This window comes from Alcanivorax sp. DP30, assembly GCF_009882945.1.
Classification (GTDB): domain Bacteria; phylum Pseudomonadota; class Gammaproteobacteria; order Pseudomonadales; family Alcanivoracaceae; genus Alcanivorax.
Window position 1 is genome coordinate 57,672 of sequence record NZ_WTUY01000024.1, and the last position, 54,815, is coordinate 112,486.

The 54,815-nt window shown below is 53.6% G+C and carries 60 protein-coding genes and 2 pseudogenes (2 of these 62 cut by a window edge); 30 read left to right on the forward strand and 32 right to left on the reverse strand.

The genetic code is table 11. The annotated features are described in order from the left end of the window. Both katG and GQF00_RS16055 read right to left on the reverse strand, forming a co-directional pair. Positions 1-801: the 5' end (the start) of a catalase/peroxidase HPI gene (gene katG, locus GQF00_RS16050; RefSeq protein WP_161320297.1), read on the reverse strand. 1,362 nt of this gene lie to the left of the window's left edge; the window shows 801 of its 2,163 coding nt (coding positions 1-801); its start codon is at positions 799-801; the stop codon falls past the left edge of the window. A 229-nt stretch (positions 802-1,030) separates the two neighbouring features. Beyond that, complete coding sequence (locus GQF00_RS16055) at positions 1,031-2,023, reverse strand: SDR family NAD(P)-dependent oxidoreductase (protein ID WP_161320299.1); 993 nt, start codon at positions 2,021-2,023, stop codon at positions 1,031-1,033. Positions 2,024-2,162: 139 nt separating this feature from the next. Here GQF00_RS16055 and GQF00_RS16060 point away from each other — a divergent pair, with 139 nt between their 5' ends. From GQF00_RS16060 to GQF00_RS16070, 3 genes are all read left to right on the forward strand, one after another. Next, positions 2,163-2,762 (forward strand): TetR/AcrR family transcriptional regulator, encoded by a 600-nt coding sequence (locus GQF00_RS16060; protein ID WP_161320301.1) that lies wholly within the window; start codon positions 2,163-2,165, stop codon positions 2,760-2,762. A gap of 162 nt (positions 2,763-2,924) precedes the next feature. Next, a complete protein-coding gene (locus GQF00_RS16065) occupies positions 2,925-3,224 on the forward strand; it encodes a hypothetical protein (protein ID WP_161320303.1) in 300 nt (99 codons plus the stop codon). 28 nt (positions 3,225-3,252) lie between these two features. After that, positions 3,253-3,513 (forward strand): hypothetical protein, encoded by a 261-nt coding sequence (locus tag GQF00_RS16070; RefSeq protein WP_161320305.1) that lies wholly within the window; start codon positions 3,253-3,255, stop codon positions 3,511-3,513. On the opposite strand, the gene GQF00_RS16075 is transcribed toward GQF00_RS16070, so the two are convergent. The 4 genes from GQF00_RS16075 to GQF00_RS16090 form a co-directional block, all read right to left on the reverse strand. Then, positions 3,514-4,278, reverse strand: coding sequence for an SDR family NAD(P)-dependent oxidoreductase (locus GQF00_RS16075; RefSeq protein ID WP_161320307.1), 765 nt, complete (start codon positions 4,276-4,278; stop codon positions 3,514-3,516). A gap of 69 nt (positions 4,279-4,347) precedes the next feature. Beyond that, complete coding sequence (locus GQF00_RS16080) at positions 4,348-5,169, reverse strand: GIY-YIG nuclease family protein (protein ID WP_161320309.1); 822 nt, start codon at positions 5,167-5,169, stop codon at positions 4,348-4,350. A 70-nt stretch (positions 5,170-5,239) separates the two neighbouring features. Continuing rightward, on the reverse strand, positions 5,240-5,803 hold the full coding sequence (locus GQF00_RS16085) for a PDC sensor domain-containing protein (protein ID WP_161320311.1): 564 nt from the start codon (positions 5,801-5,803) through the stop codon (positions 5,240-5,242). 257 nt (positions 5,804-6,060) lie between these two features. After that, positions 6,061-6,954 carry a metal-dependent hydrolase gene (locus tag GQF00_RS16090; RefSeq protein ID WP_161320313.1) on the reverse strand — a complete coding sequence of 298 codons (894 nt, stop codon included), beginning with the start codon at positions 6,952-6,954 and terminating at the stop codon, positions 6,061-6,063. Positions 6,955-7,072: 118 nt separating this feature from the next. Between GQF00_RS16090 and GQF00_RS16095 the strand changes: the two genes are divergently transcribed. Beyond that, the gene (locus tag GQF00_RS16095; RefSeq protein ID WP_161320315.1) at positions 7,073-8,155 is read left to right on the forward strand and encodes an AraC family transcriptional regulator; all 1,083 of its coding nucleotides are present in this window, start codon (positions 7,073-7,075) and stop codon (positions 8,153-8,155) included. Here the strand turns inward: GQF00_RS16095 and GQF00_RS16100 are convergent. Together GQF00_RS16100 and GQF00_RS16105 are read right to left on the reverse strand one after the other, a co-directional pair. Next, entirely contained in the window at positions 8,152-9,342 is a 1,191-nt protein-coding gene (locus GQF00_RS16100; protein ID WP_161320316.1) for an integrase arm-type DNA-binding domain-containing protein, read from the reverse strand. The genes GQF00_RS16095 and GQF00_RS16100 overlap by 4 nt on opposite strands. Positions 9,343-9,499: 157 nt before the next feature. Next, entirely contained in the window at positions 9,500-10,528 is a 1,029-nt protein-coding gene (locus GQF00_RS16105) for a hypothetical protein (protein WP_161320318.1), read from the reverse strand. Between the two features lie 117 nt (positions 10,529-10,645). Here GQF00_RS16105 and GQF00_RS16110 point away from each other — a divergent pair, with 117 nt between their 5' ends. The 12 genes from GQF00_RS16110 (at position 10,646) to GQF00_RS16165 (ending at position 20,879) form a co-directional block, all read left to right on the forward strand. Beyond that, positions 10,646-10,867 carry a VF530 family DNA-binding protein gene (locus GQF00_RS16110; RefSeq protein ID WP_161320320.1) on the forward strand — a complete coding sequence of 74 codons (222 nt, stop codon included), beginning with the start codon at positions 10,646-10,648 and terminating at the stop codon, positions 10,865-10,867. Between the two features lie 212 nt (positions 10,868-11,079). Further along, positions 11,080-11,592 carry a hypothetical protein gene (locus GQF00_RS16115; protein WP_161320322.1) on the forward strand — a complete coding sequence of 171 codons (513 nt, stop codon included), beginning with the start codon at positions 11,080-11,082 and terminating at the stop codon, positions 11,590-11,592. 81 nt (positions 11,593-11,673) lie between these two features. Beyond that, positions 11,674-12,630 (forward strand): MBL fold metallo-hydrolase, encoded by a 957-nt coding sequence (locus GQF00_RS16120; protein WP_161320324.1) that lies wholly within the window; start codon positions 11,674-11,676, stop codon positions 12,628-12,630. Between the two features lie 156 nt (positions 12,631-12,786). Further along, entirely contained in the window at positions 12,787-13,617 is an 831-nt protein-coding gene (locus GQF00_RS16125; protein ID WP_161320326.1) for a metal-dependent hydrolase, read from the forward strand. A 135-nt stretch (positions 13,618-13,752) separates the two neighbouring features. Next, positions 13,753-15,543, forward strand: a complete 1,791-nt coding sequence (locus GQF00_RS16130) for an ABC transporter ATP-binding protein/permease (RefSeq protein ID WP_161320328.1) — start codon at positions 13,753-13,755, stop codon at positions 15,541-15,543. A gap of 114 nt (positions 15,544-15,657) precedes the next feature. Beyond that, the gene (yghU, locus tag GQF00_RS16135) at positions 15,658-16,539 is read left to right on the forward strand and encodes a glutathione-dependent disulfide-bond oxidoreductase (RefSeq protein WP_161320330.1); all 882 of its coding nucleotides are present in this window, start codon (positions 15,658-15,660) and stop codon (positions 16,537-16,539) included. Between the two features lie 57 nt (positions 16,540-16,596). Next, on the forward strand, positions 16,597-16,938 hold the full coding sequence (locus GQF00_RS16140) for a DUF3703 domain-containing protein (protein WP_161320333.1): 342 nt from the start codon (positions 16,597-16,599) through the stop codon (positions 16,936-16,938). Positions 16,939-16,990: 52 nt separating this feature from the next. After that, the gene (locus GQF00_RS16145) at positions 16,991-17,206 is read left to right on the forward strand and encodes a DUF3820 family protein (RefSeq protein ID WP_161320335.1); all 216 of its coding nucleotides are present in this window, start codon (positions 16,991-16,993) and stop codon (positions 17,204-17,206) included. Positions 17,207-17,220: 14 nt separating this feature from the next. Further along, positions 17,221-17,901: a DUF4336 domain-containing protein gene (locus tag GQF00_RS16150; protein ID WP_161320337.1), complete on the forward strand. Its 681-nt coding sequence runs from the start codon at positions 17,221-17,223 to the stop codon at positions 17,899-17,901. Between the two features lie 118 nt (positions 17,902-18,019). Continuing rightward, on the forward strand, positions 18,020-18,937 hold the full coding sequence (locus tag GQF00_RS16155; protein WP_161320339.1) for a histone deacetylase: 918 nt from the start codon (positions 18,020-18,022) through the stop codon (positions 18,935-18,937). Positions 18,938-19,091: 154 nt separating this feature from the next. Then, positions 19,092-19,472 (forward strand): sirohydrochlorin chelatase, encoded by a 381-nt coding sequence (locus tag GQF00_RS16160; RefSeq protein ID WP_161320341.1) that lies wholly within the window; start codon positions 19,092-19,094, stop codon positions 19,470-19,472. A gap of 195 nt (positions 19,473-19,667) precedes the next feature. After that, positions 19,668-20,879 (forward strand): serine protease, encoded by a 1,212-nt coding sequence (locus GQF00_RS16165; protein WP_161320343.1) that lies wholly within the window; start codon positions 19,668-19,670, stop codon positions 20,877-20,879. 110 nt (positions 20,880-20,989) lie between these two features. On the opposite strand, the gene speE is transcribed toward GQF00_RS16165, so the two are convergent. Further along, positions 20,990-21,850 (reverse strand): polyamine aminopropyltransferase, encoded by an 861-nt coding sequence (gene speE, locus GQF00_RS16170; protein ID WP_161320345.1) that lies wholly within the window; start codon positions 21,848-21,850, stop codon positions 20,990-20,992. Between the two features lie 196 nt (positions 21,851-22,046). Here speE and speA point away from each other — a divergent pair, with 196 nt between their 5' ends. The 3 genes from speA (at position 22,047) to GQF00_RS16185 (ending at position 24,927) form a co-directional block, all read left to right on the forward strand. Then, positions 22,047-23,927: a biosynthetic arginine decarboxylase gene (gene speA / locus GQF00_RS16175; protein ID WP_161320347.1), complete on the forward strand. Its 1,881-nt coding sequence runs from the start codon at positions 22,047-22,049 to the stop codon at positions 23,925-23,927. Positions 23,928-24,130: 203 nt separating this feature from the next. Then, positions 24,131-24,475, forward strand: coding sequence for a Rieske (2Fe-2S) protein (locus GQF00_RS16180; protein WP_161320349.1), 345 nt, complete (start codon positions 24,131-24,133; stop codon positions 24,473-24,475). After that, a complete protein-coding gene (locus GQF00_RS16185) occupies positions 24,475-24,927 on the forward strand; it encodes a DUF4112 domain-containing protein (protein WP_237440585.1) in 453 nt (150 codons plus the stop codon). Before GQF00_RS16180 ends, GQF00_RS16185 begins: the two co-directional genes overlap by 1 nt. 216 nt (positions 24,928-25,143) lie before the next feature. Here GQF00_RS16185 and GQF00_RS16190 read toward each other — a convergent pair whose 3' ends face one another. Then, positions 25,144-25,812 carry a DUF523 domain-containing protein gene (locus GQF00_RS16190; protein ID WP_161320364.1) on the reverse strand — a complete coding sequence of 223 codons (669 nt, stop codon included), beginning with the start codon at positions 25,810-25,812 and terminating at the stop codon, positions 25,144-25,146. Positions 25,813-25,853: 41 nt separating this feature from the next. On the opposite strand from GQF00_RS16190, the gene GQF00_RS16195 reads away from it, so the two are divergent. Next, the gene (locus GQF00_RS16195) at positions 25,854-26,804 is read left to right on the forward strand and encodes a 2-hydroxyacid dehydrogenase (protein WP_161320366.1); all 951 of its coding nucleotides are present in this window, start codon (positions 25,854-25,856) and stop codon (positions 26,802-26,804) included. 185 nt (positions 26,805-26,989) lie between these two features. On the opposite strand, the gene GQF00_RS16200 is transcribed toward GQF00_RS16195, so the two are convergent. Next, on the reverse strand, positions 26,990-27,796 hold the full coding sequence (locus GQF00_RS16200; protein WP_161320368.1) for an SDR family NAD(P)-dependent oxidoreductase: 807 nt from the start codon (positions 27,794-27,796) through the stop codon (positions 26,990-26,992). A gap of 86 nt (positions 27,797-27,882) precedes the next feature. On the opposite strand from GQF00_RS16200, the pseudogene GQF00_RS16205 reads away from it, so the two are divergent. Next, a pseudogene (locus tag GQF00_RS16205) lies at positions 27,883-28,140 on the forward strand (secondary thiamine-phosphate synthase enzyme YjbQ); the annotation flags it as partial. A 97-nt stretch (positions 28,141-28,237) separates the two neighbouring features. On the opposite strand, the gene GQF00_RS16870 reads toward GQF00_RS16205, so the two are convergent. Continuing rightward, the gene (locus GQF00_RS16870) at positions 28,238-28,600 is read right to left on the reverse strand and encodes an SEC-C metal-binding domain-containing protein (RefSeq protein WP_161320369.1); all 363 of its coding nucleotides are present in this window, start codon (positions 28,598-28,600) and stop codon (positions 28,238-28,240) included. Between the two features lie 87 nt (positions 28,601-28,687). Between GQF00_RS16870 and GQF00_RS16215 the strand changes: the two genes are divergently transcribed. Next, positions 28,688-28,903 (forward strand): helix-turn-helix domain-containing protein, encoded by a 216-nt coding sequence (locus GQF00_RS16215; RefSeq protein ID WP_161320371.1) that lies wholly within the window; start codon positions 28,688-28,690, stop codon positions 28,901-28,903. 32 nt (positions 28,904-28,935) lie between these two features. After that, positions 28,936-29,211, forward strand: coding sequence for a hypothetical protein (locus GQF00_RS16220; RefSeq protein ID WP_161320373.1), 276 nt, complete (start codon positions 28,936-28,938; stop codon positions 29,209-29,211). A 52-nt stretch (positions 29,212-29,263) separates the two neighbouring features. Here GQF00_RS16220 and GQF00_RS16225 read toward each other — a convergent pair whose 3' ends face one another. The 12 genes from GQF00_RS16225 to GQF00_RS16280 all read right to left on the reverse strand — a co-directional run bounded on the left by GQF00_RS16225 (position 29,264) and on the right by GQF00_RS16280 (position 42,349). Continuing rightward, positions 29,264-29,869, reverse strand: a complete 606-nt coding sequence (locus tag GQF00_RS16225; protein ID WP_161320375.1) for a hypothetical protein — start codon at positions 29,867-29,869, stop codon at positions 29,264-29,266. A 2-nt stretch (positions 29,870-29,871) separates the two neighbouring features. Next, positions 29,872-30,324 carry a Panacea domain-containing protein gene (locus GQF00_RS16230; protein WP_202560581.1) on the reverse strand — a complete coding sequence of 151 codons (453 nt, stop codon included), beginning with the start codon at positions 30,322-30,324 and terminating at the stop codon, positions 29,872-29,874. A 61-nt stretch (positions 30,325-30,385) separates the two neighbouring features. Then, a complete protein-coding gene (locus tag GQF00_RS16235; protein ID WP_161320377.1) occupies positions 30,386-31,138 on the reverse strand; it encodes a M48 family metallopeptidase in 753 nt (250 codons plus the stop codon). A 4-nt stretch (positions 31,139-31,142) separates the two neighbouring features. Continuing rightward, the gene (locus GQF00_RS16240) at positions 31,143-34,424 is read right to left on the reverse strand and encodes a type I restriction endonuclease subunit R (protein WP_202560582.1); all 3,282 of its coding nucleotides are present in this window, start codon (positions 34,422-34,424) and stop codon (positions 31,143-31,145) included. A 38-nt stretch (positions 34,425-34,462) separates the two neighbouring features. After that, positions 34,463-34,945, reverse strand: coding sequence for a hypothetical protein (locus GQF00_RS16245; protein WP_161320379.1), 483 nt, complete (start codon positions 34,943-34,945; stop codon positions 34,463-34,465). Continuing rightward, positions 34,942-36,237, reverse strand: a complete 1,296-nt coding sequence (locus GQF00_RS16250; protein ID WP_161320381.1) for an AAA family ATPase — start codon at positions 36,235-36,237, stop codon at positions 34,942-34,944. The genes GQF00_RS16245 and GQF00_RS16250 overlap by 4 nt, the downstream gene beginning before the upstream one ends. 65 nt (positions 36,238-36,302) lie before the next feature. Beyond that, entirely contained in the window at positions 36,303-36,905 is a 603-nt protein-coding gene (locus GQF00_RS16255; RefSeq protein WP_161320383.1) for an SLATT domain-containing protein, read from the reverse strand. A gap of 9 nt (positions 36,906-36,914) precedes the next feature. Further along, the gene (locus GQF00_RS16260) at positions 36,915-38,207 is read right to left on the reverse strand and encodes a nucleotidyltransferase (protein ID WP_161320385.1); all 1,293 of its coding nucleotides are present in this window, start codon (positions 38,205-38,207) and stop codon (positions 36,915-36,917) included. Then, the gene (locus GQF00_RS16265; RefSeq protein ID WP_161320387.1) at positions 38,204-39,034 is read right to left on the reverse strand and encodes a nucleotidyltransferase domain-containing protein; all 831 of its coding nucleotides are present in this window, start codon (positions 39,032-39,034) and stop codon (positions 38,204-38,206) included. The genes GQF00_RS16260 and GQF00_RS16265 overlap by 4 nt, the downstream gene beginning before the upstream one ends. Further along, the gene (locus GQF00_RS16270; protein WP_161320389.1) at positions 39,031-40,236 is read right to left on the reverse strand and encodes a restriction endonuclease subunit S; all 1,206 of its coding nucleotides are present in this window, start codon (positions 40,234-40,236) and stop codon (positions 39,031-39,033) included. The genes GQF00_RS16265 and GQF00_RS16270 overlap by 4 nt, the downstream gene beginning before the upstream one ends. Beyond that, entirely contained in the window at positions 40,226-41,755 is a 1,530-nt protein-coding gene (locus tag GQF00_RS16275; RefSeq protein WP_161320391.1) for a type I restriction-modification system subunit M, read from the reverse strand. Before GQF00_RS16275 ends, GQF00_RS16270 begins: the two co-directional genes overlap by 11 nt. Continuing rightward, positions 41,756-42,349 carry a restriction endonuclease subunit S gene (locus GQF00_RS16280; RefSeq protein ID WP_161320393.1) on the reverse strand — a complete coding sequence of 198 codons (594 nt, stop codon included), beginning with the start codon at positions 42,347-42,349 and terminating at the stop codon, positions 41,756-41,758. 161 nt (positions 42,350-42,510) lie between these two features. Between GQF00_RS16280 and GQF00_RS16285 the strand changes: the two genes are divergently transcribed. From GQF00_RS16285 to GQF00_RS16300, 4 genes are all read left to right on the forward strand, one after another. Next, positions 42,511-43,887 carry a hypothetical protein gene (locus GQF00_RS16285; RefSeq protein ID WP_161320394.1) on the forward strand — a complete coding sequence of 459 codons (1,377 nt, stop codon included), beginning with the start codon at positions 42,511-42,513 and terminating at the stop codon, positions 43,885-43,887. Next, positions 43,871-45,781 (forward strand): hypothetical protein, encoded by a 1,911-nt coding sequence (locus tag GQF00_RS16290; RefSeq protein ID WP_161320396.1) that lies wholly within the window; start codon positions 43,871-43,873, stop codon positions 45,779-45,781. Before GQF00_RS16285 ends, GQF00_RS16290 begins: the two co-directional genes overlap by 17 nt. Next, the gene (locus GQF00_RS16295) at positions 45,778-47,340 is read left to right on the forward strand and encodes a hypothetical protein (protein ID WP_161320398.1); all 1,563 of its coding nucleotides are present in this window, start codon (positions 45,778-45,780) and stop codon (positions 47,338-47,340) included. Before GQF00_RS16290 ends, GQF00_RS16295 begins: the two co-directional genes overlap by 4 nt. A gap of 60 nt (positions 47,341-47,400) precedes the next feature. Continuing rightward, positions 47,401-48,548, forward strand: a protein-coding gene (locus GQF00_RS16300; protein WP_161320401.1) for an IS3 family transposase whose coding sequence is annotated in 2 segments (ribosomal slippage) — positions 47,401-47,638 and positions 47,638-48,548 — 1,149 coding nt in all. Because the reading frame shifts where the segments join, the coding sequence is not laid out codon by codon here. Here GQF00_RS16300 and GQF00_RS16305 read toward each other — a convergent pair. Next, on the reverse strand, positions 48,545-49,093 hold the full coding sequence (locus GQF00_RS16305; protein WP_161320403.1) for a hypothetical protein: 549 nt from the start codon (positions 49,091-49,093) through the stop codon (positions 48,545-48,547). The genes GQF00_RS16300 and GQF00_RS16305 overlap by 4 nt on opposite strands. A gap of 323 nt (positions 49,094-49,416) precedes the next feature. Between GQF00_RS16305 and GQF00_RS16310 the strand changes: the two are divergent. Continuing rightward, a pseudogene (locus GQF00_RS16310) lies at positions 49,417-49,578 on the forward strand (YjbQ family protein); the annotation flags it as partial. 251 nt (positions 49,579-49,829) lie between these two features. Here GQF00_RS16310 and GQF00_RS16315 read toward each other — a convergent pair. From GQF00_RS16315 to GQF00_RS16325, 3 genes are all read right to left on the reverse strand, one after another. Next, positions 49,830-50,510 (reverse strand): DUF2057 family protein, encoded by a 681-nt coding sequence (locus GQF00_RS16315; RefSeq protein ID WP_161320405.1) that lies wholly within the window; start codon positions 50,508-50,510, stop codon positions 49,830-49,832. A gap of 65 nt (positions 50,511-50,575) precedes the next feature. Continuing rightward, a complete protein-coding gene (locus GQF00_RS16320; protein ID WP_161320407.1) occupies positions 50,576-50,914 on the reverse strand; it encodes a hypothetical protein in 339 nt (112 codons plus the stop codon). Beyond that, entirely contained in the window at positions 50,911-51,207 is a 297-nt protein-coding gene (locus tag GQF00_RS16325; protein WP_161320409.1) for a BPTI/Kunitz-type proteinase inhibitor domain-containing protein, read from the reverse strand. Before GQF00_RS16325 ends, GQF00_RS16320 begins: the two co-directional genes overlap by 4 nt. 134 nt (positions 51,208-51,341) lie before the next feature. Between GQF00_RS16325 and GQF00_RS16330 the strand changes: the two genes are divergently transcribed. Further along, positions 51,342-52,022, forward strand: coding sequence for a hypothetical protein (locus tag GQF00_RS16330; protein WP_161320411.1), 681 nt, complete (start codon positions 51,342-51,344; stop codon positions 52,020-52,022). A 184-nt stretch (positions 52,023-52,206) separates the two neighbouring features. Here the strand turns inward: GQF00_RS16330 and GQF00_RS16335 are convergent, their stop codons facing one another. The 3 genes from GQF00_RS16335 to GQF00_RS16345 are packed head-to-tail and all read right to left on the reverse strand — an operon-like array spanning position 52,207 to position 53,542. After that, the gene (locus tag GQF00_RS16335) at positions 52,207-52,740 is read right to left on the reverse strand and encodes a mechanosensitive ion channel family protein (protein WP_161320413.1); all 534 of its coding nucleotides are present in this window, start codon (positions 52,738-52,740) and stop codon (positions 52,207-52,209) included. 6 nt (positions 52,741-52,746) lie between these two features. Continuing rightward, on the reverse strand, positions 52,747-53,388 hold the full coding sequence (locus GQF00_RS16340; protein WP_161320415.1) for an MBL fold metallo-hydrolase: 642 nt from the start codon (positions 53,386-53,388) through the stop codon (positions 52,747-52,749). Beyond that, positions 53,327-53,542 carry a hypothetical protein gene (locus GQF00_RS16345; protein WP_161320417.1) on the reverse strand — a complete coding sequence of 72 codons (216 nt, stop codon included), beginning with the start codon at positions 53,540-53,542 and terminating at the stop codon, positions 53,327-53,329. The genes GQF00_RS16340 and GQF00_RS16345 overlap by 62 nt, the downstream gene beginning before the upstream one ends. A 22-nt stretch (positions 53,543-53,564) precedes the next feature. Here GQF00_RS16345 and GQF00_RS16350 point away from each other — a divergent pair, with 22 nt between their 5' ends. Further along, the gene (locus tag GQF00_RS16350) at positions 53,565-54,395 is read left to right on the forward strand and encodes a mechanosensitive ion channel family protein (RefSeq protein WP_161320419.1); all 831 of its coding nucleotides are present in this window, start codon (positions 53,565-53,567) and stop codon (positions 54,393-54,395) included. Between the two features lie 156 nt (positions 54,396-54,551). Here the strand turns inward: GQF00_RS16350 and GQF00_RS16355 are convergent, their stop codons facing one another. Further along, positions 54,552-54,815, reverse strand: the 3' portion of a protein-coding gene (locus GQF00_RS16355) for a cytochrome P450 (protein WP_161320421.1). It continues 1,101 nt past the right edge of the window; 264 of the gene's 1,365 nt are visible here — the last part of the coding sequence; its start codon lies off the right edge, out of view; its stop codon occupies positions 54,552-54,554.

A 54,815-nucleotide genomic window follows, 5' to 3' on the forward strand; every position in this document is an offset into this window, starting at 1 on the left:
GCCCACGGTATGACCACCGGCGGTGAGTGCCACAGTTTCTTCATCGTTCATGGCCATGCGCTTGAAGGTTTCGCGCACATCCGCCGCTGTTTTCAGCGGGTCCGGGTTACCGTCTACCCCTTCCGGGTTCACGTAGATCAGCCCCATCATCACGGCGGCCAACGGGTTTTCCAGATCACGATCGCCGGAGTAGCGGCTCTTGTCATTGTCACTGGTGGCCAGCCATTCGTCTTCTGCGCCCCAGTAGATGTCTTCTTCCGGTGCCCAGATGTCTTCACGGCCAAAGGCAAAACCGAAGGTCTTGAAGCCCATGGATTCATAGGCCACATTGCCGGCGAGGATAATCAGGTCGGCCCAGCTGATCTTGTTGCCGTACTTTTTCTTGATCGGCCAGAGCAGACGGCGGGCCTTGTCCAGGTTGCCGTTGTCCGGCCAGGAATTCAGTGGTGCAAAGCGCTGGTTGCCGGTGCCGGCACCGCCTCGACCATCCGCCATGCGATAGGACCCTGCCGCGTGCCAGGCCATGCGGATCATCAGACCGCCGTAGTGCCCCCAGTCCGCAGGCCACCAGTCCTGGCTGTCAGTCATCAATGCGGTGAGGTCTCGTTTTAACGCGGCTGTATCCAGTTTCTTCAACTCTTCACGGTAGTTGAAACCGGCGGACATGGGATCACTCTTGCTGTCGTGCTGATGAAGGATGTTGAGGTTCAGTGCCTGTGGCCACCACTTGGTCGCCTCGCTTCCGTTTGAGGTATTGGCACCGTGCATGACCGGGCACTTCCCTGCGTTGCTGTTACTCATTGCTAGCTCTCCCTTGGATCGCGTCATGAATGTCATGACCCAATCTAAGCCCTTGGCGTGGCGTTCGGCTAGTGGTGATTCCGATAATCAGGGGTTTTCTTTTCTATGGGATGAATAGGCTGTCTCAATGGCAAAAAGGGTTGCCAGCACATCGCCGGGATAGGGGGACGGCAGAAAGGCGACGGCAGAAAGGGGCGCCCCGTTTTCGGGGCACAATCCATGCGGGTTTTTATTTTTTGTGGTGTCGGGACTGGCCGTCAGAATGACCTTGGGCTTCCTCATTGGCGGGCCCCCGTGAGCGCATGCCCGCGGAGACGTAATTTTCCGGCGGTTGTTCATAAACGGCCTGGTAACTGAAGTTGACGATAGACTCGGAGGTCTTTGGCAGCAGGTAGTACATGCCCAGCGCTCCCTTGCCGAACACGCCCAGCTTGCGTTTGTTCTGGGTGATGATCACATCCAGCATCCACTTCACGGCGGTGTCCACTGACATGACCGGCATGTACTTGTAGATCTTCGTGGGCGCAATCATGGGGGTGCGTACCAAAGGGTAATTCAAAGAGGAAAAGCGCACGCCGGTATGGGCAAATTCATTGGCGGCGACCCAGGTCCAGCCCTCGAGGGCCCACTTGGAACCGAGATAGGCTGAGAAACGCGCTGGATTGGCCTGCACGCCCACGGTGGACACATTGATAATGTGCCCTTCGTTGCGTGCCTCCATGCCGGGCAGCACGTTCATGGCCATGCGAATGGACGCCAGATAGTTGAGCTGCATGGTGCGCTCATAATCATGAAAGCGGTGGTACGTGAATTTGATGGAACGGCGGATGGAGCGGCCAGCGTTATTGATCAGGATGTCGACCCGGCCATGCTCCGCTTCGATGGCCTTGCAGACACGGTCACACTCGTCGAAGTTCGTCAGGTCCCCTGGGTAGACGAATGCCTTGCCGCCGAATTCACGGATACTGTTGGCAAGTGCATCCAGCTTCTCCCTGTTGCGGGCAACCAGCGCCAGGGTGGCACCGGCCCGCGCCAGTTCGCTGGCGACCTGGGCGCCGATACCCGAACTGGCCCCGGTGAGTATGACCACCTTGCCACTGACCCTTTGCTGCAGGGCGGTTTTTGCCGAAAACACGCTCTTCACATTCCAGCGCCAGTGCTGGCCAAAGCGGGTGAAGTAGGGGAGGACCTTGGGGATTCGGAATTTCAGTTCGTTAGACACGGTATGACAAACCTCTTCTGGGCGTGGAACCAATGAGGAAAGTTTAATCTGAGTATATACTCGGAAAAACTCGGATTCGTACCGCCCCGGAGCCCATCGCAATATGGCCACTGAAAATTGGCAACACTATGATTTTTCTATGAAAAAAGAGCCCCGGCAGGCGCGCTCTCGGGCTTCGGTGCAAGCCATGGTGGAGGCCTGCGCTCGGATTCTGGAAGAGCGGGGCTATGCCGGGCTTACCACCAATGCGGTGGCGGAGGTGGCCGGGGTCAGTATTGGCTCTTTGTACGAATACTTTCCCGGCAAGGAGGCCATTGTGGCGAGGTTGTGCGGCGCACTGCTGGCGGACGTGAGCTCCACCCTCAATGCGCGCCTGGAACTCACCGATAGCCGTGAGGATGTGCACCGCGCCATGCGCCATCTGATCGGTGCGCTGCATGGTCTGGTTCGTCAGCACCGCAAATTGCTGCGGGTGCTGATTTTTCAGGTGCCGTTTATCCAACAGCTGCCTTCGGCACAGAAGTTACAGCTCGAGTTGTTGCGGGTGGCAGAGAAAGGGCTGCAGAAATCCCGCCAGCATTACCGGCTTTCCGTGTCACCGAGCACTCTGTACCTGATGGCCACCTCCACGGCGGGGAGTCTGCTGCATCTGGTGCTGATGGCACCTCCGGGACTGGAGACAGAGGTGGTGCTGGATGATCTGGCGGCGCGGATGGCGGATTGGCTGGAAAAAGGTTGAAGGGGGGCGGGCAAGCTTCACGTTGCAATCTGTGGTGTGAGAAAAGCATTGTGATGTGAATCGCCAGCGGGATACCCGGAAGGTGAAGCGCTGCCGGGAATTACATTCTCAATTGCCTATCATGGAGCATTCAATAAAGTCGCAAAAATCAAGGAGAAGCATGTGTGGCGATTTCCCGGGGTATTATTGCTGCCCGTCTTGCTGTTGTTGACTGCAGGGCAGGCATTCGCGCTGTGTAACTGCTATTTGCCGGAAAAGCCGGTGATCCCTGATGGGCAGTCAGCCAGCAATGAGCAAATTCAGTTTGCCCGTAACAAGCTGGTGGCCTATCAGGAAAAAATGCAGAGCTACACACAGTGCCTTGAGCAGTGCATTGTGGATGCGGCGGATACCGAAAATGCCGTGGTAAATGAGTGGAACCAGACCGTGGAATCTTTTAACCGCCGGGTGGTCAATCCTTGAAGAAAGTCTTGGTGAAACGGATATAGAGATGAAAGAACTGGAACAGGCAGAAGATGATTTCGCCTTCGCGCGTTTGGTGGAAGCCATCGAGAACCAGATTGCCGATGGGCATCCCCGCGAAGCCGGGCTGGTAATGATGGCGCTAACCGCCAAAGGCGAAGAGCATGATGCCGTGCTGGAGAAAATGGCTGATGTGCTGGCTGAGCATGTGGCTATCAGTGCAGAAAAGAACGAAGCCTTCGATGTGAATGCCTATGCCGCGGGCTTGCTGGCGCTCACTGAAAACTGATTACCAGGGGATGTCTCTGCCGTCCCAGGCAATAAAGCGGCCATGATCATTTTCGTCTGCGTTGTCGATAATATCGGCCAGTTGCCGTGCCGACCGTGCTGGTGAAAACAATTTGCCTTCCGGGACATTGCGTTGGAAAGGTTCGGAAAGCGGTGTATCAGTGGTGCCAGGGTGTAGTGACAGCACGCATAGCTGCGGATAGCGGCGTCGGGTTTCGATGGCCAGGGTTCGCAACAACTGGTTCTGCGCGGCCTTGCTGGCACGGTAGCTGTACCAGCCACCCAGATGGTTGTCTTCGATACTGCCCACGCGAGCACTCACACTGGCGAACACGCCGGGTTGTCGGCGCGGCATCAAGGGCAACAGCTGTCTGGCCAGCAGAATCGGTGCGAAGGTATTCATGGCAAAGCTTTGTTGCAGGTTTTGCAGGTTCACCTCTTCCAGGCGTTTTTCCGGCGTCAGCCCTGTAGTCTGGTCGTGAAGGACCCCGGCACAATTGATAATTTGCTCAATAGACTGTCCCTCTTCCCTGAGGCTACTTGCCAGCGTTTCCAGCTGCGCGGGATCGGTGATATCCACATCCCTGCAGTCCAGCGGCAGGCCTTGCTGCTGCAGTGCCGTCAACGCCGCGCTGTCACAGGCATGGCGGGATACTGCAATCACCGCTGCGTCTTTCTTAAGCCAATGCTGAACCAGAGCGAGTCCAATCCCGGAGCTGGCACCGGTGATCAGTCGGGTGATGGGGTGTGCTGTCGAGGATGTCATGCCATGAGTATGCGCGCAGAGCAGCAATTGGCCGTGAAGACGGTGCTCCCTATCTTTGGCTTCTGTGATTTATTCCAGGACATAACAACGGGCGCCACGGTTAAGGAAGTGCAGCAGCATGCGGTAGCTATCCAGATCAAAAAAGATTTCTCTTTCCTGCTGCAGATCTGCGTTTGAGGGCGGATGAGGCAGGGTGGTCAAATGACACCATTGGCGAATCAGATGAAATGCTTCCCGTTCTTCCCCCTCTTCATGAATGACCAGAGTGCCATCGTAGGGCCAGGCGTGGATCTGATGTTCACTGAGGGCATCGATCAGTCGCTGATTATGTAAAAGTGCGGACTCCTTTCCGCAACAGGCGCCCTGACAGCGTCCCAATTGGTATGAAAAGCAGGGGCCTGCCCCCTGTTCGAGGCCGCAGATTTTCGGGCATAACTGATGTGTCTTGATCCAGTGTTCCATGGCGAACTGTGCCTGCCGTGGGCTACGGAACACACCGTAGCAGTCCTGTTGCCAGAGGGGATTGTGCGGATCGGGCTGATAGCGTTGGGGCTTCAGAAAGCCGCTCTCACCCGGTTTCAATAGCCAGGTCTGCAATTGCCGGTAGCGGCGTTGACGACGATTGAAAATGGGTTGGCGCTGTTTTATCTCCCGGTTTTCCAATAACAAGGCACCGAGTTCGCCGGCAGTTTCTGTGTAGTCAATGCGTCGTGTCTGGCTGCACATGCGTTTGGCCCGCGGGGTACGGTTCTGGAAATGACTGCGGACCCGTTGGCGGATATTGATGCTCTTGCCGATATACAGCAGTGCCTCCTGATCTCCCCAGAAGCGGTAGATACCTGGCCCTGCTGGGAGGTCGGGGATTTCAATACTCTGGATAGGTGAGGTCATCGCCAAAGTATTGGGGTGGGGAAGTCTACGACAGGTGAAGGGTGTGGCTCGGTGGATGCAGGTCTTTGCGTCAAAACTGAACGGGAGCAATGCCCACGGTGACGGCGCCGATGGGCTGACCGTTGCTGTCGGTGATGGTCCGGCTGACCTGAATCTGCATGCTGCGGGTGGATTCATCCCTGCCAAGCGGGCTGATGTGCTCAGCCTCTGGCCCGGCGGCAAAGGTTTCTAGCCACTTGTCCTCATCACCTTGCCAGTAATCAGAGGTGACGCTGCTTTGCGCCACATTGAGTCCGCGGTTATCCATGATGATGATTTCGGTAATCCATTTACTGCTGCGCAGCTGCAGGTTGCGCAGTGAATCGGAGAGCGGGGTATTCATCAGCCGGTGAATCAGCGGTGCATCCTGTTTGCCGTACTGCGCACGCCAGCGCTGATCCAGCGCGGCTATTTGCTCGTCCGACAAGGTAGCGTTGCGACGATTCTGTGTCTTCACCTGCTCGATAACATCTGCCCTGTCCGCGATATTGGAAGCCTGAGTGCGCCCGAAATCGATGAGCTCAGGGCTGACCCCATCAGCGAAGGCGTGTCCGCTGATGAGCAGGGCAAGGATGACGAAGCTGGTCCAAATCAAGGTGTGAAGGCCCCTTTGTTGCCTGAAATCTTCTCCTCGCCAGTCTGATGGCGGAGTAAGCAAGGTTGGGACCCATTTTAGAGCAAGAGAAAAATGGCTGCATGACACATTTCGTTAACAGGGCGAAGTGTGGGGAAGGCAGGGAAGGGGGGCATCAAAGACCCCTGTGACAGTGAGCCCTCAAAGCAGGGGGGCGGGTAGAGCGTGGGGAAGGGGAAAGCCCGCCGTGTTGCCGGGCGGGCTTTGTGTGTCAGGCGTTAGAGTACATCGCCAAGCCAGCGTTGCTTCGCCTTTTCCACCAGGTCACGGGCGTCGTGGTCCCAGGGGTGGAAGCTGGGCTTGAAGAAGCGGGCATAGGCGGGCAGCAATTTACGGAATACGCCTGGCTTGCCCCACATGTAATTGAGGGTTTCCCGCCAGGCTTTCCAGTTGCCCAGTTGGCCGTCGTCCCGAACCAGTTGATAAAGGTGAATGCTGGTGAACAGCGGGAACAAGACGCTGACCAGCATCATTTCCGTGATACGGGTAAATTCACTGCCGCCCACTGCCTTGAACACATCAAAGGCTACGGCCTTGTGCTCGGACTCTTCAATGGCATGCCAGGCCCATACCGGGGCCATGCGCGGGTCCATCTCTTCCAGGGCATCAAACTTGAGCAGAAATTCTTCCGCCATCATTGCAGTAAAATGCTCCACGGCCACGGTGTGCGCCAGCTGGCGTTCCGGGCTCAGGTTTTTGCGCATCCAGTTCATGAAGCCCAGAACTTCATTCTCCAGCCGGGCCAGATCCACGCCCTGTTCCTGCAGGTAGCCGTTGAGCATGTCGTGTTCACGGGAGTGGTGGGCCTCCTGGCCAATAAACCCCTTGATGGCTTTTTTCAGCTCGGGGTCGGTGATCTGGCTTTCGAAATGGCGAACCGAGTCGATAAAAAAGCGCTCCCCCGGCGGGAAGCCGGAAGACATGGCGGCCAGCAGCAGGGTCTTGATCGGATTGTTGTCCCACCAGTAACGGGGCACATCCCCTTCCGCAAACGTAAACTTGGGACGGCGAATCTGGGGGATCATGCCTTTCGGGGTCTTGCTCAGGGTATCAATCGTGCCGAGGACACGTTTGCGAAGCTTGCCGGGCTTGATGGGGACGATGGCATTCATTGTTGTACTCCTGCTTGGGCTCATCGGGCCAATATGCGTGCTATGGGCCTAATGTACTGGTGAAAGCCCGGGGGGCGTGAGACGCTGCGAGGACATAATAATTATCATTGGTGGCCAAATGCCCGCAGAGTCCATCCTCTCGCAGCTGGCTGAAAAGCGAGACAATCTGCCCGAATGGGTGCATCAGCCCAGCCAGGCTGCGACCTATCCCCGTACTTTTCTGGCGGCGGCGGAGGCGCAGGGTGTGCCCCATTCGCGGCTGTTGGCACTGGCCGGGGTGCCGGAAGCGCAGCTTGAAGAACCTGCCGGCAGATTATCCCTGTTTGAGGTTGCCCAGACCGTGGCGGCGGCCTATGAATTGAGTCATGACGACTGTCTGGGCTTTGCCACGGGACACCGCATGATGCTCACCGCCCATGGCAATCTGGGCTACGCACTGATGTGTGCGGCCACCGTTCGGGAAGCCATGGGTATTCTGGAGCGCTTCTGGCACCTGCGTGGTCGCGGGGTGCAGTTGCAGGTGCACAGTGATGACGAGTCGCTGTTCATGGAGCTGATACCGGAAATTACCCTGGCGCCAAAGCTCACCTGGCTGATGCTCAGTTCCATTATCACCAGCATGTTGCGGGGGATAGAGTTCCTGGTTCCGGTATTACCGGAGGGGGTGGAGCTGTGGCTGCCTGGCGAGCAGCCGGAGGGCTTTTCATCCTGGCAGGGACGCCTGCCACGGGTGCGGTTTTCCCGGCCTCGGGTGGGGCTTTACCTGCATGGCGATCTTTCCCTGCTGGACCAGGCCTTGCCCACTGCCAATCCGGAGGCACTGCGTATCGCCCTTGAGCAATGCGAGCGGGAAAGTGCGCTAACAGAACGGGATGATGACATCGTCAGGCAGGTACGGGCTGCCCTGGTGCCTGGTCCGCACGGTTATCCAACTCCGGAGCAACTGGCCGACAAGCTGCATCAGACACCGCGCACCCTGCGCCGCCGTTTGCAGGAAAGGGGCTGTAATTACCAGCAGTTGCTGGAGGAAGCGCGGTTGCGCGACAGCTGTCAGTTGTTGCAGGAGGCGGATCTTGAGGTGCGCCGAATCAGTGACATGCTGGGCTACCTGAACCCGGCCAATTTTACCCGTGCCTTCAAGGGCTGGACCGGGATGACACCGCGGGAGTGGCGCCAGCGGCACGGTGCTGAACGGCGCTAGCGGCGGGCCAGTCTGCCGAGCACGGATCCCTCCAGGTAATCCGCCCAGGCCTGCAGCATCTCTCTGCGCTTCTCCGGGTAGTCGTCCTTGTCGATGGCCTGCGTGTCGTTCTGATCCAGCAGCTGGGCCTGAATCTGTTCGGCCTGGTAGCCTAGCTCCCCCAGCGCGGTGGCGGCCAGCGTTCGCAGCGTGTCCGGTGTCACCGGGTTGTTGCGCGTCACCTTGCGCAATGCCCCAGTGATGGTGCTGGCGCCGAGATGCTGCTGCTTGTCACGGTTGCCGGGGAACACGTATTCATGGCGGCCAGTGAGCGGCTCCAGTTCCTGCAGCAACTCTACGGCCTGGCGAGGCAATGGCACGGTGAGTATCCGTTCCTCTCCAGTGTCCGGGTGGATGCGGCGGATCCGCCATTCGCCCGCATCAAGATCCATGTCGGACCAGCGAGCATTAACGATCTCACTGGGCTTGGCGAGTAACCAGACGGTCAGTTTGAGTGCTGCGCTGCTGGTGCTGCGGCCCCACTGGCCGAGTACGCCGCTGGCCAGCTGGGTGAGCTTTTCACGGGTGCTGATGAGGAATTCAGGTTCGGTACCGGAACCGGTCAGCCGCTTGTGCAGGGCGGTGGTGTGTTGATAACCGGCTACGCCGGTATCCCGGGCATGCTGGTAAACCCGTTTGGCGATGCCCAGCACCCGTTTGCCCTTTTCCACATGCCCCTCGGCGCCCAGGGCGGAGGCCAGCGATTTCAGGTCTTCCGGGGTGACCTCACTGACCACCCGTTTGCCGACACTGGCGATCAGGTAGTTTTCCAGTTGACGCTTGGTGCGGCGGAATTGGGCTTCGGAGACCTCCAGCCGGTAGACCCGCTCCAGCCAGTCATTGGCCACCGCTTCGAAGGTGGCCAGCGATGGGCGAAAGATTTCTCGCTTCTCGCAACGGGTCAGTGGATCGATACCATCGGCAATTAGCTCGCGGGCTTCATTGCGCAGCTGGCGGGCGAATTGCAGGGTGACTTCCGGACTGGGGCCAAGGGTAATGACCTTGTCGCGATCGTTAAACCGGTAGGCGAATTTCCAGGTGCGCTGGCCATCCGTGTCCACCAGTAAAAAGAGCCCTTTCTCATCATTGAGTTTGTAGGGTTTTTTCAGCGCAGTGGCGTTGCGTACATCCGCAGCAGTCAGGGCCATAGGGAGTCTGTTGTTATTGATCGGCTTGTTAAAACTATCCCAGAGACAGGCGGGGGATCAACGCGGCGGGTGATAATAATGGTGTTTTTGTGTATTCAATAGCTCATGGCTGGGTGGCGCTATCCGGGTTGCTGCGGATCGTAGCAACCCGGGCCAGTCATTCTGTGGCAGGCAAGGCAACGGGCTTGTCCATGAACAGCGCCAGTCGAATCAGGTCCACGTACATCTGCTCTTTGCCGGCATGGCTGAGCAGGGAAACGTTACTGCCATCCCTGAGATTCAGCTGGATCTGGCTGTTGATGAAGCTTCGCTCCCCGGTGGTGAGCAGTTGATTGAGCTGCAGGGATTCCACGTCGCGGAAGGCGATGTCACGATTTTCTGTGCCGAGATGGATCTGTTGCTTGCGGCGGTCTATGCGTGCACCGCTGGTGGTGAAAAACAGCACGTAGAACCCGGCAATAGTAAAGGGTATCGAGACCATCAGGCTGTTTGACAGTGTGCTCCATTGCAGATCGGCAAAGGGCACGTGGCTGTTCAGCATACGCTCGATAAAAAAGTAAATGTCCACCGCCAGGCTGCCTTGTGGTGCCAACATGAAGGCCAGCCCCATGGCGGTGAGCGTGCTGCTGCGGGTAATGTGCAGCTGGTTTTGATTGCGGGGCTTGATGCGACCGGTGACGAAGTTGCTGGCGTTACTGATCGGGGCGGCACCGTTGCGATAAGCGCCGGGATCCACCAGTAATTCAGGAATGTCCGCCGTGTGACTTTCCAGCCAGCGTTTTTCTTCCCGCGTCAGGTGGCTGCTTCTTCCGGCAAGGGCGTAGATCGTCATCAGCACGAAAATGACCAGCATGAAACCGTGCCCGACCCAGTTGCGGATCAGCGGGGTGTAAAAATATTGGTCGGTCTCTTCAAGTCCGATGATGGCGGCATGCAGCTTCTCCCTGCTCTTGCCTAGATGGGCAATCAGCCAGCGATCATGATCCGACAGGGACGGCTTGGCTTGAGTGCGGGTGATGTCATCGTCCATCTTCTGCAGTTTCGCCTTTTGTTTGGCGATGTTTTCCTGCAGGTTGATTTTCATTTCCTGCTGGCTATCCCAGGTCGTACTCAGCTGGTGGATAACCTTGCCTGCCGCGAGAGAGACAAAGAGCAGTATCAGCAGGATGAAAAATCCTTTTTTCATGGCGGATTCCCGAAAAGACAGCGCAATCAGCGCATTCGAAATGAAAAGAAGCGCGTATCATACAGACTGTCCAGGTAGAGGACAGACGTTATCTGTCCACAGAGCAGGAGAATGATGATGGCAGGGGCACAACCCAATAATCCGCTGCACGGTGTAACGCTGGAGAAAGTCGTGACTGAGCTGGCTGACCACTATGGCTGGGAGGAACTGGGTGACCGCATTCGCATCAATTGCTTCAGAAGTGATCCTTCTGTGAAGTCCAGTTTGAAATTCCTGCGCAAGACCCCCTGGGCCCGTGAGAAGGTGGAGGCGTTATATGTGGAGACATTTACTGACTGACCGGGTTGGCGTCTTGCTCAATTGGACTGGGGGGGCTGGAGGATGCCGGTTTTATGTCTGTTGGGTCAGATGTTCGACCGCTGACGTCTGACCAGCCACCATTCCCCACACCCTGAAGGATGGCTGCCCGAGCCAAGGCGCGCACGGTTTTGTTGCTTGTGTCTGTGGGTTAGGCTTGAAACTTGAAAAGGCTGCGGGAAGGGAACCCGGATATGAAACTGGCGCAACTCGTTCTGATTGGCTTGATGTCTCTGCTCAGTGTTGCCGTTCAGGCACAGTGGTCGATGGCGACATATCTCGGTCATGTCTATGCCGGTGAACACGGTCGTCACGATGGGGCCGCCAAGTTCGGCATCGGAATGCTTTGCCGGCATGGCGATCGCGTCCCTGCCTATGTGCTGGTTCATCGCCGTTTTGTCACCGCCGGTGGTCCGGCCACGGAACTGCCTGCCCGTTTTGAAGCTGGCGAGGTGTTCCGGGAATTCCGTATCGATGGTGTGCACTATGGTGATGTGGGCCCTCGCCACGGTGTCCATGACGCTGACAATCATATGTTGATCTTCGCCAGCACCGTGTCACTGGATTCCCCCATCATCCGGGCCATACGCAAGGGCAGCGAACTGGATGTGCTGTATGTGGACAAGGAAGGCCGAGAGCTCTACGTGTCCGATTTTTCCCTGGAAGGATCCGCCGCTGCCCTCAATCAGGTGGCTTGCCCGGACTGAAAACCGGGTGCCACTTTGGTCGGCTGTGGCGGCCCTGCGTCAGGGGGTATAGTGGTCTTCCCGCCTTGCCAGGAGTCGCCCATGACGTTTCAGGTTTACCATTCGTTGCCGTTCGGCATTACCCGCATTGATACTGCCATGGTCCATGAGGAGCTGGCGGCCTGTTACCTCATGGAAGAAGCAGGCGAGTGCGCCATCATCGAAACCGGTACGCACAATACCGTGCCAATTATCCTGGCCCTGCTGGATGAGAAGGGCATTGATCGCGGTGCGGTGAAGTATGTGATCCCCACCCATGTACACCTTGATCATGCCGGTGGCGTGGGCGGCTTGATGCAGGCACTGCCTCAGGCCACGTTGCTGATTCACCCCCGTGGCGCACGGCACATGATTGATCCTTCGAAACTGAAGGCCGGAGCCACCGCCGTATACGGTGAAGAACAGTTCGCCGAGGTCTATGGCGATGTCATTCCCGTGGACGAGGGTCGGGTGCGCATCATGGAAGACGGCGACTCGGTGATGCTGGCGCAGCGCGAGTTGGTGTTCTATGACACACCGGGTCACGCCCGTCATCATTTCTGTGTCCATGATCCCGCGTCGAAGGGTATCTTCACCGGCGATACCTTCGGCCTGTCCTACCCGTCACTGGTGACCGAGAACGGTCCCTTTACTTTACCTACCACTACGCCGGTGCAGTTCGACCCGGAGCCTCTGAAGCACTCCATCCGCAGATTGCTGGCGCTGAAACCGGAGCGCATGTTCCTGACCCATTACGGAATGCTGGAAGACCCGCAAGAACCGGGCGAACGGCTGTTGGGAATGGTGGACGACTATGTGACGCTGGCCGAACAGGCTGCCCCGGGAGAGGCGGCCGGGCTGTTGGAAAGGCTGGAATCGGCCCTGCAGGAATACCTGTTTGGCAGGGCTCGCGACCATGGTGTCACCCTGTCTAAGGATGAACTGCAGGCGGCGTTGGGGTTTGATATAAATCTCAACAGTCAGGGGCTGAAGGTCTGGCTTCAGCAACGCCAGCCCTGAGGATTAGGCGGCTGAGGCCTTGTTCATGACCTCCGGCGGACGGCCCAAAATGACAGTCGAATGACGCGACATGACCTCGAGGGGCCTGCGCATGCAGTGCATATTGGCTAAAGGCGTGCCCTGCCAGGGTCAGTATGGCAACAACGAGGAGGCTCCATGAACGCACAAGCCCGTCTGCAAAAGGCCATTGATATTACGGTCCGCAAGCTATCTCTGCGGCCCAGCGCCGACATTGATCGCCATTTTCACAGTGGCGATCCGTTCCTGAGCGCGTTCTTTGCCGCCATGAGTAGCGTGTTCCCGGATGGCGAGCGCTTCTTTATCGACTCTGTGCGTCATTACCAGCCGCAGCTAAACGATCCAGAGCTGGTGCAGCAGGTTCGCCGCTTCATTGGTCAGGAGGCCCACCATGGGCAGGAGCATGAAGCCTTCAATCAGTGGCTGACGGACAAGGGCTATCCGGTCGGTGAGACGCTGCGCCGACTGGCTGAGGGCCTGACGGCGGCCCGCCAGCGATTGTCCGCCCGCCAGCAATTGGCCATGACGCTGGCGCTGGAGCATTTCACCGCCATCATGGCCAACCAGTTCCTGACCATGCCGGAGCTGTCCGAAAAAATGCATCCGGAAATCCGTGAACTGTTCATCTGGCATGCGGTGGAGGAGACCGAGCATAAGGCCGTGGCATTCGACGTCTACCAGACCGTGGACGGGGGCTACTGGAACCGGGTCATGATCATGTTGCAGGTAACGCTGTTGTTCTGGCTTGCCATTACCCGGATCACTTGGCGCAACCTGAAAAGCGAGGGCAACGCTTCGCTCGGTCGGATGGTGCGTGGCTACGGGTGGCTGCTGGTTAAACCGGGGCCGCTGCGCAAGCTGCTGCCGGAGTACCTGGATTATTTCCGTCCGGGATTTCACCCCTGGGACCAGGATAACCGCGAACTGATTCGGCCTTTGCAGGACAGCATGGCCAAATATGAGGTATAACAGGTTAACAGGACATCGGTGTGCGCTACACATGATTGCCTGTTAAAGCCCGCTTCGGCGGGCTTTTTTGTGGGCCTCTGTTGCTGGCGGACATTGCTATACTGTGGCCCTACTCTTTCCCAGACAGGTCTTTTTATGCGCGGCATGAGCCAGGACATTACGCCGAAACCCATCGACTGGTCCGTACTCAAAACCCTGTTTCCCTACCTGCTGGAATTTCGCGCCCGCATCGCTCTGGCGGTGGCCTGTCTGGTGCTGGCCAAGCTGGCCAGTGTGGGCTTGCCCTTCATCCTCAAACACATTGTCGATGACCTGGATGCGGAGGGCGCCAGCCAGCTGATTACCTTGCCTCTGGGATTGTTGCTGGCCTATGGGGTGGTGCGCTTTTCCAATGTGCTGTTCGGTGAGTTGCGCGACACCCTGTTCGGCCGCGTGACCGAGCGGGCCATGCGCCGGGTGGGGTTGAAAGTGTTCCGCCACTTGCATGCGCTGGATCTGGATTTTCATCTCAACCGGCGCACCGGCGGATTGTCCCGGGATATCGAGCGGGGCACCAACGGCATCAGCTTTCTGTTGCGTTTCATGGTGTTCAACATCCTGCCCACCCTGCTGGAAATCGGCATGGTGATCGGCCTGTTGCTGTGGAATTACGATGCCTGGTTTGCCGTGATCGTGGCCTTGTCTGTGGCAGCGTATGTGGGCTTTTCCGTGTATGCCACGGAATGGCGGCTGGCCTTTATCCGCGAAGCCAATCAGGCAGAGTCCTCCAGCAGCACCCGTGCCATCGACAGTCTGCTCAACTACGAGACGGTGAAATATTTCACCAACGAAAACTTCGAAGCGGACAATTACGACGAAAACCTGGCGGACTGGGAGCAGGCCCGCCGCAAGAATCGTCTGTCCCTGTTTGCGCTGAATGGTGGCCAGTCACTGATCATTGCTGCCGCCATGACGGTGGCCATGGTGCTGGCGGCGGTGCAGGTCACAGACAAGGTGATGACCCTGGGTGACTTCGTATTGATTAACGCGTTCATGATGCAGGTGTTCATGCCGCTGAACTTTCTCGGTTTTGTCTATCGGGAAATGAAAGGGGCAATGACCAATATCGAGAACATGTTCGCGATTCTGGATGTGGCGCCGGGTGTGGTGGATCTGCCAGAGGCCGGCGAGCTGAATGTGGGAGACGGCGAGATCGAATTCCGTGACGTACACTTTGGCTACGGTGATGGACGTGAAATTATCGGCGGTGTCAGCTTCACTGTGCCCTCCAAACAAAAGGTGGCGATCGTCGGCAGCAGCGGCGCGGGCAAGTCTACCCTGTTCAAATTGCTGTTCCGGTTTTACGATCCGGCCAGCGGGGATATCGCCATTGACGGGCAATCGATACGTTCAGTAAGTCAGGTGTCCCTGCGCCGGAATATCGGGGTCGTGCCCCAGGATACCGTGTTGTTCAACACCAGTATTTTCGAAAATGTCCGCTACGGCCGTATTGATGCCAGTGACGAGGAAGTGCGTGAAGCCATCCGCCTGGCCTATCTGTCAGACTTCGTCGCTTCGTTGCCCAGGGGCGAGGCCACCCTGGTGGGCGAGCGCGGACTGAAGCTGTCCGGCGGAGAGAAGCAGCGTGTGTCCATTGCCCGGGCGCTGCTCAAGCAGCCTCCGATCATGGTGTTTGATGAGGCTACCTCATCGCTGGACAGCCATTCCGAAAAAATCATTCTCAGGGCCATTGAGGATATTTCCCACCAGCAAACCACCCTGGTGATTGCCCATCGCCTGTCTACCATCATGAATGCGGATCGCATCATCGTACTGGACAAGGGTCGGGTGGCGGAGCAGGGCAGTCACAGTGAATTGCTGGCCAGGAAAGGCTTGTACGCTCACCTCTGGGACGTACAGCAACATGAGTCCGCGGGAACAGATTGACTGAGTTGAGGCATTTCATCGGTTTTTCCCGCTTGTTCCTGCGCGCCGGACTGGCCATCATGAATCACCATTCCATACCAGGCAGGCCAAGCCTGCCTCTGACCAGGAGCGAACATGTCTGACCCAATCTACACCCCGCCAAAAGTCTGGAAATGGGATCAGGAAAGCGGTGGCAAGTTTGCCAACATCAATCGCCCCGTCGCCGGCCCCACCCACGACAAGGATCTGCAGGTGGGCAAGCACCCCTTGCAGCTTTACTCCCTGGCGACGCCCAACGGGGTGAAGGTTACCGTGATGCTGGAAGAGCTGTTGGAGAAAGGCCACAGCGAGGCAGAGTACGATGCCTGGCTGATCAACATCCAGAATGGTGACCAGTTTGGCAGCGGCTTTGTGGAGGTGAATCCGAACTCCAAGATTCCCGCGTTGATGGATCACAGCGTCACCCCGCCGCGGCGTGTGTTCGAGTCCGGGAACATCCTGTTGTATCTGGCCGAAAAGTTTGGCGAGTTCCTGCCGCAGGATCCTGATGCCCGCACTGAAACCCTCAACTGGTTGTTCTGGCAGATGGGCAGTGCCCCCATGCTGGGTGGTGGTTTTGGGCATTTCTACGCCTATGCACCGGAGAAATATGAGTACCCGATCAATCGCTACACCATGGAGATCAAGCGGCAGCTGGACGTGCTGGATCGTCAGTTGGCGGAAAACGAATACATCGCTGGCGGGGAGTACACCATTGCCGACATGGCCATCTGGCCCTGGTACGGTGCCCTGGTAACCAACAAGGTGTATGAGGCGGCAGAGTTCATCGAGGCGCATACCTATACCCATGTGCTGCGCTGGACCCACCAGATTGCCCAGCGCCCGGCGGTGCAGCGGGGGCGCAAGGTGAATCGTGCCTGGGGGGAGCCTTCCAGCCAGCTCTGGGAGCGCCATGATGTCAGCGATTTTGAGTTGAAAACCCTGGATAAATTGACCGGTGGTGATGGCAAGTCTTGAACCTGCAATCGTTGCAGGGTGTTGGATGTGCATGATGAAACCCACTGGAGTGAATTCATGCATCTGAAACAGCAACAGGCCTTTGCGGCTGCCATGGCCGATGCCCGCCAGGCTTACCGGAAACGGCAATGGGATGAGGCATTTACGAGCCTTGAGCGAGCCCATATTCTTGGCCAGCAGCACACTCTGGCGCATGTGGCCAGCCACTGGTGGATGCTGAAGGTCGGCTGGCGACGGGGCGACTGGCATGAGGTGCGCGGCCAGATTCTGCGGTTGCCCGCCGCCCTGTTGTTGTCACGGCTCTGGGTACCAGCGGGCAATAGCGGGGGCAGCAATGTGAGCCCGTTCAAGCCCATGCCCTTACCGAAGGATCTGGAGAAGATAATGGCCGGGCGGTGAAAGGGACAGACACAGTCGGCAAACTGGCGTTCACAAAGGCAATTGAGTTGTAATGGATTTCAAACAGGAAGATCTCAAAGCGCTGATTGACCGGACCATGCCCTTTGGCAAGTATCAGGGGCGGGTGCTGATCGATTTGCCGGAGCCTTATTTGTTGTGGTTTGCCGACAAGGGGTTTCCAAAAGGTGAATTGGGGCGGCTCATGGCGCTGGCATTGATGCTGAAAATGGACGGTACCGAAAAGTTGCTGGAGCCGCTGCGCTCCTAAAGGGAATGAATGTCATGGCAAGACTGAAACCACTGACTGATAACATCTGGCATGCTGCCATTCCTCATACCTTCATGGGGCTGCATGTTGGCAGCCGGATGACGGTGGTCAAGTTGTCTACCGGTGGTCTGTTGCTGCACTCACCGATACCGGTGGATGATGCGCTGGCGGCTGAGTTGGCGACGTTGGGCGAAGTGAAGCACATCGTGTGTCCTAACCTGTTTCACCATGTCTTTGCCGCTGACGTGAAGGCCCGTTACCCGCAGGCCATTCTCCATGGTCCGCAAAAACTGGCAGCAAAACGCAAGGATCTGAGTCTGGATGCGGTTTTGACAGAAGTTCCCCACCCTGACTGGGGCAATGATTTCGAGCTGGTCTTTATTGAAGGCTCCATGCTCAACGAAACCGTCTTCTATCACCGTGCAACCCAGACCCTGATTGCGGCGGACCTGATTGAAAATTTCCATCAGTGTGATCATGGATTTACCCGCTGGTATCTGAAGCTCGGCGGCCTGTGGAAGAAGCCGGGCTGGCATCCGATCCTGCGTCTGGTCTACCTCAACCGCCGCAAGGCCCGCGCCAGCATCACCCGCATTCTCGACTGGCCAGTGGAAAATCTGAGTCTGGCCCACGGTGATGTGATCACCGGGCACGCCCGTAACCAGCTTTATCTTGGTCTCCGTTGGCTGCTGTAGGAGCTTGCCTGCAAGCGATCCAGATTACAGTTGAAGTGGGGCGGAAACGCTAATCGCCCCATTGCCCCAGCCGAGACTCGTCGCCACAATGCCTGTACACCCGAAACCCGGCAGGCCAATGCTTCCCCTCGTCTATCATCCGGACTACAGCTTTCCGTTCCCCGGAGAGCACCGCTTTCCCATGGAGAAATTCTCGCTGCTGCATCGGCATCTGCGTGTCCAGGGTATCGCTAACCGGGACAATGAGTTTCGGCCGGGTCGGGCGAAAGCGTCTCTGCTGGGGCAGGTGCATTGCCCGGACTATGTGGACGCCATCGTCACGGGTACGCTGGATCAGAAGGCTCAGCGGCGTATGGGCCTGCCGTGGAGCGCCGGACTAATGAAGCGCACTTGCATTGCCCCCATGGGCACGCTGCTGGCAGCGCAGTTGGCCCTCCGGCATGGCCTGGCGTGTCATCTGGCAGGCGGTACACACCATGCTCATTACGATTTCGGTTCCGGCTTCTGTATTTTTAATGATCTGGCTTTTGCGGCGAGGCAGTTGCTGGCCAGCGGTGCGGTTGCAAGAATCCTGATCTTCGATTGTGACGTGCATCAGGGTGACGGCACAGCGGCCATGCTGGCGCAAGAGCCGCGAGCTTTTACCTGCTCGATTCATTGCGAGAAAAATTTTCCAGTGCGCAAAATGGAAAGCGACCTGGACGTGGGTCTGCCTCTGGGCATGACAGACCAGGATTATCTGGATACGGTGTTTGAAACCCTGGAGACATTACTGCAACAGGTTCGGCCTGACCTGGTGCTTTATGATGCTGGAGTGGATATCTACCAACATGATCCCCTGGGTCGACTGGCGATTTCCCTGCAGGGCATTGCGGACCGGGACCGTGGCGTGATTCAGCGGTGTCGGGATAACGGCATTCCTGTGGCCACGGTGATTGGTGGCGGCTACGATGATGACAGGGAGGCGCTGGCCCGCCGTCACGCTCTGGTGATTGAGGAAGCCGCTAGAATTGCAGCTGAGGCGAGTCACCAGTAACGACTTTCGAGCTGGGGAGAGCTGCCATGAAGCGCACTTTCCTGCCTTCCCCACTTCGATTTTCGCAACCTGACACTTGTCACTTGCTGGCCCAGACGTTTGCTCAGGCGCATAAGCCAGCATATTTTACCAACGGCATTACCCAGGAGTCTGCATGTCAAACGCCCTGCTGATCATGGCACACGGCAGCCGTAGCGAAACGGCCAATGATGAATTCCGCGCGCTGGTGAAAATCGTGGCGGAATCCGCCCATGCCAGTGGCCGGGAGTACGCCGCCGTAATCCCCTGCTTTCTGGAGTTGGCTCAGCCTTCCCTGATTGAGGCGATCCAGCAGCTTGAGCATCAGCCGGTGAGCACGGTGCAGCTTTACCCCCTGTTCTTTAACCGGGGCAAGCATGTGGGGCGTGATATCCCGGCACAGATAGAAGAGGCGCGAGCGCGTTTTCCGGATTTGAAGATCGAGCTCCTCGACTATTTTGGCAATGCGCCAGGTCTGGCCGGACTGGTCCTGTCGCATATTGCGGATCAAAGTTGATATCTGGAGTCAGAGGGGGGTGTTCATATTTTCACCGCAGGCCATCTTAATGAATGAGCCCACCCTTTGACATCCCTGGGCCCCTTCGGTCGCGGTGTCTGTCCGGGTATTATATTGGTTTGCCATTGTTCTCTGCCCGATCGCGCTGTTTTCCCGTTCAGGCAGGTGTTTTGAATCTGCCAGGTTGAATTCGCCATGAAACAACAGATAGTCATCTCCATTTTTCTGGTGCTGGTAGCGCCGATAGCCTGGTCTGCGGCGCAGATGGCACCTACCGGGGAAAACATTCCTGCAGATCTTTCAGGCGAAATAAAAAGCCGGGGTATTCTCGGTTATGACGATCGCAAGAGCAGTCTTCAGCTCCCGACGTATCTGGAAAAGTACCGTCGCCGTGTTGGGCAGCTGATCACCTTTCTGCCTGCGGAAAAGGGTAAGATTTCCCGATCGACGTGCACCGGCTCTCTGATTCAGAAAAACTACATTATTACCGCTGCACATTGTGCGCTTGATGCCAATGGTCAATTGCTGGACAACCAGTTCTTTTATCCGGACATCCAGGAAGGGCGTGTTTCCTATAACAAGTACCGGGTTGTCAGAGTTTTCTTCCCTTCGGACTATTCTCATAATGCCAACGCGGATACTGGCAGGGATATTGCCATCATGGAGTTGGATCGTTCCGATGAAGGGAAGCATGCCGGTGAAGTGGCGGGCTGGTTTGGATTCTGGGGAAAAAACGAGTTTCCCAGTGGCAAGGTGACCACCATTGGCTATCCCGGCGACAAGGAGCACGGCCACCAATACTTCCAGGAGAACTGCAACGCCGTAAACAGCAATCCTTATGACCCTGATGATCTCAGAATAGATTGCGATGTGTTCAGAGGACAGAGCGGCAGCGCGGTTCTGGTGTATTCACCCGATTATGATGCCTACCACGTTCACGGGGTCATACAGAGTGAATCAAGAGTCATGAACTTTGGCTCGCGAGTGTCGCCGGAGCGGCAAAATATTTTCAATTATATCGTCAAGGGTGAGTTTGGTTCTTCTGCGTATCAGGCGGAGAATTTCTCTGAATCCTGGCGAAGCCTTGCCTATGCCAAGCCAGACAAGGTTCACGTTTATGCCAGAAATGAATGCGGCAATGACGACCTTTACATTGCTTACAATTACAAGAGCGATAGCGGTGAATGGGTGACCGAGGGTTTCAACAAGCTTGAGCCCAAGCACGAGATGGAGATTTTCAATACGGGGAACGGCGTTTACTACCTGTCGGCAAGAAACCCCAGCGGAAAGATTTTCACCCGTAGCGACATGAAGAAGTACATGCCGTACTACGATACCAGTATTGGCCTGCAAAAATATAATGTGAAAGAGTTTGGTACCTTTACCTATAGCTTTGGCTGTGATTGAGGCTGTTAACACTGAATAGTTAACAGCGAAAGACGAAGCTGAAAAAATGCCCTTGTTTCTTTGGAAGACAAGGGCATTCTTGTTTGGGCTTTGGGCTTTGGGCTTTGGGCTTATTTGCCGATTGCCGCCTGCATAAACGGCGGTAGCACCAGGGCGCCCTTGTGAATGGCAGCGGAGTAATAGCGGGTGTCGAAGCCTTTGCCAGTGGCGTCGGTTTCCCGGAATTCGCTCACGTCGGTGTTCTTGCCGGCCATGGTGCAGCTCCACCAGCCGCTGGGATACACAGGCTGCGGGAAGGGCAGGGTCTGGGTGCTGGTGAATCCGGCTTCGCGCATGTTGGCGTGCAGATCCTTGATGATGGTGTCGCTGTGCAGTAGCGGGGATTCTGACTGCTGCACAATGATGCCGCCCTCGGCCAATACACGGTGGCAGTCACGAAAGAAGTCCGCCTTGAACAGACCTTCTGCCGGGCCCACGGGATCGGTGGAGTCCACAATGATGACGTCCACGCTGCCGTCTTGGCAGTTGCGCATGTACTGCACGCCGTCTTCGAACAGCAGCTCGGCACGGGGATCGTCATTGGATTCGCACAGCTCCGGGAAATACTTCTCGGAGTAGCGGGTCACCATCTCATCGATGTCGATCTGTGTGGCTTTTTCCACGCCCGGATGACGCAGTACTTCGCGCAGGGTGCCGCAGTCGCCGCCACCGATGATGACGACACGCTTGGGATTGGCGTGGCTGAACAGCACCGGGTGCGACATCATCTCGTGGTAGAGGAAGTTGTCGCGGGTGGTGAGCATGGTGGCGCCATCGATGGTCATCAGGTAACCGAAGCTGTCGGTTTCCCACATCTCGATGTGTTGATACTCGGTCTGTACCTCTTCCAGCTTCTGCTTCAGGCGCAGGCCGAAGGCGGTGCCAGCGGTGTCAAAGTGCTCGTAAAACCAGTTGTCTTGGGTGCTGCTCATGGGCCTTTCCGGTGGGTGGAGGCGTTATTGCCCCCGGGTGGTTAATAGTCGCGATTGTAAGACCTCTGCCCCCCCTGTCAAAGGTTGAATCCAGCCCCCAAAAAGGGATGCGACGGACGGCAGCAGGCAGGCATAATGGCGGCACTGAGCGTGCCAGTGTGGCGCGTATTGCATGTCAGCGTTAACAGGACAGGTAATGACCGATTCAAGCTCCGTACCAGCCAGTGAAATCTATAACGTGGATCGCTGGGGTGACAGCTACTTCCGTATTGATCAAGGCGGCGAGCTGTGTGTGCGACCCAATGGCGAACAGGGCGGTGAAGCGCCCCTGGAAGCGGTGCTGGAGGCCTGTCGGGCAGCCGGATTGCGGGCGCCGGTACTGGCGCGGTTTTCCGGGATTCTGCGCCAGCGGGTCAAGCAGCTGGCCGGTGCCTTCCGTGAAGCCATCGACGGTCATGGCTATCAGGGGCTGTACACCCCGGTGTATCCCATCAAGGTGAACCAGCAACGGCGGGTGGTGCATGAGATCATCCGTGCCCGTGAGGACGGTGAGCGTATCGGTCTGGAGGCAGGCTCGAAGCCGGAATTGCTGGCGGTGCTGGCACTGTCGAACCCCGGCGACACCATTGTCTGCAATGGCTACAAGGATGCCGAGTATCTGCGCCTGGCGCTGATGGGTGAAAAACTGGGTTTCCATGTGCACATCGTGGTGGAGAAGATGTCCGAACTACCGGCCTTGCTGCGCATTGCCGATGAGCTGGGCGTGTCACCGCGTATCGGTCTGCGGGTGCGGCTGATGAGTATCAGCAAGGGTAACTGGCAGAACACCGGGGGCGAGAAATCGAAATTTGGCTTGAGCGCGCCTCAGCTGATGAGTGCCATCGAGCATTGTCGCCAGGCGGGCCGCCTGGATTGCGTGAAGCTGCTCCATTTCCACCTGGGTTCCCAGGTAGCCAACATTCAGGATATCAAGGCGGGCATGCGTGAAGCGGCCCGTTACTATGCCGAGATGCGCGCGCTGGGCGCCGCGGTGGAAACCGTGGACGTTGGCGGTGGTCTGGGGGTCGACTATGAAGGCACCCACTCCCGTTCCTATTGCTCCATGAACTACGGGGTGGCGGATTATGCCCGTCACATTGTGCAGACCCTGCAGCAGCAGTGTCAGCAGCGTGATTTGCCTGAGCCCAATATCATTTCCGAATCCGGTCGGGCGCTGACAGCGCATCACGCGGTGTTGCTGGTGAATATCACCGACCAGGAATCCCAGTCGCCGGTGAGTGTCGGGATGCCGGCTAACGAGGATGTCCCCGAGCTGCATCAATTGTGGGAATTGCAGCAGCTGCTGCAGGGCGACGCAGGGAATCTGCTGGAGCGCTTCTCTGAAGTGGTCGGCGCCTGGCAGGATATTCATCAGCGTTACCTGGCTGGGGATCTTGATCTGAATGCCAGGGCTCGCGGCGAGCAACTCTACGTGAATTGTCTGCTGGCACTGCGGGCACGGCTGAACCCGCTGCGCAAGCAGCAGCGGGAGTTGCTGGATAACCTGAATGAAACCCTGGCGGACAAGTTGTTCGTGAACTTCTCCGTGTTCCAGTCGGTGCCGGATGTGTGGGGTATCAATCAGGTGTTCCCTGTGTTGCCGCTGTCAGGCCTGGACAAGCCGATCACCCGTCGCGCGGTGCTGCAGGATATCACCTGTGATTCCGATGGCCGTATTGACCAGTTCGTGGATGGTGAAGGGGTGGAATCTTCCCTGCCGCTGCCGGAGGAGATCAATGGTCATCTGGGTATCTTTATGGTCGGTGCGTATCAGGAGATTCTTGGCGACATGCACAACCTGTTCGGTGATACAGACTCGGTGGATGTGGACGTCACCGATGACGGCCAGATCGTCCTCGATCACGCTATTCAGGGTGATACCGTCAGCTCGGTCCTGCGTTATGTGAACTACGACCCGGAGCGTCTGTTGGAGACTCTGGAACAGAATTGCCGCCAGGCCCATTTAAGCGCCGAAGAGCAGGATGGCTTCATTGAGCTGGTAAGGGACGGGTTGGCAGGGTATACCTATCTGGAATGATTGTTAGCTACGAGCTACGAGCTACAAGCTACAAGCTACAAGCTACGCTTTTTTGAATAGGGAAACCCGGAAGGTTCCTCTCGGGTTTTGACTTTTTGGGCCCGGCGCGGTGCCTGCGCTGTTCGTTTCCCGGTGCAGTGGTCCGCGTTGTGGTTTGAAGCTTGAAGCTTGTCACTGATTTTTCAGCCAGCAAGGAGAGCAACATGCGTTACGAACTCTGTGCCAGCAGTGATGTCCCGGAGGGTAAAAGCAAGGCGATGCAGGCCGGGGATACCAAGCTGGTGGTTTACCATCTCAGCGATGGCTATTACGCGACGCAGGCTCGCTGCAGTCATATGTTCGCGTCCCTCGGTAAAGGCAAGATCATTGATGACAAATGTGTACAGTGCCCCTTGCACCGTGCCCGGTTTGATATCCGCACCGGGGATGTGACTGAGTGGGCAAATTTCCCGCCGGGTGTACAGCTGTTGAATGTAGTGCGGGGCGAAAAGAGTCTCGATACCTGGCCGGTGACGGAAGAAAACGGTCAGCTGTTCGTGGAGATCTGATGGCAGTCAGTGAAGACAGGCAGCGTGCAGTGCTGGCGCGGCTGGATAAATTCAGCCGCTTTACCGACAGCAGTATCGGTATTCCTTTCACCAAATTTCGGTTTGGCGCTGAAGCCTTGATTGGTCTGATTCCCGGTATCGGGGATCTGGCCGGTCTGGCGCTGTCCAGCTATGTGTTGGTAGAGGCGCAGCGTGCCGGGGCCAGCAACAAGGTCAAGCTGCGCATGGTGCGTAACATGGCCATCGATTTTGTGGGTGGCCTGCTGCCTGTGGTCGGTGATGCCTTCGATGCCATTTTCAAGGCTAACACCCGCAACACGGCCCTGTTGCGGCGTTATCTGGAGGAGCAGCTGGAAATCGAACCGCCGCCGAAATCCTTCCCCTGGTGGACCCTTATCTGGCTGTCGATCTTTTTTGCCATTATTACCGGTGGGCTGACGTTAATTCTTTGATAGTGTGTTGTGCCACAAAGAACACTGGGTACTCAGAGAAATCCGCATGAGCTTTTCTCATGAAGGAAGTCGGTTCGAGTGACGAGTCGCGAGTTTCGAAAGGCAAAACCAGAAAGCGGTAAGGGCCGAAGATTTTCGCAACTCGCTTCGCTCCTGCAGTTGATCCCGGTTTTGTCTTCTAGCTATTAACTCTTCATTGTTAACTATTAACTGCTCTTAATGCATTGCTTGGCTGAGGCGGGACAGGTAGTGCTGGAAATTCGTCCTCAGTGGTTCTTCCAATAATTCGCTTTTCTCCAGCCGTTCTTGCAACCAGCTGCCCTGGTGATCATTGTTATGCCATTGTTGGTAGCAAAACACCTGCAGGACGAATTGCTGCAGGAAAGCGGGTTTCTCAAGGTCGCTTTCATTGGCCAAAGCGATGCGAGGATACAGCTCATGGAGTTTGCGGGCGAAGGCCCCGGAGCCGGTGGCGATTTCATTGCCGTGTTCGTCATGCAGTGGAGTGGTCAGGTGCCCGCAGCTGGGTGAGCGCGCCTTGAGTACAAAGCCACACAGTGGTTCGCCAAGTCGGGCGGCCACCTGCTCCAGCGCGTCGGTATAATCCAGTGATGTATTTGCAACGGCCTGTACCCGCTGCGCCCCCCCGATCTGCACAACCTGAATAGGTGGGCGCGGGATCGGCAGACCGATGCTGACCTCGGGACAGGTTTCGCGAAAACGCATCAGTGGAGCGAGTTGATGCATCACGATCCCGTTGTGTTTGTGATCGCCGTCGTAACGTACCTTCTGACCGGTTAGGCAGGCGCTGACCCCGATGACCGGCTTTTGCCAGTCCTGCTGCGGCAACGAAAAGCCCATTTTTTCCAGCAGATCCGTTAGCATGGATGCTCCCATTATATTCTTCCCGCTGAAGGACCATGATCATGCAGGGTGTCTTTCTCGATTCAGAAACGGTTAACCCCGATGAGCTGGACTTCAGTGCACTGAATGCATTGATGTCCTGGACCTTCTTCCCCTTTACGGACGCCTCAGAACGCGTCGAGCGTTTGCAGCATGCCGAGGTGGTGATCACCAATAAGGTAATGCTGGATGCCGCTACTCTGGCGGCCTGTCCGTCCCTCAAGCTTATCTGTATTTGTGCCACCGGTACCAATAATGTGGACCTGGATGCTGCCCGGGATCAAGGCATCACAGTGTGCAATGTCTCGGGTTATGCCCGTGCGGCAGTTGCTCAGCATAGTCTGATGTTGATGCTCAGCCTGGCGACGCACTGCCAGCAGTATGATCAGGCGGTGAAGCGGGGCGACTGGAGTGATGGCAGGCAGTTTTGTTTGCTTGATTATCCGATTATGGAACTGGCCGGCAAGACGCTGGGTATCATCGGTTACGGAGATTTGGGGCGGGAAACAGCCCGGCTTGCGGAAGCTTTCGGGATGAAAATCGCTGTGGCGCAGTCGTTCAGCGGGCGTAGCCATGAAGGACGCATGCCCTTGAATGAGTTGCTGGTGCAGTCTGATGTAGTCAGTCTCCATTGTCCGCTGACGTGGCAAACTGACAAACTGGTTGATGCGGCCTTCCTGTCTCAGATGAAGCCGGGTGCACTGCTTATCAACACTTCCCGAGGAGGGCTGGTGGACGAACAGGCGCTGGCTGACGCCCTGCGCAGTGGGCAGCTCGGTGGTGCCGGTCTGGATGTGTTGAGCAGTGAACCGCCACCGCGTGATCATGTCTTGTTGGCCACCGACATCCCCAACCTGATCATCACCCCGCACAATGCCTGGGGCACTCGTGAGTGCCGCCAGCGGTTACTGGATGGGGTGGTAAGCAATATCGAGAACTGGCAGGCCGGTGCGCCGAGCAATGTGGTGAATTGAGCCTTTCCGCAGGAGCGTCGCTGGCGGCGCGATAACCACACCACGAAGAACATGATTTACCACAGAGTTCACAGAGGCCTCTGAGGGGGTGGTGTTCCTACTCTGTGAACTCCGTGGTCTCTGTGGTGAAAATGCTTTTGATCCTGCTCTGGAATCGCGCCGCCAGCGACGCTCCTACGGCGGGGCTACCCCTTCTTCTTCAGCCGGCTCGCCAGTAACTGATCCATACCCCGAAACAGCGGTTGGGGGAGTTTGGTGACCGGACCGGGAGCGGCGGCGAGGAGGAGGCTGCCGAGTTTTCCCATGGGGCGGGCGATGCGCGCCGGGCGTTTTTCGCAGGCTTCCACAATCCAGCCTGCCGCTTTCTTCACATTCATCATCGGCATGTATTTATAAATGGCGGTGCGCGAGGACATGGGGGTGCGCACCATGGGGAAATACACCACGGTGGTGGTGATGCCCTGATGCCCCATCTCCGCCTGCAGGGAACGAGTGAAGGACTCCAGTGCACTCTTGCTGGCCAGATAGGCGGAAAACAGCGGGATGGGAATCTGGGTGGAGAGGCTGGAGATATTCACCACATGGCCATGACCCTGCTCCAGAAAACGCGGAAGCAGTTTCAGGGTCATGGCCACGGCGCCGATGTAGTTGAGCTGCACCGTGCGTTGAAAATCATGTAGCCGGTCAAGGGACTGTTCGATGGGGCGGCGGATGGAATGGGCGGCATTGTTCACCAGCGCATCGACCTGTGGCTGTTCCGCCACGATGCGGGCAGCGCAGGCTTCAATGGCGTCATTGTCGCTCAGATCACAGGGATAGATGGCGGCATAGGCGCCTTCAGCTTCTACCCGTTGTTGTATCTCCCGAAGCTGCTCTTCCCGCCGAGCTACCAGGCAAAGTCTGGCGCCACGCTTTGCCATGAGAATGGCCGCTTCAGCACCAATGCCACTGGAGGCGCCGGTGAGTACAATGGTCTGACCGTTAAGTTTCATGTGTGCTCCCGTTTCCTGTGTTAAGAGTCTGCCTCTGAAACAGAAACGGGCCAAGGTCAAAACAGGACGAAGAACAGGGCATCACCATGTGGAAACAGAAAACCGTCACCTTGCCGGCAAAGCGACGCGGCTGTCATCTTGTGACCCGGGACGTGCTGGAGCAGCTTCCGGAGCTGGCTGACGTGCGGGTGGGGCTGCTGCACCTGTTCATTCAGCATACCTCTGCGTCCCTGACCATCAATGAAAACGCGGATCCGGATGTGCGGGGTGATCTGGAGCGTCATCTGAATGTGATGGTACCCGAAAACGCGCCTTACTATGAGCACACCCTGGAAGGCCCGGACGTACGGGTTATATAGAGCTTATAAATCGAATATGTACATATCTCGAAATATGGACAGTCGAAACCTTGACTCATGGCTATTCACATTTCTGTTTTCGCTACTTGCGTGACCTTCGCCAGGCTGTATAGAGAGGTTCTGCGCCAGACAAATAGTCATGGGCACCAATGTTCCGCGCAAAATCGATGATCTGGCTGTGTGTGCATAGGTGGTCTGAAAGGACAGCGAACAAAGGGTGGTCGACATCTATAGCTGAGAGATAGCGGTTGGCCCAGTCTTCAAGCTGTTGGAACTCATCAGAGTTATCATCTGGTGATCCAATAGGAAAAGGGACGGCTTGGTTGAAGCTGTTATAGAAGTCCTGGCTGACTAATGCGCCTTCTCCTAACATTCTGTTTAGGCAGCATTTTTTGAATTTCTTTCCGCTCTCGCATGGGCATGGTGAATTCCGCTTGGTAGGCATGACTTCCCGAATCAAGAAATGGGTATTATAGTCCGTGGATCGATAGGCATCAAAAAATGATAGTTCTCACTTTTAAGGTGAGACTTCATGCACGATGCTCGATTAAAGGCATTCGGCTCAAAAGTGAGAGCTCTGCGCAAGGAGAATGGGCTTTCGCAGGAAGAGCTGGCTAGCCTGGCAGGCCTTGATCGAAGCTATATGGGACATATTGAGCGGGGCGAGAAGAACATCACTTTGCTTAAGATTCATCAAATCAGCGATGCATTGGGCATTTCACCTGGTGAGCTTCTCTCTGACCTGTGATCACTTGCCTAATAAAGCTTAGGAGTTCTGACATGAGAGTAACTGCAGAGGTTCCTGTAGAGTCGGTTGTGCAGGTCCTATGTGATGTATGCGGTAATGAAACAAATTGTTCTGGTGGGAAGCATGAATATGGAACACTTTCCGCTCACTGGGGGTATGCATCATCCCGAGATGGTGATCGTTACATGGTGGATCTTTGTGAAGGCTGCTTCTTTAGTGTTATAGAATACCTAAAAGAAAAAAGAGTCCGTTCTGATTTAGACTCTATGGATGATTTACACCAAAGTAGTTTTGGTTTGATACGTTAATTTAATTAATCATCACGTTAGTGCATCAATGCAAATAGCTGAACCTGTTTGTTCACCCCATCGGGTAAATCAAATGGTGCCGTTCATACCAAACCAAATAAAAGTGGCTGCGATATTGCACGCCCCAAACTCTTTTGGTTCCTCCGAGGCGAAATCGATAAGCTGTATCGAATTGCTCTAACCCAATTTCTTTCCAGCGAGTTTGAGCCTCGGCGTTGACTGAACATATTTCTTGGGGGTGATGGCGCTTCCTTCGCTTCTTGCCCCTCTTCCCCTCACCGGTTTCAAGCCTGGCTATTTCTGCCCACGTGGAACCTCTTAATGCTCCTAACTCTCTTAGGATTTCGTTATTCCATTCTGGATCGCTCCAGCGACGTTCTTCTCCCCATGTCCAGCTATCTTCAATGTCGGCTATGGAGCTACACCAAGTCATCTCAGAGTCGTAATTAGAAGGTCTCTGGTTTAACTTTGGCAATTTACCAATCTCTGCAATGCGATCCGCAATTGCGACTGGTTCAATAAGATTTTCTGGTAGCTGCTTTTGTGCTGGGGATTTTTTAGCGAAGGGTTCATCCGAAAGCTTTTCGGCTAACTTTTTTCCCTTTTCTTGTTTGGCGTGTCGGCGGGCCTTTCTTTTCCTGGCTTTTTCACTAAACACGGTTAAAGACCTGAGTAGTACTCGTGCATGCTTCCCTTATCAATGACATTGTTAGATCGTGCAATTGGAGAAAGGTCTCCCCTGGCATTAACCCAAGGTGTTTCTTCGTGCGTAAGATTGCTAAGCCACTGTGCAGTTTTCTTTCCGTATACTTTCAGGACTTGATCAACAGTATCAGAAGCATCCCCTTTGACCTTCTTTGCATTGCCATTTGGGAACATGCGCTTGTTTACTAGAAATTGGCCTCGGTGAATTTCGTAAATAGAGGGTAGTACGGGACCGTTAGCCCAAGCCTCGAAATCGGCATCAAAAAGCGTGATTTCATCCCAAACCATAGACCATGCCTGGGAATAATAAAGAAGCTTTTGCAGCTTCATTGCGGACATTTCTCCTTGTTTATCAAGGATGTACGCAGAGATGTCGAATTCTGTTAACTTGCTCATTTCAATATCCATGTAGCTTACCGGCGAAGCCTAACATGATTTTGAAGTGGGGGAGAAGACGGCTCGTCTCTGCCTAAATGCTTAATATCCGACTGGCCATCCCGTCCAGGCGTCCCTTGGTGGCTTCCCAGCTAGGCATGACTTGCTCCATAAGTCGATAGAATCGATTGCTATGATTGTGCTCGGCGATATGGCAAAGCTCGTGGAGGATGACGTAATCAATGCACTCCCTTGGAGCCTTTACGAGATGAGGGTTTAGGGTGATCCTGCCATTGGGTGAGCAGCTCCCCCACTGAGTTTGCATGGTGAGGAGACGAAGAGGAGGGCGGTCAGGTACCCAGAGCGTTTGATCCAACAGTGCATCGAGTCGCGATGCAAATATCTCCTTGGCGCGAGATTTGTACCACGCCATTAGGAGTTCGTTCACAATCCTCGGATTTTTCTGCCTTACAGAAACTTCAAGTTTTCCACGAAAAAGCTTGACGCTTTGTGGTTGGTGGGGTGTTTCTTGTACTTTCAGGAGATACTGTTTTCCTAAGTAGTAGTGGCTTTCTCCGCTAATAAACTTACGTGGGGTTGCATGCTCCATCTGCTTCCGGAAGTTACGAAGTTGCTCATAGATCCAGCGCCCGCGCTTTTTTACCGCAGCTAAAACGGCTTCATTGCTCACATCCTGAGGCGCAGCTGCGATTACGCGGCAGTCTGAATGAACCTTAATAAGGACTTTTCCTGAAGCTTTGGGGCGCTCTGTTCGCTCAAAGGTGATTTCCTCATTCCCATAGAAGAAGCTAAGGCGATGGCCTTTGGGGATAATGGGTACGGTCATCAAGTCAGCCTCTGTTAATACCAATTCGGGTGATTTGAACCACCATTTCCACAATCTTCTTGGCCTGGTTCATGCCGGCCCCAATCGCTTTGCACTCCTGGAACATGCGCGGCAATAGTTTCTTGCGAATATCAGCCTCTATGTTCTGCGGGTTTATGGAGTGTTCTGCCACGGAGGCTTCAACGGACCGATCAATATCGAAAGCCAGATTTACCCATTTGTCCTGCACTTGCTGGTCCATGACAGCCAATGCCTCGGGGAGAACTTTCTTGAACACACCAAAGTACGCCTGGGCGTGGCGATTGCTGCTGAAAGCATCGGGAATATCATTCAGCTTGCGTTCCTGAACCTGTTCCTCAAATTCCCGGAACAGCATGTACTGCTTTAGGGGGTGATCGAACAGCTTCTCGGCTTCTTCAATGGCCTGACGTAGAAGCTTTGAAAAGGCTTCCTGTGCATAGGGGTCATCTCGCAGATCCTGCTCAATCATTCGCGTAACGCGGGTTTTGATGATGTCGGTCTCGTTGCGGGTTTTTTCCTCGCTCCATTCCTCGGGCTCCTGCTTCTGTCCCATCTTGCCGACCTCATACACGCCGCCGGGCTCTTTCACGTCTACCCCGACAACATGCTTATCAAGCAGCTTCTTCACCTGCTCTGCGTACTCGTCGTAATCTACTTTCTCGCCGGCGTCCCGCTGGACAAGTTGGCGAAGACTGGAGAACTGCTTCACTGTTTCCTTGTAATGGCGCCGGTCATCATCGGTGAAGCTCTTGTCATCGAAGAAGGTCACCGACTGTAGAGCGACTTTCAGGCAGCTGGCAAAGGCGGTGAGGGCTTCATAGAAGTCTTCACGTACCTTAAGGTTCACATCGACCAGCTCGCCCTCTCTCTCTTCAATCTTTGGCACCAGAACTTGGCGAAGTTGCTCGATATCGCTCTTGTTCTTTACGCCATAGAAAATAGCCCAGAGCTGCTTGTAGAGCTGCGGCAGGCGTTTGTACTCGGTGCTCATCTGGTTATAGAGGCCGGCAATATCATTGATGTCGTAGCCGCCCTGTGTCCGTGAGGCGAGATCCTGATACTTCTGGATAGTGGTATCCAACTCAGCAAGAATGCCGCGATAGTCGATTAACAGACCAAACTTCTTCTTGGGGTGCAGCCGGTTAACCCGGGCAATAGCCTGAATCAGATTGTGCTTCCTCAGTGGCTTGTCGATGTAGAGCACGGTATTCCTTGGCTCATCGAATCCCGTCAGCAGCTTATCCACCACGATCAGTATCTTGAGTGAGTCATCCTGTTCAAATCGCTCAACCAGGTGCTTGGTGTAAGCCTGATCATCCTGGCTGCCCACGTTGTCCTTCCACCACTGGGAGACCTCCGGTGTGGCGGCTTCATCGACAGCCGTGTTGCCCTCCCGTGTGTCTGGTGGGCTCATTACCACCGCTGATTCAAACAAACCGGCTTCATCCAGGTATTGCTTATACTTGATAGCGGCAGCCTTGCTATCGCAGGCGAGTTGCCCCTTCAGGCCCTCATCAATGTTTTTGACGAAGTGGTTGGCAATATCCAGGGCAATCATCCGGATTCGGTCGTCAGCACCATACACCTGACCTTTGCGGGCAAATTTTCTTTTTAGGTCGGCTTTCTGTTCATCTGATAGCCCCTCGGTGATGCGTTCAAACCAGCTATCTATGGCGCGCTCATTCACATCAAGGTCAGGAATGCGCTCTTCATACAGCAGCGGCGTAACAGTTTTGTCTTCCACGGCGCGCTGCATTGTGTAGGCGTGCACGATGGGGCCGAACTTATTGGTGGTCTTGTCGTCCTTGAGCAGGGGCGTGCCGGTAAAGGCCACAAAAGAGGCATTAGGCAGGGCTTGCTTCATACGGATATGGTTTTCACCGCCCTGGCTGCGATGCCCTTCATCGATCAGCACGATAATATCAGCGCTATGATTGACGCACTCAGGGAGCTTGGTGGCGGTGTTGAACTTCTGGATCAGTGAAAAGATGATTCGCTCAGTGCCCTTGCCAATCTGCTCTGCCAAGCGCTTGCCAGAGGTGGCCATCGCTGCGCTCTTGTCTTTCTTGCCCGCCAGCTCGCCACCCGAGGCGAAGGTTTTGCTGAGCTGCGTCTCCAGATCCACCCGATCAGTGACAACCACAATGCGGCACTGCTTCAGGCTATCGTGCAGAATCAGTGCCTTGCTTAGAAAGACCATCGTGAACGACTTTCCCGAGCCTGTGGTGTGCCAGATAACACCGCCCTCACGGCCTCCTGAAGAAGTACGGGTATTGATGCGTTCAATCAGCCGCTTGATGCCGAAAACCTGTTGGTAGCGGGCTACGATCTTGCCGGCTTTTTTGTCGAAAAGCGTAAAAAATCGGGTCATCTCTAGCAGGCGAGCAGGGCTGAGCAGGCTAATCAGCAGTTGATCCTGGCCGGTTACGGCCAACTCGCCCCCGGCGATCAGGTTTTGATACCATTCCAGGTCGGCTGCAGGGCGATGGTTAAACAAGCTCGCAAGCTGCTCGCTCGACAGAATCCTGTTCTTGATGGTAACCATATCGGCATTAGTAATATCTTCCTCTCGCCAGGCCGACCAGAACTTGGCCGGGGTGTGGCAGGTGCCATAGCGGCCTTCGTTGCCGTTAATGGAAAGCAGCATCTGGCTGTAGGCAAACAGCAAAGGGATTTCGTCGTGACGCTGATTGCGCAGGCTTTGCGAGATACCCTCGTCAATGGTTGGCCCCTTCTTTGAGCTCCCGTCAGGGCGCTTGGCTTCAATCACCACAAGTGGAATACCATTTACAAAACAGACGATATCCGGCCGGCGTGATTCCACGCCACCAGACCGAGTAACAGTAAATTCCTCAGTAACCACGAAGCTATTGTTGGCAGGGGCGTGCCAGTCAATAAGGGCTATGGTTGGGCTGGCTTTCTTGCCATCAACAAATTCAGTAACGGATATGCCGTACAGAAGATGGTTGTAGAGGCGTTCATTGGCGGTGAGAAGCCCTTCGTTCAAAGCCGGGCTGCATACCTCGGCAATCAAGTTGTCGATGGATTTTTCCGATAGCGGATAGCGCTTGCCTGAAAAGCTGAAAGTGCGTTTCTGTAGCTCGGCACGTAGTTCCTTGCGCAGCACTACCTCATCGGCCTTGCCGTCACGGGCCGCCAGGGCTTTCTCAGGAGAAATAAATGACCAGCCCAGGTTAGTCAGAAGTGTCAGTGCTGGAAGTTTGGCACTATATTCTTCCTGGAATTTTGGTGCATTCGTCATCATTATGAATTTTCTCTTGCGCCGATTTTTTAGTAGACGATCTACCGTTGTTGATGGTAGGCGACAAGATCGCTATCTAGTGACCAAATGAAAACCTCACGCATTGAAAAGCGAATGATGCATTTATTAAACTCTTCAATGATACTTAAATCTCCAAAGCTTGTTCCCTCATTGGGTTTGTTGGCTGATTTGTTCATCCCGGCAAGGGCTGGGAACTTGTCTATCCATTCAAGAACCTCTGCAGAATTTGGGAACTCACTTGGCTGGTAGGGGGCGTCACCATTAAATGCTCCAGTGATAGCTTCACAGAATCGCAGGGCTGTTTTTCGCCGTGTTCCGCCATCACCATTTTGTGAAATATGATTTCCTGTCTCAATAATGGTGGCCATTGGAAGTATGAAAGTGGCACCTAGATCGACATAATTTTCAAATGATTCTATAATCTTTTCTTTGTCTTGATTTTTGCCTGGGACATTCAAGAGATTCAAGAAAACCGAAGTATCTATAATGCATATTGAACTCATTGCTCTTCCCCCTGCATTTTTCTAAGCCAATTCATTGCATTTTTTTTCTTTTGATCGGGGGTTGTTGGTGATTTAACGAACCTGTCAACAATACCATTGGTTACCAATTCTCCAAGTGGGCCTTGCGATACAAGTCCTGGATAATCATCTAAATCAGAAAGCCGGGTGAGCAAGCTTTCACCGGTGTCCTGGCTTCGGTAGCAAAAAACCACGTCACCTAAAGATGAGTCGGGCAATGCATCCATAAGGGCGGGGTTGTGTGTTGATAGTAGTAAGCGAACATTTCTTTCTTTTGCTTGTTCTCGCATCGTAGAGAGTAGCTGCTTTGCGCGAGAAGGGTGAACGCCATTATCCACCTCTTCAATGACGACTGTTGATCCTTGAGGTGCAGATAGGAGAGCTGCTGCAATTGCTAAAACTCGCAAGGTGCCGTCAGAGAGAAGCTCGACAGACCATTTCCTTTCTTTATTTCCAAAGCTTTCGACTAGCTCAAGAGAAACTCTTCCTCTTCGATCTTCATAAAAATGAATATCCTTAACATCTTGCTCAGGGAGGCTTTTAATAAAATCAATAATTACGGGTTTGGAATTACTTTTTTTCCATAGTGTAAAAAGTACGCCAGATAAATTTTCACAATCGCCACGAAGATTTTTTTCAGGATAGCTGTCCCCTCGCATTAGTGATGGGACTGGATCTAGGAAAAGCGTATTTGAGAGAAGATTCTGGAACTTCTCAGTGGCGCTTGGGATTTCCTGTTGAGCTTTTTTGTGCCCGGATTCAAACATTGCCGATGAGGCGAGCTGGTTAAGTATGGCTATTTGATCCGTGCAACTAACTTGGGGTTTTCTGCCGCCCCTGGCAAAATTGTTATAAGCAACACGAACGTCAGAACTTAGTCCTACCGATTTTTGCTCAATTTTGTAGAGCGGAAAGTTTTCATTAGGAGATGTTATGCATTCCTGTGAGATGTGTAGCTCATCGTCACGAAGGGTTATTTCGGCTTCAAAGTGATTCCAGTCGTTGTCTTCTGTAGTGCAGCCAAGGCTAAATGAATCAGAATTTAAGTGTCCTAGGTCTCTAATTTGGCCGCGAAGAACTTGCTCGGAATCATCAACTCTATGTTTTAAAACTGATAGTTTTTGTCCTTGAGCGAGCCAGGCAAGAAAGCGGAACGCCTCCAGTGCATTGCTTTTTCCAGAAGCATTTGCTCCTATCATTAATGTTAGTGGAGAAAGATAAAGCGTTTGATCCCTGTAGCTCTTGAAATTTTTTATGTGGATCTGAGCTAACATTGCATGTGCTCCTAATGTTAATTTAGGCTTACGATTCTATTTTCTGTTAAATCTATATTTATCTGTTATTTTAATAGATTGGCACACAAATATTTTGTTAATGGAGATGAATATAGGAGCACCACAACAACTGAGGTCATTAATGTGAAGCTGAAAGAGAGAGGGATTTTGTCCCTGAGAAAACTGAACTTCAGCTGTTCATCAATCCAATCAATTTGTTGCTCCCAGAAAAATTTGTAATGGGCATACCAGTTACTAAAAATCATTTGATGCGGGCAGCTGATATTCGTATATTCCTTGTCAATGCGTTTAAGTTCATCTTTGAATTCCTCCGATATCGATCCGCTTTCTGACGCTTCGTAGTAAAGGCGCTTTAAATCGTTAAATAGATCGGTAAGAACCTTTCCGTTATGTGCATATTCGGCGCGCCTGGATTCATACATGGAAATGTATATGCCAGATATGCCTAGAACTAAAAATGTAGCAGAAATTGCCTTGATGTTAAGATCATTGAAAATTAAAGCAAATATCCCAAACGCAAATGATGTGAAACTGATTAGCCCAGGAGCTTTTAGACTAATGTCATAAGTTGCGAAGTGCTTTTTTGCACCGAAACCAACGTTGTAAGCTGTTTCAGCAATGTTCCGTAGAAATTTTTCTTTTTTCACTCTGTCCTCCTACTGAATTGGGACATGAATTCTTGACTTTGCCATAACAACATTGTTTTTAATTGCATAGCACTCAACAATATGATCGCCATTGAATTTTGTTTTCTCATTGTGAGATCTATGTCCGGCATCAACAAATACTTGCCCCCGGATCTCATCCCTATTTCTTGCTTCATCGCCCCTGTTGAGAACTTTCCATTTTAGGGTGTAGGGGGCGGGGACGTCGCATGAAGTGACCTTGAATCTCAATTCCTTTGAGGAGGATAGTCTTATTCTGCGGCGAAGCATTTCTCTCAGTGCTCCATCTCTGAAACCGTTCTGGGACACTTCGCAGTCAATGTTTAGACCATATCGTATGTCAATAGGATGCATATCCTCAATGAACTCTTCAGTATCACGATATGTATAGGTTGCTTTCTCCGTAATCACCTGTACGGCGGCCGGGAAGGGCCTCCCGAATACCTTCTTCCATTTCTTGTTTGCTGAGTTATCAGTTCCGGCTTCGATAGCCTTCAGTGTTAGTTCGTGGGCTTTCTTGGCTTTACGTTGGAACTTCTTCTTGACCTTAACATCCTGCCCGCTTCCCAGGGCCTGATAGTGATCCTGATTTGGCTGATTCATCAGGAACTCGAAGAAATCACGACAAAGCTCTCCGTAAGAAGCTACGCCTTTGTTGTCGTACTTATCGACAGATTTTAGGAAATTATGCGCGAGCGTGTCGATCAGCAGGCCGCCCATATAAACGCCATGCTTGTTTTTCCATGCCCTTGCCATTTTGCATAGTTTTCGAAGGTTATTGTTCTTTTGGTCGACAAACTCCTTCATCGCCGCAATTTCTTGCATTGGCTTGGTGATTCTCCATCTGCCGCCCTTGCTGGTATCGGGAAACTTATACTGTACGTTTCCTTCCCCGTCTTTCTCCTCGAATACGGGCTGAACTTCAACGTGGAAGTTTGTATACGTGACGGTTACTACTGGGCTATCAACTTTAACTTCTGTTTTTGGGTAGCGCGCTTTGATGGCATCCCTTGTGTCTGAAAGGAGTTTGGCCTGTTTGTTGTCTTTGTAAGTATCCCATTCTCCCTTTGGCATGATGTAAAGCATGTCGAGGTCGGAAATACCTCTGATGCCAGTATGTCTACCGTAGGAGCCCACTTGGCGGCTATTGTCAGTCTTGGACTCTGTGTCTCTGAATCGCTTATTAAGGCTGGCCGTGATTTCCCCGTACCGACCGCTGATCTGTTCTGAGTTGTCAACTTTCAGGTTGTCTAGGAATCCGGTAAACATATCAGTGATGGTCATGAATAATAATCTCCCTTTTGCGCGCTTGCCGGTGGGGGAAGTAGTCGTCTAATTAGCCGCTCCGCTTGGTCATCTAGCTGTCGAGAAAGTAAGTCTTGGGTTTGGGTTAACAGATCGCGCGTACGGTTAATCGCATCAATCTTGTATTTTGCATCGTCCTCGTAATAGTCGAGAGATCTCATGGCGTCGAAAAAGTAATCCTTGAGCTGAACTCTTCCTCGAAATCGGGTTCCGAAGTAGGATTTCTCGGCAAGCTTCCTTTCTAGCTCAAAAGACGGGAATGGATACCTGTTTCTGGCGTTCCAATACTTAACAAGTCGTATCATTGGTTTTATGAGGTTGCTATTCGACTTGTTGGCTCCAACGAGTATTTCATTGAAATCATTGGGATCGGTTAAAATCCAGTCATTGTAGTCGCTTCGTTTGGCTGGGATTCGTAAGCCGTGCCACCAGTGACGTGTGGCTGGGACTAGCTCAAATTTAATATGGTTTAGCGATAGAGCAATGGTGGGGCTAGACTGCGCTATTTCTGATTTGGAATAGTAGTTCTTAACGAACCGGCGGAGTCGGTCAAGGTAGGTTTGAGGGCGGCGCGTCGAATCCTTGAACACGATCATGTAGTCGATGTCAGAGCGCTTGTCCATACTGCGGGGCAGGATGGTGCCTCTCGTATAGGAGCCGAAGATGAAGTCTTCACTGATCTCGTCGTCAAAGGCCTGGTCAAGGCGGCTCTGCAACCCGGAGATAGACCTCTGGATTCCTTCTTTTTCTCTATCACGTATAACCGCTGCCGATGACAGGGCCATGAGGTAGCCGTTGACTGTCACCTAGTGGTCTCCGCAGTAATGTTGACCCTTCGCTTTCCAGTTAAAAGCTGCTGCATGAGAGATTTCTTTTCGACCTTTAGAGCTTCCAATTTGCTTTGCAAGACGATTATTTCCTGGTCGGCGCAGTTAAGCGCCGCCGAAATTTTCTGCTGTTCCTCGATGCCGGGTAGGGGCCAATGGATTCTCTTAAAGTGGTTAAACTTCAAATTCCACGTGTCCGACACGAGTCCCTGCGAGTGTCTGTAGAATACATGTACCAGTGCAGGGAGTTTGAAAAGGTATCCCGCGTATGCGGGCCATACCTTCTCTGTAGGCGTAACAATAGTATAGGCAGGGCTAACTATCCCCTCCTTATCTGACAAGCTGGATCGTCCTTGCCACATTCGCATCGTGTTATAGCCAATGTCGTTAACGCATATTCGACGATACTTGGACTTGTCTTCGTTAGAGGTGTTTTTTCGGCCGGTATCTTGCTGATATACAACGCCCTCATCAGCGGTAATCGAAAGCAATGGCAGCTCATCCCGGCCTACTTCCACTCGCTCGCTGAACAAACTTTTGAACTTATAGTCCTTCCATTCTCCGCTAAACCTAACCCCATTCTTATCCAGCAGACGTTTTTTCCCGGTGAGGAGTTGTTGCATCAGGGCTTTTTTCTGTTGCTGGCTGTTGGCGAGAAGTTGTTCGGTGGTGGTGATGGCCTTGTCCCAGGTGGAGAGGATTTGGGCGATTTTCTTTTGTTCCCATTCTGGAGGCCAAAGAATCTCAAAGTTATTTAATGCTGCTTTTGTTATGGTTTTTATTGTGCCGCCGGGTGCCCTCTTTCGCTCTTCTGCGAAAAGCTTTTGTAGGCAGGTTGCAAAGTAGAGGGTGCATCCAGGCTTTTTCAGTCCCTGAATAATTAGGAGTGTCCGGTCTACGTATGCAGAATACTGTGTTATTGCTACGCGACCAATTGATCCTTGTAGCGTTACAAGAACCGTCCCAGCGGGGGCAAGCACACTCTTATCTGCAGCCAAATCGCTTATTCTTGCTTTAGTTTGTGGTTTCAGTTGTAGGTTTTTATCCACATCGTACACCTGAACAAAAGGGTGCCCATCGTCGTCAAACCATTTCTCCAGTCCATAAGGTTGAGGAAAGCTGCCTCTTCTGTATTGGGAGATATCCGATAGTTTTTCGAGCGACCAGCCATTAGGAATCATAACCAAGCTCCTCTAGGTGCTTGGCCATATCACTTTCCAGTTCAGCTAGCTGCGCTTTCAGCTTTTCCCGCTCTGCCCGCACAGCCATCAAATCAATCTCCTCTTCTTCCTCAAAGGTATCCACATAGCGGGGGATATTGAGGTTGTAGTCGTTCTCCTTGATCTCAGCGAGGCTGGCAAGGTAGGCGTACTTGTCGACACTCTGACGCGCACGATACGTTTCAATGATCTTGAGAATGTTTTCATCGGCCAGTAAGTTCTGGTTTTTCCCGGCTTTAAACTCTCGGCTTGCATCGATAAACAAGACTTTGTCGTCGCTCTTGGCTTTCTTGAAGATCAGAATGGCGGCAGGAATGCCGGTGCCGTAAAACAGCTTTTCCGGCAGGCCGATGACGGCATCCAGCAGGTTCTCTTCAATCAGCTGCTGCCGAATCTTGCCCTCACTGGAGCCGCGGAATAGCACGCCGTGGGGCACGACGACGCCCATGCGTCCGGTCTTCGGCTTCAGGGTCTCGATCATATGCAGGATAAAGGCATAGTCGCCTTTGGTTTTCGGAGGAATGCCCCGGCGGAAGCGGCTGAACTTGTCGTACTCGGCCTCGTCGTGGCCCCATTTGTCTAGGCTGAATGGCGGGTTGGCGGTGACGATGTCGAACAGCATCAAGTTGCCGTTCTTATCCAGCAGCTTGGGGTTGCGGATAGTATCGCCCCATTCGATTTTGTGGTTGTCTTCGCCGTGCAGGAACATGTTCATCTTGGCTAGTGACCAGGTAGAGCCGATGGCTTCCTGGCCGTACAGCGCATAGCTTTTGCTGTTGTGGTTGTTGCGCACCTTGCTGCCGCACTTCATCAGCAGCGAGGCAGAGCCGCAGGCTGGGTCGCAGATGGTGTCACCAGGTTGCGGGTCGAGAAGCTCGGAAATCAGGTTACTGACTTCGGGTGGGGTATAGAACTCCCCGGCTTTCTGACCGCCGCTTGCCGCGAAATTCTTGATCAGGTATTCGTAGGCGTTGCCGATCACGTCCAGAGTGCCGACGCGGCTGGGCTTGAGGTTCAGGTCGGGCTTGGCGAAGTCTTCCAGCAGGTGGCGCAGGATGGTGTTCTTCTGCTTTTCTTCACCGAGCTTGTCGGTGTTGAAGGAGATGTCCTGGAACACGCTCTTGCCGGCATCCTTGAGCTTGGTGCCGTTAGCCTCTTCGATGGCATGCAGGGCCTGGTCGATGCGTTCGCCGTTGCCGGGTTCGTGGCGGCGCTCCCATAGGACGTAGAAACTGGCATCTTTGGGTAGCACGAAGCGCTCGTTCTTCATCATCTCTTCGATCAGCTCCGGCTCGTCACCGTATTCCTTCTTGTAGCCGTCGTAGTGATCCTGCCATACATCGGAGATGTACTTGAGGAACAGCATGGTGAGGATGAAGTCCTTGTAGGTGTCGGCGCTGATGGTGCCGCGAAAGGTGTCGCAGGCCGCCCAGAGGGCTTTGTTGATGGCGTCTTGGCTGATCTTGGGTGTGGTGCTCATTTACGCTGTCCTTTGGGCTTTGTTCAGGAGGTCGCCTGCTATAGCGTCCATAAGGGTCTGATTTTTATCAAGTATCTCACTCATGACCTGCTGTTCTTGCTTGATGGTTCGGGCGAGATTGGAGATAGCCGTCTGTATGGCCATGTCAGGAACAGCAATGGGTGTGTTCTCCAGGATGTTGCGCCGAATGCTTTTGGTGAGTGTGCCTTCGGCATTCTTCTGGAGATAGCGTTGGCAGGGCGCCTGATTTAGCTGCCAGGTCAAAAAGGATGGGTCTACGTTCGGGGGCTTAATCTTCAATACATAGAATTGCGGGGCCGCATGCAGCTCGGTGTTATATGGGAAACCCTCTTCAGCGATCTCAACGGCGTAATTGTGGCTCCCTCGAGCGGCCACAAGTATGTCCCCAATTCCCAGAGAGGGTGGCGACTTCTTGCCTGGCAATGCTGTGGGGGTGCAGGACGACCAGTTAATGTCGCCATAAGGGGACACATCCTTCATTTGGACGACACAAACATTGCTGTCCTTAAGCTCCTCTATCTTCCCGCGGAATGGATAGCCGGGCTTCACTGACGCTATATCGGATAGTTTCACTGAGAAATTTTCGTTTCATAGATGATGAAGCAATAATTATGGGTTGAGCTTTAACCCTAGTCAATGTAATTGTTTGCTTCATTAGCGATGAATACAAGGATGGCTTTCGTCTTGGATTTGGCCGGGGAGGAAGAGTGAGGGCACGGGTGGAATATGTTTCCTTGGAAGTCTACGAGCCATTCGCTCTGAAGCCTGAAGGGGCAGCAGGGCGTGTAACTGCAAGAGGGGCTTGTTACTGGAGGTGCCCCCCTGAAGATGGGGAGGTGGTAAACCTGCCGGTCATAGTCGACCCCGACGGTGCGCCGTGGGGAGATGCAGCGAGGTACATGCTGAGTCGACTTGAGGGTGTGCTGGATCCGTCGCCTCGAACCCAGGAATCGATTGCCGGCGATCTTCTGGATTTCCGCCGATGGTTGCTGGAACAGCAGGTCGACTACCTGGAAATCCCGGAGCGCCCTAGAAGGCGACCAACCTATAGGTATCGGCACTACCTTGATCAACAGATAAAGGCAGGGGCGATAGTAGTTGCAACGGCTAGGCGCAGGATGGGGAGTGTTCAGAATTTCTATCGGTGGATGCAATTGGACGGCAGGAAATTCCCCTATCCGCTATGGATTGAAACCGCTTATGAGCATTGGGCATCTAATAGCATGGGGCGAAGTTATTGGAGGTCGGGTGTTACAACAGATCTAACGAGGTCATTTCGAATACCGAAGGGCGACTTGATCAATGAGCGCGGGATCGAAGATGGAGGACGGTTAAGGCCGCTGTCCAAGGAAGAGCAGCAGGGGGTATTAATGGCCCTGAAAGCGATTTCTTGCACAGAGATGACGCTCGCATTCCTCTTGGCGTTGACCACGGGAGCGAGACTGCAAACCGTATTCACTCTCAGGGCGGATAGCTTTGAGGAGCCGGCTAGAAGCGGTGCAAACGTATTTCGAATAAAAGTAGGCAGTGGAACGCTGGTTGATACTAAGTATGGCCGGAATGTGGTTCTGGAGTTGCCTGCCTGGCTGCATGAAAGGTGCAGAATATACCTTCGTTCACCACGACGCAGGACTAGAGTGGCTCGAGGTCTAAATGAGAAAAAATCCGCTCGCGAGCAGTATTTATTCCTAAGTAGATCCGGTCGGCCATACTATGCATCTCGTGTTGAAGCTGAAGTGGGAGGGCTGGGAACGTACCCACGGGGGAATGCCGTGACGCAGTTCATCCGTCAACAACTTAAGCCAAAGATGCTGTCCCTAGGATACGACTTTGATTTTCGCTTCCATGATTTGCGAGCAACTTTTGGAATGAACCTTCTTCTTGCTCAGCTAAGGGAAATACAGGCGGATGGTGAGGTTGGAGGCGATAAGATATTCCGAGTTCTCGACTACATTCGAGTTAGGATGGGTCATGGAAGTATTAAGACGACGGAAGGATATTTGAAATATAAAGATGGTGCGGTGCGCCGGCTAGAAATCCAGAACGATTATGAGAGGTACTTGAGCTCGCTTGTGAAGGATTCATGGGGTTGGCATGACCTGGAAAATTAATGATACACAGGAGTTCACCTTAGCTGAAATATCAATAGCTATGGAGGGCGCAGGGCGGGGGGTCGATTTCTCAAAAATTGCCCTAAAAATTCCTGGATATAAATACGCTGTCGATATTGGTAGCTGGTGCTACGTGCACAGAAGGCCTGCCTCGAAAAATACTCAATCTGAGCTGGTAGCTAAGAGAGAGGTTCTGAAAAAATCTTACCGGAAGGCCAGAGAGGAGGTTGTTAAGGGTTTTGTGGATCATGTCCTGGGGCGTCTTGAGCTGGGGTTGTCAGATAAAACCATTTGGGACTTGGTCGGAAAGTTTCCGCGATTTGTATCGTGGTGCGATGAATTCGATGAGTCCGGGTTGGATGGGCGGAGAGAATATATATCGGCTCTATCTGCATACTCAGAACATCTTCTTCACCGTGTTAGATCTGGTAGTTTAAAAATAAACCCGGCAAGTCAAATGCAGGATATTTTGAAGGCCGTTGCATTAAGCGCCTATGGTGAGGCGGTGCGTGAAGATCTAAAAAATATCAGACGAATCCGGGCAACTTCGAGATCAGTCAATAAAACGGTCCCTCCAGATGACAGGTCGGCTGAGCTAGCGATAAGCGTTTATCTTGATGTTTTTCGCCAGCTAAGTGTGTTTGTAATTAACTTCGAACCGTTCCCTAAATTAATTACAGTCGATGAAAAGCCATTCTGGTTCTTTCCTGCCTCGATACCTTTTGCGGGGCCGAGCAATATCCATAAAAAGCCTAACTTGCTGCGTCGATATGGATGTTACGACTATGAAAATGGGCGACTAAGGTCGTCAGATGAGGCGAACGGCTTAAGACCGTACTGGGGTAAGGCAAATGCAAAAAATGCGGAGATTACGGCAAGGAAAAATCTTCGTCTGGCAAATGAGAGTCGCTTCCACAAGCGCCGAATTGATGCAGCAACTTTCTCGTCTCAAGCATTCATGATGCTGTTTTCTGCCGCAACAGGAATGAACCTCTCTCAAATCGTCGGGCTAAATTATTTTTCAGAATCTCATGTTGAGAGAGATAAGCCAGGATTCAAGGGGGTTAAGGCGAGAGCGGGAGGAAAAGAAGTCGTCTTTTATCTTTCATCATCATTTTATCGCTTCTACTTGAGATATTTGGAGCTGCGGTCGTGGATGCTGAAGTCTGTGGAATGCAGTGAAGATCAGCATCCGCTTTTCTTCAATATCAGGAATGGCCTTATTGAACCTATAGCTCAGGACTTTTCATACAACTTTAATAGAAGAATCAATATTTGCTTCGATATCAACATAAATATTACGACGCGGAAGTGGCGATCATATAAGGCGGATTGGCTGCTGTCGAATGTGTCTCTTAAGGAAACTGCAGCAACGCTTCAGAACTCGGAGCAGACCATATTAAAGAGCTACGCCGAAGGTGTTGAGTCAAAATCTTCAAAGGAAATCGCGAGGTTCTTCAAAGGGTTACGGAAGAGCCTTGAATCGGAACCAAGCAGCGGTTGTGAGGTGATTCCCATCGGCGCGTGCGTGGGCGAGAGCCCGGATAAGGAGTCTGATGGCCCGGTTGAGCCCGATTGTAGGGTTATGGAGGGATGTCTTTTTTGTGAGAATTACAGGGTTAATGCAGATAAAACCGATTATCTGAAGCTGATGAGTTTTAGGTATATGGTCGAAATCAGCCGGCCATTGGCTTCGAATCAGTCACATTTTGAAAAAACATCAGGCCGAGTGAAGGCCAGGATTGATGAGCTTCTCAAATACATTGAGGCATCTAAAGGGGTAGATCAGGAGCAGGCCAACCTGATTCGGGAGTCAGTGTATAAAAGGGAAGAGCTTTCGCCATACTGGTCCTGGAAACTGGATTTGCTTTACAGTTTGGGTCTCGAAATATGAGTCAAGTCACCTTTAAGGCGGCATATTATAATTATGACGATAGCCACACTGGCTTTCCTCCCGACGATTTTACTCCGAACGTGAATGGTGATGCCCCGTCCTTCGATTTTGTCATATCTCGCTTTGCGGATGGAGAAGTTGCGTCTCGCTATGGGGATGACATTTGGGACATGAGGCCGTATAGAACTGCGGCAGTCGGACTAGCAAGATTGCATTTCACATTTTGTGACGGTGCTGATCGTGAAGAGTCTAAATGGCTTATGTTTGTTCTTCTGTATATGCAGGAACCAAAGAGAGAAAGCTATATCGGGGTTGGCTCTGGAGTTAACTATCTTGGTGCAATTAGGAAGATTACGAGGTACTCAAGAGAGAGGGGTTTTTCAGTAAGGGAGATTCTAGAGAGTGAAAAAAACTTTCAGGAGTTTGTTGATTGCAATCGAAAAAACAGCGGCCTGCTAAAGAATTTATATCGAATTTTAAATGTATTGATGAGTCTTCCAAGTGGCGCTACAGGATACTCTATACCTAGCTCAAAGGGCGCAGATCTCTTGCGAGATATCATCAATAGGCTGCCATCTGCAAAGCAGTTTCCAGTGATTCCTCCGAGGTTATTGTCAGTCCTGATTTCAGACTTGGAGAATTTCATCAACGAGGTTTTCTGTATTGTTTCTGGATTATCCAGTTTTATTGTTTTTGTGGCCGAGGGGAAGGTTCGACCAAGAAGAATCAGACCCAAGAGTGTTGGTCGTGGCTTGGGTCCAGATATAAAGCCTGACTTTTGGTCCGCGTGCGACCAGTTCGGGCTGGTGGATGTTTTTGTTAAATATCGGGTTACAAACCTGGTTCGGCTTAAATCTTTTATCTCCAGGGTGCAGCATGGGTGCAAGACCCTCATGCATATCTATTCGGGCATGCGGAGCTCGGAAGTTCTTGCCCTAAAAATTGGTGCTTTTCAGGGGTTTAAGTACGGAGGAAATTCTGTATACAAGATTAATGGGGAGACAAGCAAACTTCATGGCGTAAATAAAAAAACGTCATGGATCACGAGCTATGAAGTGAGGACTGGTTTCGAGGTGGCGGAGGCAATTTCAATCGCAATATCGAAAGGAGTCGGTCTTCTTCAGGAAAAAAAGCCTTTGTTTCCGTCTGTAAACTACATATCAAGTGGCTGCGGAGTGGGTTTGGATCCGAAAGTTGCTTGTCTTGCTAAGACGACTTTGAAGAGTCAGGAGGTTTATAATTATTTTGATGATGATAAATATAAAATCAAAGGTTTAGATTTTGATTTCCTCGAGAGTCTGGATCCATTTAGAGATTGGCGGGAAGATGGTTTTGAAGTTGGTTCTAGCTGGAGATTTACATCGCACCAGTTCCGACGAACTCTGGCGTTCTATGCAATGCAGTCTTCAAATGTTTCTTTGCCGTCATTGAAGAGGCAGCTGAAGCATATTTCGAGAGACATGACAATCTACTACGGTTCGTCGTTTTCTGATGGGTTTGTGGGGGCACTAGATGAAGGCTTTGTATCTACATTGAAGTCTGAAAAGGCCATTGGATGAATCGCCACCGGTTTGCTAGACACCTTTCAGCCATACAAAATGGCAATCAGAGAGGTATCTATGAGCAGCAAGCGCTATCCCGAAGAATTCAAGATTGAGGCGGTTCGTCAGGTGACGGATCGTGGTCACAGTGTGGCCCAAGTGGCTGATCGACTCGGCGTCACCACCCACAGTCTGTACGCCTGGATCAGGAAGTTTGGCCCGGATTCCGAGCAGCATCAGGCCAATGCAGATGACCAATCCGAGATCCGCCGACTCCAGAAAGAGCTCAAGCGCGTTACCGAAGAGCGAGACATCCTAAAAAAAGCCGCGGCGTACTTCGCCAGTCAGTCCGATTGAGGTACGCCTTCATTCAGGAGCACAGCGAGCGGTGGCGAATCCGCTCACTGTGTTCCCTGTTGGACGTTCACCCCAGTGGCTTTTATGCCTGGCAGAAACAGCCTCGTTCAGCTCGTACAATCGAGGACGAGCGCCTGACCGGGCTAATCAAGCAGTTCTGGCTGGAATCCGGAGCCGTGTATGGCTACCGGAAAATCCATACTGATCTACGCGAGTATGGCGAGCAATGCGGGCCCAATCGAGTCCACCGGCTGATGCGCCACGCGGGAATACGAGCGCAGGTGGGTTATCGTAAGCCACGCCATAGGGCTGGGGAGCTAAACAAGGTGACACCGAATATCCTGCAGCGGCAGTTCAATCCGCAAGCACCAAACGAGAGTTGGGTAACGGACATTACCTATGTCCGCACACATGAAGGCTGGCTGTATTTGGCGGTTGTTCTGGATCTGTTCTCAAGACGGGTAATCGGCTGGTCAATGCAATCCAGGATAACCAAGGAGCTGGCACTGGATGCGCTTTTGATGGCTGTCTGGCGTCGCAAGCCTGAGGGCAAGGTGATTGTGCACTCCGACCAAGGCAGCCAATACACCAGCCACGACTGGGACTCGTTTCTGAAGGCGCATGACCTGGAGGGCAGCATGAGTCGGCGTGGTAACTGTCACGACAATGCTGTTGCTGAGAGCTTCTTCCAGCTGTTGAAGAGGGAGAGGATAAAGCGAAAGATTTACAGCAGCCGGGACGCCGCCCGGGTAGATATTTTTGATTATATCGAGATGTTCTATAACAACCGGCGACGCCATGGTTTTAATGAAAAACTGTCACCGGTAGAGTATGAAAAGCGTCACCAAGAACGGCTGGGAAGTGTCTAGTGAACTGGTGGCGATTCACTATTCCCCGTGATTTTTGGCTTCTTTGGGGCCCGATAGTGTTGGCGATCATGCTCCTGCCGGGCTGCAGACAGGCTGAAAAAGCCCCGGACTTTGAATTCGTCATTGTTATTATCTAAGAATGATATTGATACTTCATCTGGGAACTCAGGCTTTAGATGTGAGAATATCAGGGCTTCATCTTCATGTATTCGCTCGTAAAAAGAAGGTTCAATAACGTGCACAGTAATAGGGATTCGGGGGGTGGTGCCCTCAATTACTGTGAAGTATAGGCTTGGTAATCCAGCCGCTTCTGCGCGGACCTTTTTCACTTCAAATGGGGTCCAGCCCTGTTTTTGCCAGCTGTAAGTATGATTTTGGGGTAAATCGAATGGCCGATCAGGAATGGTTGTTTGATCGGCGCAGGGGTGTTTGGGCCATGGTGGGTCGAGCTCATCAAAGTAAACTCGCCCTCCATGAGGAGATTGGTAGAAAAATACGTTGTCTCCACAGACAGGACATCTGGCATTCGGGTTGGTATAGCTCACAGTATTGGGAAAAACACTTGTGAGCCATGTTGGGAGATGGCGAGCTCCAGAATAAATGGAAGCTGAACTTCTCCAGGAATAACGGCCTCTGGAGTGGCCGCCACCCCAGCCACAATTACATCCTGGAGGATGCTTGTGCGCGTTACACATCGCTATTTCCCTTTAGGTGTTTTGGCTGTCCTAAATGTCTTTAGGGGATATGGACATCTGCCGCCCCCAATGTCCATATCAAGGATTATTAAATGGACAGCCTTAATCCTCTAGAAGTTCCACAATATCTGGCTTTGGGGGTGTCTATATGTGGACATATTACCCGTAGTTGAAATATGCCGGCGCATATCAAGAGCGTACTGATTGGACCCTCACTGAGCCTGCCAATCTCGGATGGTCGTCTGGCACTGGGGACCTGGCAGGGGATTTATCTCTGCGAGCATCGCGATCATGGTGGCGGGAGAAGAGTGGTGGCGACGATTCAGGGGGAGTGACTTTCTACACCGCCCGTAGGAGCGTCGCTCGCGGCGCGATAGCCCAACGTCTGAAAAATTGATTTATCAACGAGGCAAGAAGAGGACTCTGTGCCCTCTGTGTTGAAAGTGATTTTTACCCTGGCTCGGAATCGCGCCGCGAGCGACGCTCCTACAGCAGCTTTGTGGAGAAGTGTGTCAGAAGCGAGTTTCGAGAGGCGAATCCCCTATTTCAGAGGCCTTTCGCAACTCGCTTCTCGTGACACGTAACCCTATTCAGCAATCCACTGCAGGAATTCGCGGCGCTCTTCCGGAGTGGCCTGATTCCATTGTGCCTTGAGCGTGTCCAGGTAGCGCGCTGTTGCGGCAGGCGCCGCGGCTTCTGCGGCGGCGGGGGCTGCCGGCGCCGGCAGGGGAGCGATGGCGGTACTGGCGGGCGTGGCCACTTCTTCGCCGGTGACAGGGGCGAGGAAACCGCGCTTCAGAATCAGCTTGGATTTCTCCGCAGCCACCTTTTCGCCGGTAACCGCATTTTCTGACCAGCCATTGAAGTTATCTTCCATGGCGCGGGCGGCGTCCACATCCTTGGGTTGCTCATAGCCCAGCACCCACATGTCCCCAGGCTTGCCATCAACAATAAAGTTGGCCGGGTTGGTCTTCACGATTTCGTGGTTATCCGCATCCAGCTGCCATAGTTCCTTGTAGTAAGCGAGAATTTCATAGCGACCAGGGGTGAGTTTTACGTCCTTGTAGTCGGAGGCAAAGAAGGTGTTCACCCCGTCCACTTCTTCGCCATTGATGGTGAAGACTTCCAGCTGACTGGGAATGCGCACGGTGACAATATTATTGTCGGACTGGGCAGGGCCCTCATAGAGTTGAACAACAGGGCTGCGGGCACAGGCGGAAAGCAGCAGGGCAAAAAGGGTGACAGCGGTCAGGCGCAGCGACAGCATGGTTTCTCCTTGATTCGGTAGCCCGCCAGTCTGACGGGTAAAGGTGGCAATTGGATGACAGGGGCCTAGAAGCCCCAGCCGTCTACATTGTTTGGGGCAACATCACGGTTCAGCGCTCCGAGGCCGCGCGCGCAGCGCACAATCCACCAGACAGTGATGACGATCATCAGCAACCAGCCGATAAAGGCCACGGTGGTGATGCCGGCAATGAACCAGTACAGCAGACCAATCCAGAAAGTACGGTACTGGAAGCGGAAATGCTCGCGCAGGGGCGGCGGGGCGTCGCCGGCGTTCATGTGAGCGATGATGACGCCGGCAATAGCGGTGAGACCACCGGTGATCAGACCAACCAGATGCAGCACGTAAACCAGCCGGGCCATGCCGATTCGGGAGTTATCACTCATCGTGGGGCTCCTTTTCCTGAATAGGGAGAGGCGGTGTCACTGGTGCTGGCATTACAGGTACTCACGCACTCTTCCATGGTGTCGAATGGCACGCTCCCCTTGCAGCCTCCCCAGATAAAGGTGCGACAGCTGTCGCTCATGGCGTCGTAGTAGTAACGCTGGAAGGCGGCCTTGCACATACCGGATTCAGGGGGCTGGTAGCAGGCATCCGGCAGCGGAGCTTCGGCGTCGCCGTTCTGGCAGCCACTGAGCAATCCGATGATCAGAAGCAGGGGAAGGGAAAGATGGCGCATGGTCTGTCCTTGCAGGTTGCGGCTTCAACATTCGCTACTTTACCGAACTATGGCCAAGGTCGTAACCGATTCGTGTTTTTCGGCGCCGGGGTGATTTATGCTGGCCGGAGGCGAAGGAGACAGGAGAGAGTGAGATGGGGCGATCAGGCTGGATGGCCGCTTTGCTGTGTCTGCTGGCAAGCAGTCAGCTGCAGGCCGATGAACTGCAGTACGGCTTTCTGCAGGCCGGCCAGCTACAGCTGAAAGACAGTGAAACCACCGTGTATGCAGGGGATGTGGAGCTCACCGGCGATTATGACGACCTGCCGTTTTTTGCTGCGGGGGTGCAGAAGATCCTCGGGGGCGATCGTTTCCGCTATGGCTATGAAGGTGGTGCGCTGATCAGCTGGCAGAACGATACGGTAGGTTATTCCGCTGTGGTGGACGGCGGGGCCACCGTCAATATCAAGGTGGATAACGAGCTACTGGTGTTCGGAACGTCGCTGGGCGGCTATGGTGATGTGAGGCTGGGTGAGCGAGCCCGCTGGTATGTCTCCGGTGGCCCCATGGTGCTGGTGGCGTCCCTGAAGCAGGAAAAGCCGGATAACTACCCGCAGCCGTTGAGCAGCACAGTGATCATCAATGGCGACGAGCGTGATACAGGCTTTGGTTACGGTGCTTATGCATCGACCGGGTTGATCTTTGCCGTCAGCCGTGACGCTGAGGTAGGTGTGGTTGTGCGAGAACAGGCGGTAAAGATGGATTTCAATGATGCGGTGGCGGATTTTCCTTATGAGGGCACCCTGTACATGCTGAGTCTTGGGTATCGGATGTGAAAATCAGCTACGAGCTACGAGCTACGAGCTACGAGCTACGAGCTACGAGGCTCAAGCTTCAGCGCGAGAGAGTGTTACAGGTTCTGAAACGTTAGAGGCCGCGCCCATGATGTGGGCGCGGCCTCCTTGCTTTCAAAGCCCGGCACACATTTCGTCGCGTTGCAGCTTGAAGCTTGCTCCTGTCTCAATCCGCCCGCATGTGTTTCTGGTCTCGCGGCAGGGTCTCATTCTTCAGGCGAATCACGGTTTTCTGGAGAAGCAGGTTGTTGGGCAGGGTGTAGCGGTGGCCCAGTTCATCCTGCACGGTGATGAAGATCAGGCCCATGTGTCGAATCTGTCCGGTGACAGTGTTGTCTCCGTCCAGTAGCCGGATGCGGTCCCCCACCCGGTAAGGGGCACTGAAGAACAGGATAATGGCGGCGGTGGCATTGCTGAGCATGGACCAGCTGGCGAACAGCGCCACACCGAGGAGGGCCATCAACGAGGTGGCAAACACCATCAGGCCGTCGCCTTTCAGGCCCCATAGCACCCCCACAGCAATCAGGCTGATCACCAGGCAGGCGGCATTGATGACCACGGAGGTCTGGAAAATGCGAGCCCGGCTGAACTCACGACGTCGCCCAAGCCGCTTGGTAACACCTCTCAGGATCGCTGAGATGGCCCAGCCCAGAACCAGGATCACGGCGGTCAGCAGCCATTTCATGACGATGGATTCCATGGCGGGTTAACCGTGTTTGCCGGACACGAAGGGGTTGTTGACCCGTTCGTGGCCGATGGTGGACATGGGGCCGTGGCCGGGGATGAAGGAGACATCGTCATCCAGGGTCAGCAGCTTGTCCTTGATAGCGGCGATCAGGGTATCGAAGTCCCCTTTGGGGAAGTCGGTACGCCCAATGGAGCCGTTGAAGAGTACGTCACCGACTACGACCAGTTTGCTTTCCGGTTGGTAGAAGACGACATGGCCAGGGGTATGACCGGGGCAATGGCGAACTTCAAATTCGGTTGCGCCCACGGTGACGCGGTCACCGTCTTCCAGCCAGCGGTTCGGCGTGAAGGGTGGTGACGGGGGGAAGCCCATCATCTGCGCCTGTTGCGGCAGCATGTCAATCCAGAACTGGTCGTCCCGATGAGGGCCTTCAATGGGCAGATTGAGCTGTTCGGCCAGTTGCGCCACTGCGCCCACGTGATCCAGGTGGGCGTGGGTCACCAGAATCTTCTCCGGGGTGCCGCCCACCTGTTGCAAGGCTTCCAGAATGTTTTCCAGGTCCCCGCCGGGATCCACGATGGCGACCTTGTCCGTGGTTTCACATTTCAGGAATGAACAATTCTGCTGGAACTGGGTGACTGGAAGGATGGCGTATTTCATGGCTGTCAGCCTGTTTGTTCGGGGTTGCGACGGTGTCGGCAGTATAGCGGTTCACCCTGCTGGTCTGCATGTTTCCTGGAGTAAAAATATTTGCAAATTCAGCCTTGGGAGGGGTATGCGCATGTTCCGGCAGTGCTATTTTAAAGCCCATCATTATTTCACCTAAGGAAGAAACCATGGAGATGGAGCAGATCCAGCCTTATATGGACAAGGCGATCGAGTTGGGCATGACCTACTTGCCCAAGGTGGTGCTGGCGATCATTACCCTGATTGTCGGCTTCTGGATCATCAAGCGTATTGGTAAGGGGCTAAACAAGGTGCTTGGCCATCAGGCCATCGATGATTCCCTGCAGCGTTTCCTCACCAGCTTGCTGGATGTGCTGCTGAAGATCCTGTTGCTGGTGGCGGTGGCAGGGATGGTGGGAATTGAAACCACGTCCTTTATTGCCATGCTGGGAGCCATTGGCCTGGCGGTTGGCCTGGCCCTGCAAGGAAGTCTGGGTAATCTGGCTGGTGGTGTATTGGTGTTGTTTTTCAAACCCTATCGGGTGGGGGATATCATTGAAGCCCAGGGGCACATGGGCAAGGTGCATGATATCCAGATCTTCACCACCATTCTGATCACCTACGATAACCAGCGCATCGTGATTCCCAACGGCCTCATGTCCAATGGATGCATCAAGAATGTCTTCTGCGAGCCGCAGCGCCGTGTCGATATCGAGTTTGGTATCAGCTACGGGGACAGCATCGAGGATGCCAGGGCGGCGATTCAAGGCGTTATCGACAGTGATGATAGAATTCTGGGCGGTGGCAAATTTGATCCGAATATTTTCGTTTCTGCCCATGCTGACAGCAGCATCAATATGTTGACGCGTGTCTGGGTGAATTCCGAAGATTACTGGCCGGTCTATTTCGGCCTGTTCGAGCAGGTGAAATACGCCTTCGACAAGGCTGGTATCACCATCCCGTTCCCGCAGCGGGATGTGCATTTGTTCCAGCAAAGCTAAAAAGCTTCGAGCTACAAGCTACAAGCTACAAGCTACAACGCGAAACAGCTTTTCTTGTGTGAAAAATCATGAGGCCGCACCCAAATTTCGGTCGCGGCCTCATGCCTTTAATTCAATCAAAAAGCCTGCCGCGTTGTAGCTTGAGGCTTGCAGCTGTTATCGCTTTTCAATCGTCACCGGCAATCCATCCTTGGGCATGATCAATGGCACCTGCTGGGTGGGAACTTCATAGCCGGGCTTGACGCTGACTTTGTACTGTTTCAGGAAATGGAACAGAAATGTCTTGGTCTGCAGTTCGGCGAAGTTCAGGCCCAGGCACTTGTGATGGCCGCCGCCAAAGGGCAGCCACTGGTAGAAGTGTTTCTTGTGTTCGGCGCGTTCGTCACTGAAGCGTTCCGGATCGAAACTGTGCGGATGGGT

Bases quoted from the DNA above. Each gene is read 5' to 3' on its own strand.
- GQF00_RS16295 (WP_161320398.1), top strand. From the start codon at position 45,778: ATGAGTCAAGTCACCTTTAAGGCGGCATATTATAATTATGACGATAGC.
- GQF00_RS16060 (WP_161320301.1), top strand. From the start codon at position 2,163: ATGAAAAAAGAGCCCCGGCAGGCGCGCTCTCGGGCTTCGGTGCAAGCC.
- speA (WP_161320347.1), top strand. From the start codon at position 22,047: ATGACCGATTCAAGCTCCGTACCAGCCAGTGAAATCTATAACGTGGAT.
- GQF00_RS16080 (WP_161320309.1), bottom strand. From the start codon at position 5,169: ATGACCTCACCTATCCAGAGTATTGAAATCCCCGACCTCCCAGCAGGG.
- GQF00_RS16155 (WP_161320339.1), top strand. From the start codon at position 18,020: ATGCTTCCCCTCGTCTATCATCCGGACTACAGCTTTCCGTTCCCCGGA.
- GQF00_RS16090 (WP_161320313.1), bottom strand. From the start codon at position 6,954: ATGAATGCCATCGTCCCCATCAAGCCCGGCAAGCTTCGCAAACGTGTC.
- GQF00_RS16340 (WP_161320415.1), bottom strand. From the start codon at position 53,388: ATGAAATACGCCATCCTTCCAGTCACCCAGTTCCAGCAGAATTGTTCA.
- GQF00_RS16125 (WP_161320326.1), top strand. From the start codon at position 12,787: ATGAACGCACAAGCCCGTCTGCAAAAGGCCATTGATATTACGGTCCGC.
- GQF00_RS16110 (WP_161320320.1), top strand. From the start codon at position 10,646: ATGGCAGGGGCACAACCCAATAATCCGCTGCACGGTGTAACGCTGGAG.
- GQF00_RS16075 (WP_161320307.1), bottom strand. From the start codon at position 4,278: ATGACATCCTCGACAGCACACCCCATCACCCGACTGATCACCGGTGCC.
- GQF00_RS16105 (WP_161320318.1), bottom strand. From the start codon at position 10,528: ATGAAAAAAGGATTTTTCATCCTGCTGATACTGCTCTTTGTCTCTCTC.
- GQF00_RS16115 (WP_161320322.1), top strand. From the start codon at position 11,080: ATGAAACTGGCGCAACTCGTTCTGATTGGCTTGATGTCTCTGCTCAGT.
- GQF00_RS16200 (WP_161320368.1), bottom strand. From the start codon at position 27,796: ATGAAACTTAACGGTCAGACCATTGTACTCACCGGCGCCTCCAGTGGC.
- GQF00_RS16100 (WP_161320316.1), bottom strand. From the start codon at position 9,342: ATGGCCCTGACTGCTGCGGATGTACGCAACGCCACTGCGCTGAAAAAA.
- GQF00_RS16095 (WP_161320315.1), top strand. From the start codon at position 7,073: ATGCCCGCAGAGTCCATCCTCTCGCAGCTGGCTGAAAAGCGAGACAAT.
- GQF00_RS16195 (WP_161320366.1), top strand. From the start codon at position 25,854: ATGCAGGGTGTCTTTCTCGATTCAGAAACGGTTAACCCCGATGAGCTG.
- speE (WP_161320345.1), bottom strand. From the start codon at position 21,850: ATGAGCAGCACCCAAGACAACTGGTTTTACGAGCACTTTGACACCGCT.
- GQF00_RS16180 (WP_161320349.1), top strand. From the start codon at position 24,131: ATGCGTTACGAACTCTGTGCCAGCAGTGATGTCCCGGAGGGTAAAAGC.
- GQF00_RS16320 (WP_161320407.1), bottom strand. From the start codon at position 50,914: ATGAGTGATAACTCCCGAATCGGCATGGCCCGGCTGGTTTACGTGCTG.
- GQF00_RS16250 (WP_161320381.1), bottom strand. From the start codon at position 36,237: ATGTTAGCTCAGATCCACATAAAAAATTTCAAGAGCTACAGGGATCAA.
- GQF00_RS16350 (WP_161320419.1), top strand. From the start codon at position 53,565: ATGGAGATGGAGCAGATCCAGCCTTATATGGACAAGGCGATCGAGTTG.
- GQF00_RS16145 (WP_161320335.1), top strand. From the start codon at position 16,991: ATGGATTTCAAACAGGAAGATCTCAAAGCGCTGATTGACCGGACCATG.
- GQF00_RS16330 (WP_161320411.1), top strand. From the start codon at position 51,342: ATGGGGCGATCAGGCTGGATGGCCGCTTTGCTGTGTCTGCTGGCAAGC.
- GQF00_RS16140 (WP_161320333.1), top strand. From the start codon at position 16,597: ATGCATCTGAAACAGCAACAGGCCTTTGCGGCTGCCATGGCCGATGCC.
- GQF00_RS16325 (WP_161320409.1), bottom strand. From the start codon at position 51,207: ATGCGCCATCTTTCCCTTCCCCTGCTTCTGATCATCGGATTGCTCAGT.
- yghU (WP_161320330.1), top strand. From the start codon at position 15,658: ATGTCTGACCCAATCTACACCCCGCCAAAAGTCTGGAAATGGGATCAG.
- GQF00_RS16160 (WP_161320341.1), top strand. From the start codon at position 19,092: ATGTCAAACGCCCTGCTGATCATGGCACACGGCAGCCGTAGCGAAACG.
- GQF00_RS16260 (WP_161320385.1), bottom strand. From the start codon at position 38,207: ATGACCATCACTGATATGTTTACCGGATTCCTAGACAACCTGAAAGTT.
- GQF00_RS16185 (WP_237440585.1), top strand. From the start codon at position 24,475: ATGGCAGTCAGTGAAGACAGGCAGCGTGCAGTGCTGGCGCGGCTGGAT.
- GQF00_RS16120 (WP_161320324.1), top strand. From the start codon at position 11,674: ATGACGTTTCAGGTTTACCATTCGTTGCCGTTCGGCATTACCCGCATT.
- GQF00_RS16290 (WP_161320396.1), top strand. From the start codon at position 43,871: ATGACCTGGAAAATTAATGATACACAGGAGTTCACCTTAGCTGAAATA.
- GQF00_RS16190 (WP_161320364.1), bottom strand. From the start codon at position 25,812: ATGCTAACGGATCTGCTGGAAAAAATGGGCTTTTCGTTGCCGCAGCAG.
- GQF00_RS16220 (WP_161320373.1), top strand. From the start codon at position 28,936: ATGAGAGTAACTGCAGAGGTTCCTGTAGAGTCGGTTGTGCAGGTCCTA.
- GQF00_RS16130 (WP_161320328.1), top strand. From the start codon at position 13,753: ATGCGCGGCATGAGCCAGGACATTACGCCGAAACCCATCGACTGGTCC.
- GQF00_RS16315 (WP_161320405.1), bottom strand. From the start codon at position 50,510: ATGCTGTCGCTGCGCCTGACCGCTGTCACCCTTTTTGCCCTGCTGCTT.
- GQF00_RS16070 (WP_161320305.1), top strand. From the start codon at position 3,253: ATGAAAGAACTGGAACAGGCAGAAGATGATTTCGCCTTCGCGCGTTTG.
- GQF00_RS16245 (WP_161320379.1), bottom strand. From the start codon at position 34,945: ATGAGTTCAATATGCATTATAGATACTTCGGTTTTCTTGAATCTCTTG.
- GQF00_RS16275 (WP_161320391.1), bottom strand. From the start codon at position 41,755: ATGAGCACCACACCCAAGATCAGCCAAGACGCCATCAACAAAGCCCTC.
- GQF00_RS16335 (WP_161320413.1), bottom strand. From the start codon at position 52,740: ATGGAATCCATCGTCATGAAATGGCTGCTGACCGCCGTGATCCTGGTT.
- GQF00_RS16150 (WP_161320337.1), top strand. From the start codon at position 17,221: ATGGCAAGACTGAAACCACTGACTGATAACATCTGGCATGCTGCCATT.
- GQF00_RS16230 (WP_202560581.1), bottom strand. From the start codon at position 30,324: ATGGATATTGAAATGAGCAAGTTAACAGAATTCGACATCTCTGCGTAC.
- GQF00_RS16165 (WP_161320343.1), top strand. From the start codon at position 19,668: ATGAAACAACAGATAGTCATCTCCATTTTTCTGGTGCTGGTAGCGCCG.
- GQF00_RS16215 (WP_161320371.1), top strand. From the start codon at position 28,688: ATGCACGATGCTCGATTAAAGGCATTCGGCTCAAAAGTGAGAGCTCTG.
- GQF00_RS16270 (WP_161320389.1), bottom strand. From the start codon at position 40,236: ATGATTCCTAATGGCTGGTCGCTCGAAAAACTATCGGATATCTCCCAA.
- GQF00_RS16345 (WP_161320417.1), bottom strand. From the start codon at position 53,542: ATGATGGGCTTTAAAATAGCACTGCCGGAACATGCGCATACCCCTCCC.
- GQF00_RS16240 (WP_202560582.1), bottom strand. From the start codon at position 34,424: ATGATGACGAATGCACCAAAATTCCAGGAAGAATATAGTGCCAAACTT.
- GQF00_RS16235 (WP_161320377.1), bottom strand. From the start codon at position 31,138: ATGACCGTACCCATTATCCCCAAAGGCCATCGCCTTAGCTTCTTCTAT.
- GQF00_RS16870 (WP_161320369.1), bottom strand. From the start codon at position 28,600: ATGCCTACCAAGCGGAATTCACCATGCCCATGCGAGAGCGGAAAGAAA.